Origin of the sequence: Bacillus sp. FSL H8-0545 (assembly GCF_038006105.1) — a bacterium.
GTDB classification, from domain to species: domain Bacteria; phylum Bacillota; class Bacilli; order Bacillales; family Bacillaceae_G; genus Bacillus_A; species Bacillus_A cereus_U.
Map to the genome: position 1 here is coordinate 2,259,630 of NZ_JBBOUO010000001.1, position 57,671 is coordinate 2,317,300.

Here is a 57,671-nt window from a genome sequence, read left to right on the forward strand (position 1 = left end):
TGGAGGGTGTCCTTATGCACCAGGAGCATCGGGTAATGTTGCTACTGATGACTTAGTACATATGCTCCATAAGTTAGGTGTCCAAACAAATATAGACGAAGAAAAGTTATTGAGAGCTAGTCATTTTATTCAAAGTAAGTTAAATATCCAATTACCGAGTCATGTGTATAGAGCGCTTCAACATAAAACGATAAGTAGGTGAGAATATGCTACAATTACAAAACATTTCCGTTGACTATGTTACACCGCATGTTGTAAAGATTTCGTTAAATCGTGAAAGACAAGCTAACTCATTATCTTTGGCATTATTAGAAGAATTACAAACTATATTAACTCAAATAAACGAAGAATCAAATACGCGCGTTGTTATTTTAACAGGGGCTGGCGAAAAAGCGTTTTGCGCTGGTGCTGATTTAAAAGAGCGTGCCAACATGAATGAAGAACAAGTTCGCCATGCTGTGGGTATGATTCGTTCTACTATGGAGATGGTTGAACAATTACCACAACCAGTTATTGCTGCAATAAATGGAATCGCACTTGGTGGAGGTACTGAATTAAGCTTAGCTTGTGATTTTAGAATTGCTTCTGACACTGCAAGTCTAGGTCTCACTGAAACTTCCCTTGCAATAATACCTGGAGCGGGTGGTACGCAGCGATTACCTAGATTAATTGGAGTTGGTAGAGCGAAAGAATTAATTTATACAGGAAGACGTATTTCGGCGCAAGAAGCGAAAGAATATGGTTTAGTAGAATTCGTAGTACCAGCTGATTTACTAGAAGAGAAAGCAATTGAAATTGCAGATCGAATTGCTAATAATGGTCCAATTGCCGTTCGATTAGCAAAAGAAGCAATTTCAAATGGTATTCAAGTAGATTTACATACCGGCTTACAAATGGAAAAACAGGCGTATGAGGGCGTAATCCATACGAAAGATAGATTAGAAGGATTACAGGCATTCAAGGAAAAACGCAAACCAATGTATAAGGGGGAGTAAATATGTTAGATCAAAAACAACAATCTAATTCATTTGAAGAACGAGTTGAAACAATTAAGCAAGGCGGGGCACCGAAATATCATGAACAAAACAAAGCAAAAGGGAAACTTTTTGTTCGAGATCGTTTGGCTCTTTTATTCGATAATGGTGAATATGTGGAAGATGCATTATTTGCAAATTGTGAACAAACTGGATTACCAGCTGATGGTGTTGTAACTGCGACTGGTAAAATACATGGTCGTACTGCGTGCGTAATGGCAAATGATTCGACTGTAAAAGCTGGATCATGGGGAGCACGTACAGTTGAAAAAATTCTACGTATTCAAGAAACAGCAGAAAAATTACGTGTACCGTTATTTTATTTAGTTGATTCTGCTGGAGCGCGTATTACAGATCAAGTTGAAATGTTCCCTGGACGCCGCGGTGCAGGAAGAATCTTTTATAACCAAGTGAAATTATCTGGTAAAGTGCCACAAATTTGTTTATTATTTGGACCTTCAGCGGCTGGTGGTGCGTATATTCCAGCATTTTGTGACGTTGTTATGATGGTTGAAGGAAATGCTTCTATGTATTTAGGGTCTCCGCGTATGGCTGAAATGGTTATCGGTGAGAAGGTAACTTTAGAAGAAATGGGCGGAGCACGTATGCATTGCTCAGTATCAGGATGCGGAGATGTTTTATGTAAAACAGAAGAAGATGCAATTACGCAAGCAAGACAATATATTTCTTATTTTCCAAGTAACTATTTAGAAAAGACTCCTTTGATTACACCTCAAGAACCGAAACAGTTCGATAAAACGTTAGAAGAAATCATTCCAGAAAATCAAAATGCTCCTTTCAATATGAAAGATCTCATTAACAGAATTATTGATGAAGGTTCTTTCTTTGAAGTGAAAAAATTATTTGCGCAAGAACTAATTACAGGTTTAGCACGCATTGATGGTAAGCCAATTGGCATTATTGCAAATCAGCCGCGTATGAAGGGCGGCGTATTATTCCACGATTCAGCTGATAAAGCAGCGAAGTTTATAAATTTATGCGATGCATACCATATTCCATTATTATTCCTTGCAGATGTACCTGGGTTTATGATTGGTACAAAAGTAGAACGTGCGGGAATTATTCGTCACGGTGCAAAAATGATCTCTGCAATGAGTGAAGCAACTGTACCGAAAATTTCTATCGTCGTTCGAAAAGCATATGGAGCTGGCTTATATGCAATGGCAGGTCCAGCGTTTGAACCAGATTGCTGCTTAGCATTACCGACAGCTTCTATTGCAGTAATGGGTCCAGAAGCAGCAGTCAATGCTGTATATGCAAATAAAATTGCAGCTTTACCAGAAGAAGAGCGCGCAAGCTTTATTGCTGAAAAACGAGAAGAGTATAAGAAAGATATTGATATTTACCGTTTAGCATCTGAGATGGTGATTGATGGTATTGTTCATCCAAACAATTTACGTGAAGAGTTAAAAGGCCGATTCGAAATGTATATGAGCAAATATCAAGTATTCACGGATCGTAAACATCCTGTATATCCAGTTTAAAAGCCCTATTTAGGGCTTTCTTGCTCAAAAAGTCAAGGAGGGGAAAACATGAAACAAGCAGTTTGGTTTCCAACAGAAGAATATAAAGAAAAAACGCGTTTATTTGGTTGGATGAAATCATTAGGCTATGAAGATTACGAAGCTTTTTATAATAAGTCAATTGAAGAAACAGCTTGGTTTTGGGGAGAAGCTGAGAGAGCAGTTGGCTATCAGTGGATGAAACCATATACAGAAGTGTTAGATTTAGAAAATGGTACACCGTTTGCACAGTGGTATACTGAGGGAACTTGTAACGTTGTAGAATCTGCTTTATCTCGCTGGCTTGCAGACGATAAAACGAAAACACAAGCAGCACTTATGTATGAAGGGGAAAACGGAACTTCGAAATCATTTACATATGAAGAGCTTGACAGCTGGGTAAGCCGTGTTGCCAACGGTTTGAAACATGCTGGTATTGAAAAAGGTGATCGTGTAACAATTTACATGCCAATGATTCCTGAAACAGTTGTTGCTATGTTAGCGGTAATGAAAATTGGAGCGATTATTTCACCAATATTCTCAGGTTTTGCTGCTGATGCAGTAATGACACGTGTACAAGCAGCTGGTTCAAAAATGGTTATTACCGCAGATGGCTTTTCACGCCGTGGGAAAATTGTTTCATTAAAAGATGAAGTAGATAAAGCTTGTGAACATTGTCCAACTGTTGAAAAGGTGGTAATTGTTCGTCATGCAGGAAATGATTTTACACCGCATAATTATGATTTTTCATGGAGTACGTTAGAAAAAGAAAAACCATTTATACATGCTGAAGAAATGAACAGTGATGATCCATTAATGCTTATATATACATCTGGAACGACTGGTAAGCCGAAGGGGACAGTACACACACATGCTGGTTTCCCGCTAAAATCTGCATTTGATGCAGGATTTGGAATGAATATAAAACAAGGCGACCGCGTATTATGGGTAACTGATATGGGCTGGATGATGGGACCATTTTTACTATTCGGCTCTTTAATTAATGGCGCAACAATGGTTATGTACGAAGGTGTTCCAGACTTCCCAGAAGCAGATCGCTTATGGGAGACAGTTGATAAATATGAAATTACTCATCTCGGTATTTCGCCAACGTTAATCCGTGCATTAATGGCAAAAGGTGATGAGTATGTAAATAAACATTCTTTAAAGAGTTTAGAAGTATTCGCATCAACAGGAGAACCTTGGAATCCAGATCCGTGGATGTGGCTGTTTGAAACAGTTGGAAAAGGAAAGGTCCCAATCTGTAACTACTCAGGTGGAACTGAAATTTCTGGTGGGATTTTCGGAAACGTCCTTATTAAACCAATTGCACCGATTAGTTTTAACGCATCCTTACCAGGAATGGCAGCAGTTGTACTTGATGATCAAGGTAAACCGATTCGTGATGAAGTCGGAGAATTATGTTTAGAAAAACCGTGGGTTGGTATGACGAAAAGTTTCTGGGAAGATGATGAGCGTTATGTGAACACATACTGGTCACGTTTTGAAAATAAATGGGTTCATGGTGACTGGGTCATTTATGACGGTGAGCAATATATCATTACAGGACGTTCAGATGATACGTTAAACATTGCTGGAAAACGTATTGGGCCTGCTGAATATGAATCTATTCTTGTGAAACATAATGATGTAATAGAAGCAGCGGCAGTTGGTGTACCGGATGATGTAAAAGGTGAAGTTTGTCATTGTTTTGTTGTATTACGAGACGGTGTAATATTCTCTGGAGAGTTAAAGAAAGAATTAATGAGTTTAGTAAACTCTCATATTGGTAAAGCTTTATGTCCAAAAGACATCCACGTTGTAGAAGATTTACCAAAAACACGAAATTCTAAAGTAATGCGACGTGTTATTAAAGCAGCTTACTTAGGAAAAGAGTTAGGAGATTTATCGTCACTTGTAAATCCTGAAGTAGTTCCGTTTATTCAGGGGTTACAGTCTAGCAAACTATAAAATTACGAATGAGCTCTATGTAAATAGAGCTCATTTTTAATGTTTACAAAAAGATAAGAGAGAAAAAGTAAATTTGAAGTTAAAAAATCTACTATTAGTGTTAAGTATGTCTGTTTGTTTTTAGTTTTTATCAAAATAGGATACTATGGCTGTCTATTCAATGGAGTGATTGAATTTTGTTAAGAATGAAAATTTAGTGAAGAAAAAAGTAATGAATAAAAGGAGAAATCCCTGGGGGACAGGGATTCAATAAGGGAGATATTATTGTCGTTCAATGTCGAAATTTGGCGTATCCGACAAATTAATATTATCACGAATTTTCAGGAGATTGTGATAGTGGATGTGTCAAAAATGTGTACGGGTTTCATATAAAAGTGTTATTTAAATAGGAAAAGGGAAAAGAATTAAGTTCACTGGTTCTTAAGATTTTTTCCCTTTTAAATTTACTGTTTGTTCGTTGTTCTATATACAGCTGAAATTGGTAAATCTTCGCCATGTAAAGCTTGAGTACTGTCCTTTTTGTTTGAATCATGTGCCTCCTGAGATGTTTCTTGCATTTGCTCTTGGGCTTTACTAGGAGTATTCAGCGCATCCGATGACACATAATCAAGTTGTTGACTTAATAGATTTTTTTTATCCATGTTATGTAGCTCCTTTTTGAACTTAGATATAAAAACGAAGTATTTTTAAATAGTTATGTGGATATTATGTATCTTTGAATGGAATTATATACACAAACTATATTGAGAATTTAACTAATTATAAAAATTACTTGTGATGACAAGCGGTTGTACTTTAATAAATTAAACAAAATAGTTATTTGATAGAAAAAGAAATTAGTATGTTTACTTTAGAAATTAAATATAAAAAGGCGATTATCGTCAAATCGCCTTTTGGATAATGCAGTGTAATTTTATTCAGTTATTTGAAATATAGTTTCATTCGGTTTGGAAAATCCATACAGTTTCCTTGCGAATTTTAAAATTTCTTCTTCACTACCTGTTAAAGCTTTAACATCATTTTTAAGGGAATGACCATCCTTCTTTAAAGAAGATAATTTTTGTTGCTCCGTATTAAGCGTGATTTGTTTTTCTTTAATCATTTCTTGTTGGTTATTAAGAAAATATTGAAGGACAAAAATTACAGATAATATAAAAGCCAAAGTAGTTATAATACGGCGTCTTGTTTTTTTATTATTACCTTGTTGGGTGTTAGGGTTCACTTGCTGTGAGGGTATCTTAGGATTTGATTGTTGTGATGATATTTTTGGGATGTTTCCCATTAAAATGCCTCCATTACTGATTGTAGAATTTAAACCGTTTAAAAGTATTATAAATGTTCAATGGGAATTTTAGAAGATAGTTTAATATAGATGAGTTTTGTAAAGTTTAAACAAAATCCTTATTTAAATAAAAGGAACCCCGATTGTCTGCGGGGCTCCTAAGGGTAATCGTCAAGTAATGACGTACTCGACTAGTTAACGATATCATGAATTTTTTGGTAAATATACTGGTAAATGCGTCCAAATTAATGAGAGCATTATTTGAAACAAAAACGCTATTTTAATAGGGAGGGGAATAATGATGATTCCATGGGACAAGCGAGTATACATTGTATCAAGGTGATCATTTTATTACAGAGGGGACAATTTTAGAGGTTAGTGAAAAGGCGAATAAATCATTATATTGGCTTTGGTGCATGTTAGCTCCAAGCTATGAAAAAGTGTGCGGTAATAGTGCAAAGCGACTTCGGTTGATTCGGATAGATGATGACGAAGAATGATATAAAAATTTCATTTTGTAGAGAAATGAGGTGATTAAGGATGGGCATAGAATATGCCATGTTTGTATTAAAAAAGAGCAGAATTTAGCCTATATATAAAGATGTTGGAATTGTTCTAAAGGGGGGGATATCTGAAATATAAATAATTGAGGGGAGTGAACTAATAATGGAAACTAGTACTTTTTTAGGATTGTTTTGGGGATGGATAACGGTTATCGTATCGGGAATACTTTTCGTACGTCCATCGGTACTACGTGAATTGAAAAAATTAGTGGTTGAAGACAGAGGATTTGGTATTATGTATGGTTTTCTATCGATTTTCCTAGGGTTAGGTAGTGTAATCCTACATAATGTATGGGTATTCAACTGGCAGGGGTTCCTAACGGTTATTGCATGGCTTGCATTATTAAAGGGAATCTACATAATTGCATATCCTGAACCCTCCAAGAAAACAGACTTTGAATTAAGGGTACTATCTACACGTATAGCGCTCGCTATCATTGGCGCCTTGGCTTTATGGATGCTTATAGTAATCTATATAAAATAATCCTTTTCTAATAAGAACTATATTAAAATAAATCTCTACGTGTTCATTGACAAAAAGCTGACTATACTTAGTCAGCTTTTTGTATATTACATTCTAGTATTTATCGGTCACAAAAGACATGTTCTCTCTTTTAAGTCGATATTGAAAATATTACCAATTTTTTCTTTTACAATGACAACAAATAAAGAAACATTTACAACGACACTTATTTCGTTTAGAACTCCAATCATTATCACAATGATTCTTTTCTTTAGATTTCCACCAGTCATCACAACAATGCTTTTTCTTAGAACTCCAGCAATCATTTTTCCAGGACATTCTTTTATACCTCCCTTCAATAGGATTCATACTATTCTATGCTTTTGTCTCGTACACTTTTAAGCTATTGGACATACTTTACTAGTAGAAAGGATTAGGGGGTGAGGTTTTGGGTTCTCGATTTAATAATTGTAGAAAGAAATGTACGTGTAAGCATGATGATTGTTGGGACATTTTTGAAGAGTGTAAAAAGGAAAAGAATGAGAAATGTGACAGCTCTTGTGTACAAGGAATTAGAGATGAGCTTAAAAAATTAATTAATAAAACAGTGCGAATTAACACTGAAGGACGTACTTATATAGGTACTGTTTCTTCGGTAACTTGCGATGTTGTTAAGCTAGCTGCTATTCCTGATTCAGTTGCAGCAATTATATCTCTTTGTAAAATTGAAGCAATTTTACCACCTGCTACAACTGTTACTGATGAGTTTGATTTTAACGGTGTTGACGTAGCAAATAAAGATTAATTATGCTTTATTGATGCTAAGCCATTCTTATGAATGGCTTTTTATTTTGTTTAAAAGGGAATATATTTTTCATATAGAAATAAATTTGAAGGTGTATAAAAGGTTGTGTGAAAGGAGAATGAGAGTGATCAAGCTGCAACAATTTACAAGAACTGATTTCAAACAATTAATTAATTGGATCGATTCCGAAGAATTTTTAATACAATGGTCGGGAAATGCATTTACATATCCTTTAAATGAACAGCAATTAGAGAAATATGCAGAAAGTGCAAACACACTGGCATTCAAAATAATGGATGAAGAGACTAAAGCAGTTATTGGTCATATTTCTCTTGGACAAATAGATAATATAAATAAGTCTGCTAGAATTGGAAAAGTGCTAGTTGGTAATACGAAAATGAGAGGGCGTTCTATAGGGAAACATATGATGAAAGCCGTACTTCGTATTGCTTTTGAAGAATTAAAACTACATAGAGTAACTCTTGGTGTTTATGACTTTAATAAGTCAGCTATTTCTTGTTACGAAAAAATAGGATTTGTAAAAGAAGGTTTATTAAGAGAGGCAAAAAAAGTAGGAGAAACGTATTGGAACTTATGGGAAATGAGTATGTTAGAATATGAATGGAACAATAACTAGCAACGGTTCTTTATAATTATGTTATGTTAACTAAAGGGGTTTGGTGGGAAATCATGAATAAAAAAACAAAAATAATTTCAATTGCAGCCGTTTCAGGAGGGGGGAAAACTACAATTACAGAAAGTTTAACGCATGAGCTAACGAATTCAAAGGCTCTATACTTTGATAGTTATAAATTTGATAACTGTCCTGCTGATATTTGTAAATGGATTGATGATGGGGCGAATTATGATGAGTGGGTACTAACACCATTAATTACTGATATTCAGCATCTGCTACAAAATAGTAATTTAGACTATATTATAGTAGATTATCCCTTTGCCTACTTAAATAGTGAAATGCGCGAATTAATAGATGTAACTATATTTATCGATACGCCTTTAGATATTGCGATGGCTAGGAGGATTTTGCGTGACTTTAAAGAAGGTACAATTAGTGAAATACATAATGATCTAAAACATTATATAACACATGCGAGAAAAGCTTATTTAGAGGCAATTTATACTGTTAAGCCGAATTCAGATATCGTTTTGGATGGATCTTTATCTGTAAGTGAAATAGTTGTGCAAATAGTAGAGGAACTCAGTAGAAGAAATGTGATTTTGCATAGTTAATTGGAAAATGAAGCATATACGAATGAAACATTTCTGGCTATATAAAAAAGTGGGGGTGCTCCAATTTGAAAACGCTATTTTATTACAATTGGCAAGTAAGAGATCATTGGTTTAAGTGGTGTGAACAGCTTACAGAGGAGGAATTGCTTCGCAAACGTGTTGGAGGTGTTGGGAGTATTTTAGAAACACTTTTCCATATTGTAGATGTTGAGTATAGCTGGATTAGTGTGCTTCAAGAAAAAGAGGATAACGAACCACAGTTTAAAGATTATCAATCAATCAATCAAAAAAGTGAAAGCATTATCTGATTTATATAGACGAGAATTAGATAACTTTTTGCGGTTATGGTCTGGCGACTTCGAATCAAAAATATTGAAAGCTTCATGGACAGATAAAACATATAAATACGGTGAAGTTTTAAGGCATGTAATTGCACATGAAATTCATCATATTGGTCAGCTATCTATATGGGCGAGAGATTTAAATCTTCAGCCCGTTTCAGCGAATTTAATTGGAAGGGGATTATAGATTTCGAAACCGACTTGCTAAATGCAAGTCGGCTTTTTATATAAAAGAGAACTTTTAGTTAAAATCCTCTGATTTTTTCTGACGTATATGTAAAAACATTAAGGTGGTAATGATTAAAAAGATCATAATCGTTTGTATGATTAAATTTTTAAACTGAAGCAAAATGGTCCAAGATGTAACAACGTCTTTGAAAGCTTGGAGTGCAGAATATGAGGTAGGTTCAAAACCGTATTGAAGTAACTTTTTTGTTTCAACAAAAGCCGTGTTTTCTTCATTGGCGTCTAATACTACAGAAATAAACCTTGTATCTCCTTGTTTTGCTGTACCAACAAAACTATAATTACCGTTAGTTGACAAACTAGTTTGCAAGCCATCAACACCTTTTAGTTTAATGTTTTTATCAAGAGAGTAAATCATTTTATTTGTGTTGAGAACTTGAAAATCTTTGAAGGTAAATGGGTAAGAGGTTAGTTTAGTTATATTTAATACATCTGGATAGTCTTTTATTAATTGTGCAGCTATTTCGGCTGCGTCTATTGCTGTTGTAATCGATTGTTTATTCTTCTCGCTATTTATTCCAGTGGAATTTAAAAATGGAGATTGTTGTGATAACTTTAGTTGTTTTGCTTTTTCATTCATTAACGATGTGAAATTATCTTCATTTCCAGCAATGTGTTCTGCTAGTTCAAGTGCAGAACGATTATTTCCGGTTAAAAGCAATGTATTTAGTAAATCACGAACGGTTGTTTTATCATTCGATGTTACATGTATAGGACTCGTTTCGGTTTGAAAAACGTCGTTACTTATTTTTACAGATTCATCTAATTGTATTTTGCCATCATGAAGTTGTTCCATCACAATATACTCAGTCATTAATTTAGATAAAGTGGCCGACTGAATGGGAGTACTTTCATTTTTTTTATAAACAATCTCACCAGAATTAGTATCTATTAAAATAGCTGATTTAGCTTGAATAATTGGACCATTTACATAAAGGTAAAAATATAAAACGATAAGTGCAGTAATGAGAAAAGATAATAATAAAACTGTTATTTTTTTCAAGAATTGCATAAGCGATCCTCCTACTATTACATCAATAATATTATTGTAAAAAGGAATGCTTAATTAGGAAGAAAGAAAAGGTAAAGAATTTCTAAAGAATTATAAAGGATTATTAAATTTTGGATATTGATGGAATATAAAAGGTTCAATTTCTTATATGATAAAAAATTGAACCTATAAATATGTGGTATTAAGCTTTATAAGGGAGTAGTTTTACAGTGAAAGTTGTTTTTTTATCATCGCTATATACTTCAATTGTTCCTTTATGCAATTCAACAATACTTTTTGCAATTGCTAATCCGAGTCCAGATCCACCAGTGTTTGTTGAACGTGATTTTTCAACACGATAAAAACGTTCAAAAATATGAGGTAAATCAGTACTAGGGATAGGTTGTCCGTAATTTGTTATATCAATTGTAATCATGTTATTGCTTTCGTAAGCGGTAATATCAATATGATCTCCATCATTTCCATAAGTAATAGCGTTTATGATTAGATTTTCAAACACACGTACTAATTTATCCCCATCAGCTAGTACCATTAGCTTTTGAGATGGGAAAGAAGGGCGACATTCAATATTAGCTTCTTGAAGCTGTATCCGAAATTGGACAGTTAATTGTCCAATCAATTCTACAATATCAATGGGAGCAGAATATAAACTTAACTCTTTATTTTGAACGCGTGTATATTCAAACAAGTCATTCATTAATGCATTAAGACGAGTTACTTTATCGTAAATGACTTGAATATAGTATCGTAATTCTACTTCATCTCTATAATTATCATGATGGATTAAATTTACGTATCCAACTATAGATGTAAGAGGGGTTCGTAAGTCATGTGATACATTTGTAATAAGTTCGCTTTTTGCTTGTTCTGCCTGTCTTTCTTCATCAATCGAAACTTTTAATTGCTCAATAATTTGATTGACCCCAGTTGCCAGTTCTTCTAAATAATTATGGTGTACGATGGAAACTTTATGATTAAAGTTTCCACTTGCAATATACCGAATCTCTTCAATCATTTTTTTTATACAAGTTTCATAGTAAACCTTTCTTTCATGACGATAAAAAATGTATAAATAGGATGAGAAAATAGAAAATAAAAACAAATAAGATACAATCATCATCCATAAAGACTCTTTTAATCCAATATATTTTTCATGGCCAAAAATTCTAATGAATTCTTTTCCTAGTTCACTTAAAGTAAGTGAACTCTCAATTACACTAGTAACGAGGCGATAAATAATTAATTCAGTAATAGGGGTTAGTGTGATAGCTAATAAGAGCCAAAAAATAATTTTCCATTTTGGGATATCTTTTAATATGTCAAAAGCTTCATTTCTCAATTTTATAGCCTACTCCCCAAACAGTATGAATAAACTTTTCTCCATTCATTACTGTTTCAAGTTTATCCCGCAAATTACTAATATGAACCATCACAGTTTTATTTGAACCATAACCATCTTCATTCCAAACGCGTTCAAAAATTTCTTCGGAACTAAAGACTCTTCCTGTATTACTCGCAAGTAAATATAAAATATCAAATTCAATAGATGTGAGTTTAATATATTCTCCATTTACTTTAACAGTATGATTATGTTTATGTATTTCAACAGAACGAATACGAATAATACCATCTTCATTCTTTTGGGAAGTAGCATTTTGGAAAGAGGATCTTCGTAATAAAGCTTTCACTCTAGCCACTAATTCTAGTGGATTAAACGGTTTAATCATATAATCATCTGCGCCGGTCATAAGTCCTAAAATTTTATCCATATCTTCAGCCTTTGCACTAAGCATAAGGATAGGTACAGTATTATTTTCACGCACTTCTTGACAAACTTCCAATCCGTTTCGTTTGGGCATCATAATATCCAAAATCATAAGGTCAACTTCATATGTAGATATCATTTGTAATGCTTCATCACCATCATAAGCTTTATAAATGTTATAGCCTTCATTTCGTAAATAAACAGCCAGTAATTCTACAATATCTTTATCATCATCAATAATTAATATGTTTTTATTCATTTTATAGTTAGTTCCTTTCCTTACAATTAATCAACATTACTATAATATCAAACATTTATGTATTTTGTAGTAATGTTTCTACATAAAATTTCATGTATCGTATTAAAAAGGAATTAAAACATTCATAACGAATATAAAATAAGAAGGATATTTAAACTCCACATTATACTGAAAGATAGTTATAAGGGGGACTTGCTATGTTATATAATGATATATATTCATTTACTCCAACTGGAAAAATAGAAAATGATATTAAAGCTTTTCTATTAAAATACAATAAAGAAGTTACATATAAACATTCAATTCGTGTGGCAAATGAGGCGAGAAAAATTGCGGGAATATTTTATGAAGATGAAGAAAAAGCAGCGATTGCAGGGTGTTTACATGATATTAGTGCAATCTTTCCGAATGAGGAGCGGATTGCAGTTGCTGAAAAATTTGGAATAGAAATATTACAAGAAGAACGAGAATTTCCAATGATTATTCATCAAAAATTATCGAGAGTAATTGCAAAAGAGATATTTAAAATAGAGGACGAAGAAGTTTTAAATGCAATCAGTTGCCACACTACTTTGCGTAAACATGCAACGAAGATGGATTTAGTATTATTTGTTGCTGATAAATTAGAATGGGATCAAATAGGGACACCATCATATTTAATTGAGGTGAAAAAAGGATTGGGAAAATCTTTGGACCATGCTGCTTTTGTATATATTTCATATTTGTGGGAAAGAAAAGATACATTAAAGGTCATACATCCGTGGCTAGAAGAAGCATATTGGTATTTAAAAGAAATTGTAGAGTAGAAAGGGTATAAAAATGCAATTAAAAGAATATATGAATCAAACATTTCCAGGAGTTACGTTAGTACCGTACATATACTTTCAGTGGGAAACTCATCTACATTTTGATTTTGGAAAAGATAAATACCAAAATGTAGAAGGAACCGACGATTTAAACATGGAATACTTCTCTCAACTATATACATGTAATAAATACTTATTTGAAGATATATTTTCAAAAGAAGATACCGTCTTTTTAGTCACAAATATTTATCGATTTAAACAGGAAAATATAAAAAATCCGCAGAAAATAAATGTATATAATAGATTTATTAAAAAGAGGGATTTAAAGTTTCATATAAGACAAGAAACATTACCTTTTCTATTTGAAGATGAAGAAGCTGACTTATATTGTACATATCAATTTTCTTTAAAATGTCTTGCTGAAGATGTTAAATATGAACCGCTTATTCAAGCAGCTAATCATGAAGATTTCCCTGACCTACGTCCACGTCTAGGGCGAAAAAAAGAAATTTCATATCCAGATGTATTTTTTATAAATATAACAAAGGATATTATCATGTTTATTTATGATGATAGAGGATGTGAAGTAATTGCGAAGAATAAAGAAAAGATACGGGATTTATATGAGAAGTATAAAGAGTGGATACCAGAATATGAACGAGAGAGTATAGATGACTTATTTACATGAAAATAGGAGGAAGTGAAGTGTGTAATGAAAAGGATCGCAATTGTATCTGCATGGGAACCAGAGCTTACGTATTTGCATCAACATTATCCAAGTGAGCGTGTAGAAAAAATAGCAGCTTGGGAATTTCATTTTCATTCTATTAATGAATTAGAAGTTATTTCAGTTGTAACTGGTGTCGGTAAAGTAAGTTGTGCTAGTTGTGTACAACTATTAATAAGTGAATTCCAGCCAGACCAGTTATTTATGACAGGAATTTGCGGGAGTTTATCAGATAAGGTGAAAAATGGACACATCGTTGTAGCTCTTAATACTTTGCAGCATGATGTTACAGCGGCTGGATCAGGAGAAGATAGTTTTAATCTATATGATGGTAGAACAGCACCTATTGAAACAACTAAATCACTCGTAAAACGAATGAAGAAATTACGTTCATATGACCCGGTCCATTTTGGTACATTTCTATCTGGAGATCAACGTATTCGAAGTTCAGAAATGAGGTATTTACTTCATACTGTATACGGTGCTTTAGCCGTTGATCAAGAAGTGGCAGCATTCGCTTATGTGTGTCATGTAAATAGAAAACCATTTCTATGTTTAAAAGCTGCCTCAGATCAAGCGAATGACAAAACGAAAGAAGAACAAAAGGTTTTTAAAATGTTAGCATGTGAACGAGCATGTGAGCATTTAATTACTTTTTTACGTGTTTATGAGATTACTGTAGTTAACAATAGATAACAAGAGGGGGAATATCCCACTCATTTCAAATTAAGAGGTGAATTATAATTGCATACGTATTATGGAGAACTTTGTACAAAGATGTATGGTTATGGATTTTCCTATAAGACTATATGATTTAAAAGAATTTGAAAATATACTTATTGCTAATGGATTTAGTCAAATTGTTGTTCATGAAATAAAAGATGGATATGGTGTAGGGAATTCATTTCATGTATTTGAATGTAGTATATAGCAAGCTAAAGTGGAGGATTATACTTATATGATTCAATATAAAAGATGTAGTGAAGTAAGTATAGATTTAGTGTATGAAGCTTTTAAGGAGGGATTTTCAGATTACATTATTAAAATGGAAGTTTCAAAAGAAAATTTTATCAAAAGATTTTTTGGACCAGAAGGGAATATGCTAGAACACTCCTTTCTTGCTTTAGATGATGACAAATCTGTTGGTGTAATACTTGGTGGTATAAAGGTTTATGAAAGTATAAAAACAATGCGCTGCGGAACTTTAGCTGTTCATCCGGATTATCGCGGCATTGGTGTAAGTCAAAAGTTATTTGGACTGCATAAAGAAGAGGCAATTCAAAATGGATGCAAGCAACTTTTTCTTGAAGTAATTGTAGGTAATGACCGAGCGATTCATTTTTATAATAAATTTGGTTATGAAAAAGTATATGAACTTTCTTATTATAATTTAAATGATGTAACTAAAATAATTAATAAGGATTTTAAAGGTATTGAAGTAAAACAAATAGAATTGCAGCCATTTAAATTTGGAATTCGGAAATGGCTTAACTTCCATATAAATTGGCAAAATGATATGGATTATATCGAAAAAACAAATAATACATTTTACGGTGCATATGTTGATAATGATTTAAAAGGCTCTATATGTGTAAATGAACAAGGGAAAATTAGCTTTATATTTGTAGACAAAGACTATAGAAATATTGGTATTGCGACGCAATTATTACAAGTAGCAAGTAAAGAATTGAAATTATCAAGATTATCAATTGGGTTTCCTAATAATAGTTTACTTGAGGGATTTTTAAAGAAATGTGGGTTTGAAAAGAATGCATTAGAACAATATGAAATGTACATTTTATTATAAAAGCAGAAGATATCATTCTTTCTGCTTTTTATTTTTGTAATGAAAATAAGGAGGAGATAGTTAGCTTGTGCATAAAATGGGGGCTAATTAGTCGATAATCCCCCGTCGTGCCAATTGTTGGCGTATACAAAAAAATTGCCATTTTCTTTTTGTCCTTGGCAAGAACCCACCACATTGTAGCGATTATGATTGTCTTATCCATACCAACGTCAAGGCTTGGTTTTCGCTCTTTTGGTATGATGGCGAGTGATTGAAGATTTTACGGAACGAACCTTTTCTCGTACCAACCTCATATCTTCAGTTTTCAAAGAACAATCTGTATGAAATAATCATAGCGAATAGTTAGACAATAACAAAGCCCTTTATTGTAAAAACACCGTAAAAATTATGTTAATTGAGATTTATTTTTTTCGTAAAATCAAGTAAAATAATGAAAGGGAACATATATTCTATCCAAGATAGAAGGAGTGTTATGAATAATGATAGCTATAATAGAGAAGCAAAATAATGAATACTTAGTACAATTTGATCGTCATCTTCCATTTACGATAGAAGAGGTTTGGTCTGTGTTAACAGATAATAATAAACTAAAAAAGTGGATGTCTAACTTACAAATAGAAGACCTTAAGACAGGTGGAATTATAAAGTTTGATATGATGGATGGTACATTTATAAATATTGATATCTTAGAATGTCAAATGAATTCAGTTTTAGAATTCACATGGGATAAAGATCGTGTCCGATTTGAAATACATAAAAAAGAAAAGGGATCCCTATTATTATTTAAAGAATTCATTCATGAATTAACAGATCATACTCCTAAAGATATAGCAGGTTGGCATATTTGTTTAGATCTTTTTTCTTCAGTTTTAGAAGAGGAAGAGAAAGAATTTTCAAAAGATGATTGGGAATATTGGTTTGACAAATATAAGGTTAAGACCGATGAGTTGAAAGGATATTAATTATATAATCGATATTTATTGTGTAATTATTATCTTATAAAAACGTTTTTTAAAAACAATAAGAATAGAGGTTAATATGAAAGTAAATCAATTAATTGCGAACAATATAAATAAATTAGATGCAGAAATACCGGTAAATAAATCATTTGGAATTGCTGGATTGTCTGGATCTGGTAAAACAACTTTTTGTCAAACAATTGGTGAAGAATCCAAGAAGCGCCTTGTTTCCTTATTACCAAAAGCTGAATATCAGTATTTATTTCCTAATATTATGGAAACTAATTTCAGTGCTATTAAGATGGAAGAAATGCCTTTAGTACTTTTTCTAGGAAAATCGTCTATTTCTTCTAATCCACGTTCAACGATTGGTACTCATACAGGTGTTTTTAAAGAGATACGTGAAAAGCTTGCTGGAAAATATAATCTTTCTCCTGAGGTCTTTTCATTTAATAATCAGTTAGGTTGGTGTCCTGGTTGTAAAGGACGCGGCACTACTAAAAATATTGAGTGTAAAAAATGCGAAGGAAGAAGATATAGTAAAGAAATTGAACAATATACAATTGAATTATTTGATAAACCACATACAATTTCAGATATTAATGATTTAAGTGTAGAATCTATTCTTTCATTAGCAGAAGTTTTAAATATTAGTGAAGCGAAACAACATATTCTTCAAAACATTGTTGATATGAATATTGGTTATTTAACATTAAATCGGATTATGGGTACATTGTCAGGTGGAGAAATTACACGACTGTACTTGGCAGAATTTATGGCAGTAAGTGAAAATACTGTAGTTATTATTGATGAAATTTCAGTAGGGCTTGATCATAAAACACTATTAAAAATTTTAGAAGAGATTAAACAATTAGGATGTAAGAATCAAATTTGGCTTATTGATCATTCAGACACAGTACTTGATACAACTGATGAGCAATTGTTCTTTGGGCCAGGTAGCGGGAAATATGGCGGAACAATTGTTGAAGAATCACCAAGGCCAGAGCCAATAATTTGGGGAATAAATCATGAAATACCAACAGAATATTATGCATTCCATGATTTATATTGCCGTAACATCCAAATGACTGAATTTCAGATTCCTAAAAATAGACTTGTAACGGTTACAGGTGAATCAGGATGTGGTAAATCAACACTTGTTAATGAATGTATATCTAAAGATTTCCTGAAACGATATCCAAAAGATAAACTAGTAATGGTAGGACAAGATCGAAACCAATCAATTACAAGTCGGTCAACCGTTGCGACTTTTCTTGATATTAAAAAGAAACTTACTAAATATAGTGAAGGTATTCATTACATTTTTGAACGTTCGATTGAGGATATCATTGATGAACTTCCTAATGAAGATATCGCTTATAAACGCTTGAGCCTATTAATCAAACTTGGACTTGGCTATTTGACATTAGAACGGAAAACACAAACATTATCAACTGGTGAGTTTCAATGCGTTCATTTAGTTTCGGAGTTATTTGCAAAATCAAGAAATCCACATACACTATTTATTTTTGACGAGCCTTCAAAAGGTTTATCACAAAATATATCAAATCAATTCATTGATAGTGTCAGGGGGATTTTACAAGATGAATCAGTCTCTATCGTAATGATTGAACATAATGCCTATATGTTAGAAAACTCTGATTTCATCATTGATTTTGGTAAAAGACAACATGCATCTGTAGAACATCTTGATGTTGTGAGTCATGATGAGTATTATCGTCAAAAAAATGATATAGATAAAGTTACTCCATTACAAATTTCTTCAACACTGAATCAACAAAATGGAATTAACTACTTAGAAGAAAATCATATTTCTTATTTTAAAAATGCAGAAAACATCTATAAGGGTGGCATATTAAAAAGCTTATCATCAATGGCTCGTTTAATTTACGGTGAATACGAATCTGATACAATTGCACCAGTTGTTGCTATTGATCTCGAAAGACATTTGTATAGTCAATATAGTTTTTTATATGAGATTGGTGGATTGATCAATCATATTGTAGCTGCTCATCCGGCTAATAAAGATACGAGAAGTTTCGATTTCTATTCTCAGGATAATCATTGCCCATCATGTTCAGGACGTCTTAAGATAGAAATCTTTGATAAGGAAATTGTAATTCAAGATAAAAACATTCCATTTTGGGAGGGTCTATTCTATCCGGAAATCATGAAAGTATTAAAGTTTTATCAATATGAAAAAATAGAATTTCTATTTGAAGAAATTAAAAATGAGCTAGGTCATGATTTGACGAAAAGCTATAATGATATGTCTGAGGAAGAGAAACATACATTTTGGTACGGCTATTTTGATAAGTCCTTTTATGATAAGAAAGGAAAGACACGTAGAACATGGGTAGGATTTAATACGATTATTGGTGGGTATATTGTCATTTCCAAAGCAGCTATTAAAGAAGATATTAAAGCTTCTAAAGAAATGATGACATGTCCAATTTGTGAGGGGACTGTATTAAACCACCATAAATCGCTTAAGTTTGGAGATAAAGATATTCGTGAAATTATCAATCAGCCGCTTGAAGAAGTATTAAAAATAGTAGGTGATTTACCTGCACTAGTAAAATTGAAATCCATTTTAGGTGACGAGATGATTCTAACAGAAGACGTTTCGTTACTACCTAGAGAAACACAAGTTGCACTGAAAATGTTTGAACTAGAGCAAGCAAGCTTTTCAAACTATGAAATGGTATTACAAAATATATTACCATTCTGGGGCGAAATTAAAGGTAATGTCGAATCCATCAGCAATAAAAATAAGGTGACTATTTGTGATTTCCAAAATATCAATGAAACAAGAGAAACTATCATAGATAAGTATTTCACAAATGGAAAATATAAAAAACTAACATATGTATATGAAGCATTTGGTTATAAAAAATTAGTTACTCAAATTAATAAAATTAAAAAAAGCAACCCATGTCCATTCTGTAACGGAAAGAAAGTAATAACAGAAGATAACCTGCATGACGGCGTGTTTAAATTAACAATTCCGTGTGTAACTTGTAATGCAAGTGGTATTAACGATGAAGGACGTAAAGAAATCGTCGATGACATAGACGTAGAAACATGGTTAACTGGAAAAGTTAGTGATGTTGTGGATGAAAGCTTACGAACTGAGGATGTTGCAGATATTCTAATATTTAATCGAATTCGTGAGTTGAATAAGCGAGAAATGATGGCTGTTTATGAATGTCTTGAGCAGAATAATTAAACCAAAAAAAATTTTAAAAGCTAGTTGTCAGTTAATACTTAAAAACTCATTTGCAATAATCTGCAAATGAGTTTTTGTTTTGGAGAAGAACTTGTTGGTTTTAAAATGTTAATCTAGCTAGACAAAAGGTAAAAAAATTATTCGTAAATTAACAATTGATAAGCTGAAAGGTATAGCAGGTTGATATAACTGATTAAATCATTTTTTCTAAGTCTTAATAGTACACCGGTGTGTGAGTGAATCGGTGTAATAAAGTGTTAATGTTTTAATAATCATTATTTATTGTGTAATTATTATTGTATAAAAATGATTATTTGTCATGATAAATAATCATTTTGGTACTGAATTAAAGGGTGAAAAGAATTCGGGAAATTATTTGGAGTAAATCATATTGAAATTTTGCTGATTTTTTAATGAAAAAAACCGTTATTTTCTTAATTTTTAAATTTAACAGAAATATATACTTGAATGAAGTATATATTTCTGTTAAATTTATCCTATGGATAGAACAAGTTTAATTAAGGGTCATTTGGAAATGTGTGTATTGTCTATTTTGTCTGCAAAGAAAAGTTATGGTTATGAAATTATGAAAGAACTTGAAGGACATAATTTGAAATTGAAAGGAGTAGGAAGTATTTATCCGATTTTAACTAAACTGAAAAATCAAGAGCGGGTTAATACTTATCAAGAAGTAACGGATAGTGGTAAAGTTAGGATTTATTACGAAATTAATGAAAATGGAAAAATACGTCTTGAGAAGAAAATTAATGAGTGGTTAGAGTTGCAATTTGATATTAAAACATTATTAAAGAGTGGTTTGAAAGGAGACCTTCTGAAATGAGGAATGAATTAAACGATAAAGAACAGCAATTTTTAACTGGCGTACTTAAGGATTTAAAGCAATACGATATAAGTTTAGAAGAAAGGGAAAATATTAAACAACAAATTTTAGAACATATTCAAGAATGTCGTGAACATGGTGAAGAAAGTATAAATGATTTAGGAACGCCTCAGTTATTTGTTCAAGATTTTTTGGAAATAAATGAAATTGATCTGCGAGTAAAAATGAAACAACTTCGAAACGTAAATAAAAAATCTAGTACACTAATCATAGGTGGAATATTCATCTCTTTGATTACTTACCTCATCTCACAAACTACACTTTCAATATTTTTAACTGAATCATTTAGTCCAAACAATAGTAATAATACATTTAATTATAATATTTTATATCGAATAACAGAAAATCAATGGTGGAACTCTTTATTAATAATGATTAGTTTTACAATCTCCGTTTTAGTATTTATAAGCTTAGTAAGTTATAAAAAAAGAAAGTTATCTGAAATAAATTAAGATGAAGACATTTAAATATAAATTGTTTCTAATTTGTATATTTTATAATGTGTTAATGTTATGTAGTATACATCCAAAAGTTTACGCTCAGCAAAATATTAAAGTTACTTTAGACAAGTATATTGAAAAGTTTTTAAAGGAACAAAATATTCCAGGAGCTTCTATAGCAATTGTACATAATAAAGATGTATTCTTCAAAGAATCATGGGGGAATACCGGGGAGTCTGAAAAAAAGGTAACCAGTAAAACACCATTTGCAATTGGATCAATAAGTAAATCATTAACTGGCCTAGCTATAGTGAAGTTAATAGAAGATAAAAAAATTAATTTAGAGGATTCAGTTCAACAACATCTTCCTTGGTTTAAAGTAAAAGACAACCAATTCGCCTCAGACATAACAATAAAACACCTTTTAAATCACACTAGTGGCATAAGTACTTATACAGGATTAACCTTATCAGATCAGCAATCTAAAAACACTACAGCTATAAAAGAAAATGTGAAAAAACTTTCAAATGTAGAATTAACTGCTTCCTCCGGAAAAAAATATCAATATAGTGATGCGAATTATCTAATTCTTGGTGCACTTATTGAGGAAGTTTCAAAAGAAACATACTCTACTTATATGGAGAAGGAAATTTTTCAGCCATTAAAAATGAATGGTACAGCAGCAAATAGTGAGGATTCTTATAAAAATGGTTATTTAACAGGTTACCAATCATGGTTTGGAATACCAAGAAAAAGTACGGTGTCGTATGATAATGGTGGGTCACCATATGGCTATATTACAGCAAATCTAGAAGATATGATTCAATTCATTAAGTTTTTGAATCACAAAGAGCATACGCAATTTTTAAATAAAGATAGTATGGATCTTTATTTATCACCACTATATAAAGTAGATTCAGAAAAACATTATGGATTTGGACTGAGGACAACAAATATAAATGGAAACGAAAAGATGGTTTGGCATTCAGGGTCAACTCCGGATTCACATGCAGAAATATTTATTTTAAATGAAACTGGCTGGGGTGGTGTGATTTTAACGAATAAAAATCATATTTTAGAAGAAACAGCACTGCCAGCATTGAAAAAAGGTATTATTAATATTTTGAATGGTGAAGAACCTGTTAGTATACCCCGAAATATACCAATAGTTCAACTTGTTATGTCAATAGTAATTTTCACACTTTTCATTACAGCAATTATGCTAATAATAAAGTATAAACGTAAGAAAATCCGTAAAAAAATGATCTGGTTTTTTCTAGGGAGTTTGTTTCTAATATTATCTATTATTTTAATTCCACTTCTTATTTATAGTACAAATTCACCGTGGCAGACAATTAAAATGTTTGCTGCAGATGTAGCTTTACTCACTAGTATTATAGTTATGTTATTGACCGTAAATGGATTAATATCAATATGTATTGCATTGAAAAGTAAATTGGTAAATGAATCATAATGGTTTTTAATTATGTAAATATAATATATTAAATAATCACTTAAACCGTTATAAATAGTTGACTCTCACACAATGTCATTGTTTAAGCCTAAGTTGAGCTTCGAATAATGGTAATAAATAGGAGGGGCTAATGTTCAAAATAGGGGATTTTTCAAAACTTTCTTCGATTAGCATACGTATGTTGAGACATTACGATAAAGTGGAATTATTGCAGCCAGAAAAAGTCGATGAGCAGAGTGGCTATCGATATTATTTAGCAGCCCAATTAAAGAAATAGTAGAGAGTGAAAATATTGAAGTAATAAAATCACAATTTGAAAATCGTAGTGCTCAAATAAAAAAGGAATAGATGATCTCCAAAAACAATTACGTCTCCTCGAAGACTCAATGAAAACGGTGAGAGAGGATGTTATTGAAATGAACTATCATGTTTCATTAAAAGAAATTCCACCTAAAGTGGAATACAGCTTAACAGAACATGGAAAAACAGTAAGCACTGTTTTGGATAGTATGTGTGGTTGGGGAAGAGGACATTTAGAATATATCGATAAAGGTGAACTATAAAATTATTATGTAAACTAATTAGAGTGTGTGAGAATTTATTGTTTTAAAAATTTTTATTTTATAATATATAATTAAATAGTGTTAGAGATTATTAAACATATAATCTTCCAAATGAGGTGAAATTGATAAAGCTCCCTATTGTTCGAAGTAACTAGTTGTTTTGGGATGAAAAATGCGTACCGGATATCAAAAGAGACGTAAGCCCATTTACGAATATATCACCTTTGAGTCTATTTCGGGAATTATCAAAATTAGATATTTAATGCTTTTCTGCAAAGGGGAAATAATAAAATGAATGAATTAGATTATAAGAATTTTTATAATAAAGTGGGACGAGCAAACGGGTGGGACTTCAGTAAGCTGAAATGTGAAACTGTAGGTGACACTTGGGATTTTTATGGCGAAGTGAAAGAAAGATGCAAACCATCACACATTCTACTTGATGTTGGTACAGGTGGAGGAGAAAATGTACTTAACATAGCATCTTCAGCCAAATTATTAATTGGAATAGATAATTCTAATGGCATGATTGAAACAGCACATTCCAACTTAAAAAAAGCAGGTGTACAAAATGTTGAGTTTCTCCAAATGGGTTCTGAAGCTTTAACGTTTCCGCATGCTTATTTTGATATTGCTTCTAGTTGTCATGCACCGTTTATAGCATCTGAATTGGCAAAAGTAATGAAAAAGGGTGCTTTTTTCTTAACTCAACAAGTTTGCGAACATGATAAATTAAATCTCAAAGAAGCATTTGGCAGAGGGCAATGCTTAGGCGAAAGAGAGGGCATTTTAAAAGAAAAATATATGGATGAACTTATTAGTGCAGGATTTGAGCTCGTGCAAGTACGTGAATACGATGTTATCGATTATTACAGTACACCTGAAGATCTCATTTTCTTATTAAAACATACGCCTATTATTCCTAGATTTGGAGAAGAGGAAGAGGATTTTAATATTTTACAAAAGTTTATTGACGCTAATAGTTCTGAAAAAGGGATTCGTACGAATTCAAAAAGGTTTATGATTATTGCTGTTAAATCATAATGTATTTTAGCGTAAAAGCTGATTTTCTTTTAAAGAAAATCGGCTTTTTTGTGTGGAAAAGAATGCAGGGAAAACTTTAAAAAAATAGAAATAAGTTAAGTGTTAATCCAAAAATCAAAATATGGAGGATAATTATTATGAAACGTTACTTTATTAACAATGACCGGATAAATGTACATATTACTGAATGGAGGAATAATGACAAGCCGGTTATCTTTTGTTTACATGGGTTAGGTAGTACGAGTTTAAGTTTTATAGAAATTGCAGAGGAGTTAAAGGAAGAGTATAGAATCATCTCCATTGATGCACCTGGGCATGGTAAAACACCGCTCTTTGAAAGAACAGAAGATTATGAGATGCAGAATTTAGCAAATTGGTTAAATGAAATAATAAATGAACTGAAAATTGGACATTTCTATTTCCTATCACATTCTTGGGGAAGTTTTGTAGCGCTATTTTATTTATTAAATAATCCAGAAAAGGTATTAGGGAGTATTCTCATTGATGGAGGGTACCAAACGAAAAGGCTTCAAGAAGAAACTTTGGAAGAAGAAATCGCTTATTATGAAAAGGACTTTGAAGAGTATGTATTTAATAGTTGGGATGATTTCTTTAAAAGTGAAAAAGAAGTTTATACAAGGTGGTCTCCATTATTAGAACTTGCAGTTAAGGATCTTGGTATAGAAATAAATAATAAAGTATGTTGGCATGCGAGAGGTACAACAGCTGGTAATATCGTAAGAGGCATGCACAAGGATGAAACCATGGATATATATGAGGAGTTACCATCTAATATAATATTACTTCGTGCTACAGTACCCGAAATTTGGGATGAATATAGAGGGAAAACAGCGAGCATTTTTAGTGAGAGAACAAGAGCGACAGTAAAACTAATCCCAAATTCTACCCATCTGTTACATTGGGATTACCCGGAAGTTATAGTAGAAGAAATAAAAAACCATTGGTAATGTCTTTATACAATATAACTTAAAAAGGTTGATTCTTGTAATGTATAAGAATCAACCTTTTTGAAGCGTATGTAATAAAGAAATAACGTATAGAGAGTAAGTAAGATGTTTACTTAAAGTGTTATTTTTTAGCCGGTGTATTTCCCATCGCAATAGAAATTCTATTCCAACTATTAATTTGATTAATAATCAAGACAAGGTCAATATATTGTTTTTCATCATAATGTTCGCATACGCGTTTATATAAGGATTCAGGAACTCTTTTAGTAGGAATAAGTGTAATATGCTCAGCTAGTTCAATAGCGACTTTTTCTTCTGGTGTATAAAAAGTACATTCATCCCAAGTACTTAAGCAATAAATTCTTTGTTCAGTCTCTCCCATTTTTCGCGCATCAGATGTATGTAAATCTATGCAGTAAGCACAGCCATTGATCTGAGAAACTCTAATTTTAATAAGCTCTCTAGTCGTTCGATTAATCGTTGATTGCTTTGTGTATTTTTCCATGTCCATCATAATTTTCATAGCATCAGGTGCAGCATCATAGTAAGTAATTCTTTGAGTCACAATACAACACTCCTTTTAGCTTAAGATATTATTCATTATATCTTGATGTGGTCGTTCATACCAATTATTTGTACTAAAACGCAAACTGCTTGAAGTTAAGATTTTATTGTATTAGCCTATAATGTTAACTTAACTGTTCTAATACAAAAGTAGTAGTTTATTAATTAAAGTTTCAATCTCCAGATGGATTTTTCCTGTTAGTTTTTGAAATACAATACTAATAAATATAATGAATTTGGAGGTTTATTACAATGATTACACACATTTCAGATATTAAACTACAAACTGTTTCTATAGAAGGAGTAAAACAAGTATACGGAGATATACTATCTTTTCCAATAAAAAAAGAAACAGCATCATTTATTCAATTTGAAGTAACACCATACACAACAATTAGCTTTCAAGAAGTGTATGAAGCAATTGCACCTGCGCATTTCGCTTTTGAGATCCCATATTCAAAATTTCATGCAACGGCAAAATGGCTTAAAGAGTCTGGATTACTCATTGTGAAATGGAAAGATGGTCATACAATTGGTGAGGAGAGCGGTCTATTCAATTTATACTTTAAAGATGGTGATGGAAATCTTCTCGAAATTATCGCACATAGTTATGTTAAAGAAGAGGTATTAGCCCCGCATTCACCGTTAAACATTTTATACGTAAGGGAAATTGGTCTTCCGGTTAAAAGTGTACCTGTATTTACGGAATGGTTGAAATCAAATCTAGACATGAAAACGAAGGAAGATGGGGATATTTTCAACTTTGTTATAGGTGGCACTGCATATATCGTTGCAACCTGGTGGCAGCGACCGTGGATTCCAATCGCGATGAAAGCTTTACCACCGAAAGTACATGTTTCATTCGGAACAGCGGATCATGCGTTTTTACAACAAATCCAAAATAACTTTAAGAAAAATGGTGTTCCATTTGAAAGTAAACATACTGAAGTATTGTTTATTCAACAAGGGTATTCATTTTCTGTTTTGCATACACCGGAGTTTCATTCCGATATTCCTAGAAAATTAAACTTACCACTTTCTATATAATTATAGGGAGGGGTAAGTTTTTTTCATTTTCATGAAGAAGGGTTTCAGTATAATTACACTGAATTTATAGAGGACTATAAGGCGTTATTCTAATTTACTGTAAGGAGAGAAATGAATTGAATCTAGGAAATCCGATAGCCAAAGGAAATACGGCTGAAATTTATCTATGTGATAATAAAGTTGTGAAATTGTTTAAAGAATGCCTCCCTAATACAGAATCTCTATACGAAGCACAAAAACAAAAGTATGCATATTCATGTGGTTTACACGTTCCTAAAGTATTTGAAGTTACAGAGATACAAGGTAGACAAGCTATTATTATGGAATATGTAGAAGGGGAAAGTGTTGGTGAGCTTTTGCTTAATAATTTGAGTAAAGCGGAGCATTACATAAGTATATGTGTTAGTGTACAACAAAAAATTCATGCTATATCTGTGAGCTCGGATGAAATAGAACCGATGGAAGAAAGGCTTTATCGTCAAATTAACTCCGTACATGATCTGGATGAAAAACAAAAGGGAAATATATTAAAAAAGTTAGATTCAATCACATTTGAACCTAGATTATGTCATGGTGATTTTCATCCGTTTAATTTAATTATGAGTAATGGTGATGTGAATATTATAGATTGGGTTGATGCTAGTTCAGGTGATATTCGTGCAGATGTGTTTCGGACATACTTATTGTATTCACAGAATTCAGTGGAATTAGCTGAAATGTATTTACATATATATTGCAAAAAAACAGGTCTATTAAGAGATGAAATTTTCCAGTGGGCTCCTATAATTACTGCGGCTAGATTGGCAGAGAATAAATCTCTATAAATAAAAGCTATCTTCATTTCTATATTTTTTCTTGCTAATTCTTTTCGATTTGTCATATACTAAAAAGAGACCAAACGTTTTCTTTTAGGAGGACACTATGCGTAAAGGTGAATTAACAAAAAGAATGATTCTTGATCGTTCCTCTGCCCTGTTTAATGTAAAAGGGTATAGTGGTTCTTCAATTTCTGATATTATGCGAGAGACTGGATTAGAGAAGGGTGGCATCTATCGTCACTTTAAAAATAAAGATGAATTAGCTATTCAAGCCTTCCAGCACGCAACTTCACAAATGGGAGTGCGTTATGTCGAAGAGATAAAAAAAACATCCAATACGTTGGATAAGTTAAAAACTTTTATTTCAGTTTTTACATCTCTCATTCATAATGATCCTCTTCCTGGAGGGTGTCCAATCATGAACGTAACGTTAGAAGCAGATGATTCCCATCCTCTCATGGCAGAACAAGCACAGATAGCGATGAATCAATTACTTGGAATAATTGAAAAGATTATTACGAATGGAATTGAGCAAGGAGAGTTAAAACCAGATACTCAAGCAAAGCAGATTGCTATCATCTGGATTTCTTCTCTTGAAGGAGCACTTGCCTTATCACGTTTATATCAAGATACAGTCTATATTGATGCAGTATCGTCTCAGCTTCTAGCTGAGTTGAAACAAAAAATTACGGCCAAGTGAGCCGTAATTTTTATCGTAAAAAAAGAGACCGTTCAGTTTCTTTTTTTAAGGGGGGTGATCCTGAATAGAAATTCCATGATGGAACTATGAAAAAACGGATGAGAGAAGAATGGTACTTTTACAAAATTGTAAATTGAAAAATGTGTAGAGTATAAAAGATTTTGATCTAGTGTTTTCCAATTTTCTTTTAGGAGTGTGAAAAGCTATATGAGAGAGATTGAAACAATCGTTATTGGTTCTGGACCTGGAGGATATGTTTCTGCAATTAGGGCTTCACAATTAGGACAACAAGTGGCAATTATAGAAAGAGAAAATATTGGCGGCGTATGTGCTAACGTCGGCTGTATCCCATCTAAGGCACTTATTTCTGTAGGTCATCGTTTTGAGGAAACAAAGCATTCAGAAGATATGGGTATTTTTTCTTCTGGTGTAAATGTGGACTTCGCAGAAGTACAAAAATTTAAAAACAACGTTGTAAAAAAATTAGTAGGTGGTGTAGAAAGATTATTAAAAAGTAATAAAGTAGAAGTGATAAAAGGTGAAGCTTATTTCATAGATGCTAACACTATACGAGTAACCAATAAAGATGCAGTTCAAACATATACATGTAAAAATGCAATTATAGCTACTGGATCACGTCCAGTTGAAATTCCAACATTTAAATTTACAAAACGTGTGATTAACTCTACAGGTGCACTTAGTTTAACTGAAGTTCCAAGTAAATTGGTTGTAATCGGTGGTGGTTACATTGGTACTGAATTGGGCTCTGCTTACGCTTCCCTCGGTTCTGTAGTAACAATTATTGAAGGAGGTAAAGATATTTTAACTGGCTTTGATAAACAAATGACTCAAATTGTGAAAGAAGACCTTATAAACAAAGGTGTTACAGTAATAGTAGATGCATCCGCTAAAGGTGTTGAAGAAGTTGAAAATGGTGTAATTGTTACCTGCGAAATTGGTGGTGAAGAAAAGAAAGTTGACGCTGATTACGTATTAATAACAGTTGGTCGTCGCCCTAATACTGAAAATATGGGTTTTGAAAAAATCGGTATTGAGTTTTCTGACCGCGGTTTATTAAAAGTTGATCAACAATGTCGTACTAACCTTCCGAACATTTTTGCTATCGGTGATATTATTACTGGTCCACAGCTTGCACATAAAGCATTTTACGAAGGAAAAGTAGCTGCCGAAGCTATCTCTGGTAAACTATCATTTGTTGATTATTTGGCAATTCCAGCAGTTTGCTTCACAACCCCTGAATTAGCAACGGTCGGTTATACCGAAGAGCGAGCAAAAGCAGAAGGCATGGAAGTAAAAATGGTTCAATCGCCATTTTCAGCAAACGGTCGTGCACTTGTATCAAATGAAGGAAAAGGGTTCTTGAGGCTATTGGTGCGTAGAGAAGATGGTGTATTAGTAGGTGCTCAAATCGTGGGTAATGGTGCATCAGAAATAATTGCCGAAATGGGTTTAGCAATCGAATCAGGCATGACAGTTGAAGATATTGCATTAACACCTCATGCTCATCCAACTCTAAGTGAGGTTGTGATGGAAGCTGCTGAGGCCTTAATTTACAAATTGAAATAGATAGTAATTTATAAAAATTTAATTGTTTCGCCTTTTAGAAATTCTAAATAAAATGAAGATGAAGTCTGAAGCTAGAGGACGGAGTAGATCCTTGTTCAAAAACGACAGTACATTTCAAATGATACATTATGGACAATTAATTGAGTTGTTTTTTACCAAAAAGAGACTGTTCGGTTTCTTTTTTGTTCAATTCATTAGAGATTACAAAGTGAAATCATGAAAAACAAATATGTGAGGAGAATACAAATGAGTCAATTTGTTAATTCAACAATAGAAGGTAAAAACTTTAGTGCTGTTCAAGTAGGAAAATGGGAGGATTTACTTCAATATAAAAATGGAAATCCATTTAAAGCTCCTGGAAAGGTATTTCTTAAAGATGACTTACAATGTACAGGGATGGAAGTTTCACTTAATGTTTTTCCTCCAGGTATTTCAATGTCTTTTTATCATAAGCATAGAGAAAATGAAGAGCTATATATCTTTGTCAAGGGACAAGGGGAATTCAAGATTGATGATGAAATCCTTGAAATCAAAGAGGGCACTGTCATTAGGGTAGCACAAGAAGGGGAAAGAATTTGGCGTAATAATTCAAGTGAACCGCTCTATTTTATCTGTATTCAAGCTAAAGCAGATACTTTGGAAGAAAGCAATATTGAGGATGGCATTAGGTTAAATAAATCTGTTGAATGGCTTGAGAAATAGGGTCCACTGTACGGTTAAATATTGTTTCACTACCTGTATATTGAAGGGTATTCAACTATAGAAAAGTGCCCCGAATTGTTAGACTATATCTAACAATTCGGGGCACTTCATAGGAAGAGAGTTTGTTTTTTGAATGAAACTATTCATATTTACGTAGGAATTGTATATTGGAAAGTATAGTGAACATGTGACAAACTTAGGTAGATGAGAAAATATGAAATTAAAAGATAATGCTGTTATTTAGTAGTTTTATATAATAAACCACAAGAAATATCAAAAGAGAGAAATTGATACCTCTTATAATTTTCGTTGAGGAGTGAAATAAATGAATGAGCATATACAACTTATGATCGATTGGATTGAGGGGAAGTTAAAAAGTGAATTTTCATTAGACGAATTGTCTCATTATATGGGCTATTCTCCTTATTATTGTTCTTTTAAGTTTCATCAAGTAACAGGTATAAGTATTAAGCGTTATATTCTTCTTAGAAGATTGTATTTATCTACTGAGGGTTTAAAGAAGGATAGAAAGATAATTGATATTGCCTTTGATTACGAATACTCCTCGCAAGAAGCGTATAGCCGAGCTTTCAAAAATATTTTTGGAATAAATCCGAGAGAATTTCAACTTAACAAAATGCCTATTCAATCATTTGTTAAACTCAATATAAATAATGGAGGAGAGTTTAAAATGAATATTTCTAGAAAAATAGAGGTTGAGCAGTTACGAAATGTGAGAAGTGAGCTGTTCGATAAAGATATACTTAACATATTAAATGGTCAATTTATGTATGAAGAATTTAAAAATAAAAAATTAATGGGGGAGTCTGATTACGCTCCATTTAATGAAGCGATGTGTGTAAATGCAACTACTGAACAAGTTTTTGATGAAGAGTTTATTAAAACCAGGGCAGAGGGACATAACAATTCAACAGAAAATTATATAAAAAAGGTCATTCATCCGTTAGAAGGTCTTTTTAAGAGTGAGTATAAATGTATCGTTTTATGGTTTGGTGAGGATATGTTTTGCCAAATGAACTTGCTCACATTACTTTCCTACCTTGAGCAGTCCGATTATGAGGGGAAAGTATATTTAAATAGCTTTAGAGAAGATGAATTCAAAGTCAGTCAAACTGAACTGAAGTTAGGTAACTATTGTTCTGTATACAAAGAGGTATTGGTAAATCATGAAAAACCATCTGTTGAATTACTTCCAGTGTTGTATCAGGCTATAAACTTATATTTAGATATGTTAAAAGAAGAGAATGCGGTAGTAAAATTCATCTCCAAAAATAAAGATTTACCAACCAAAGAATTATTAAAAAAGTTGTTTCATCTTTTCCCAACAATCGGATATGGAGACTCCCAATACATAGAACTTATCAATAGAATAAAATGAAATATCATTGGATTAATAGACTAAGAAGATGCACCTAAAAGCATAGGTGCATCTTTTTTAATTATATTTGTTCAATTAATTTCAATTCCTCTTCTACAAATGCCATTAATTCTTTTATTGTCTCACTAGAAAAATCAAAACGAATTCCAGCTGCTTCATATACTTCTGTTAAGGATTTAGAGCTACCTAAAGATAATGCTTTTTTATAATTTTGTAGAGCTTGTTTAGGATTCTCTTTATATTGTTTATACATTTGTAGTGCACCAAGTTGCGCAATTGCATATTCGATATAATAGAATGGTATTTCGAATATGTGTAGCACAGGTAACCAGCCAGTTGCTATCCAATTTTCATAACCTTCAATATTTACCACATTCGATTGGTAAGTGTTATGTAATTCTAAATATTTTCCATTTCTTTCTTTAGCAGTATGATTTGGATTTTCATACATCCAATGTTGGAATTGATCAACGATAAGCATTTGTGGTAAATACTTAACAATATCTTTAAAGAAATCTAATTTTGCTTTTATAAATTCTTCTGTATTCTCATAAAATGTATCCCAATACTCCATCGAAAACAATTCCATTGTCATGCTGGCTAGCTCAGCTGATTCTGAAGGGATTTCTAAATATTTTTGTAGCTTTAGCTGCTTCATACATTCATTATGAATACTATGGCCCATTTCATGGAGGAAAGTAGTAACATCATAATGTGTATGATTGAGATTCATAAAAATAAAAGATAATTGAGAAGCAGGTAAGTGTTCGCAAAATCCTCCAGGTGCTTTTCCTTTACGACTTTCTAAATCTAAGCAATCATTTTTATGCATACGGCTCAATAATGCAGAAAATTCTGGGTCTAGTTTTTGTAAAATATGAGAACTTTTTTCGATTAAATCACTCTCGTCTTCAATGGGTTTTAATACTTTTTGATTTGGTGCGGCTGCTTTTAGATCCCACGGACGAAGTGTATCTACTTGAAGTTCAGCTTTTTTCTCATTAAATATATTATCAATAAGTGGCACAACGTATTTACGAACGGATTCTGCAAGTTCATAGCAATCATCAGCCGTATAATCAAAACGTTCATATTTTTTAAACATATAATCACGATAATTATCTAATTGAATGTTTTTTGCCTTTTGGTGACGGATTGCAATTAATTCATTTAAAATATGTTGTAAATTATTTTCAACAGATAAGAATTTTTCAGAAATGAGCGTTTTTGCTTTTTTTCGTATATCACGATTCGGATTTTGTAAGTAAGACTGTAGTTCAGTAATTGTTTTTTCTTCGCCATCCCATAGTGCAGTCAAACTGCCTGTAATTTCGAAGTACTCGGTTACTAATTTGTCTTCTTTTACTTCTAAATCAATGTTCTTTTCACAAAATAATGTTTGCGCATTTTTTATTTTTTTATCTAGTAAGCTATAAGTTTTTGGATCAAGTTGCATTCGAAATGGTGACTCTAAATATTTATTATCAAAGGAATTTTGATAACGTTTCAAAAGAGGCCTTACATATTGTTGATCATATTCAAACGTATCTTTTATTTCTTTGTTATCTGTATTACATTGAAAGTCAATATAGTGTGATCTCAATTGTTCTTCGATTTCCCATATTAATTTCGACTGTATTTTCAGCCAATTTTCTAAATCTTCTCCTGAAGAAATGGGTTTACTTAATAAAGTAGATAATTCGTTCTCTAGCTCATGTATATTACGGATATCGATCGTATTAGAGTTCTGCATTATTTACCCCTCACTTTTTATTTACTCAAGGAGGTATTCTTCTTTTTCGCTATGATTCCTTTTTTTTCTAGAAAATTTGTGCCTATTACTCCAAGAACAATCATAAGTGTACCGACAATATGATAGTAGGCAATTTGCTCGTGTAAGAATACAACGCCTGCGATAATGGTAATAAGTGTAGATAAGTTGCTAAAAACACTTATTTTGGCTGCTTCAATATAAGATAATGAATAGTTTAATAATAATGCTGTCAGTAAGGAAGATAGTAATCCTAAATATAAAATGGAGATAAGGAATGTTCCATTCGTAAATGGCTTAAAGTATACAGTTATTGTACCTTTGTTCATATGGTCAATGATTGCGATGAAATTAAAACTAATAAAACCGATTGCTGTCATTGTGTATGTTAAATCCATCAGCTTGAATTTCTTTGTCATTTTTCGAGCTAATACATTGTAGCAAGCAGATGATAATGCCGATAATAAAATGAGATTAACACCGATAAAGCTCGTTTCATGAGCCCCTATACCATTCATAACAAATATATAAATGACACCTATGACAGAAATACATACTGATGTTTTTTGCCATGTATTCGTATATTCTTTTAAAAAATAGGAAGCTAGTATCATCGTAAATATAGGGATCGCTGCTTGTATAATTCCAGCTTCAGATGAACTTGTATATACTAAGCCAAATGCTTGGAAAGCAAAGAACAATGCTGGATAAAATATTGCGAGTGGTAAAAGTGTAAGTATGTTTTTAAATGATATATTTAACTTTACAAAACCGAAAATAACCGGAATGGTTGCTGCTATGAAGGCAACTGTAAAACGGTGAGCCAGAGTATCAAGAGGACTCGTAATGGTTAGTGCTAGTTTCACAAACATAAATGAAAACCCAATAATAAATGAATAGAGTAATGCTGATATATATGCTTTTGTTGTATTTTTCATAATTTCACCTCATAGTAGTTGATTTCTTACTGGCCAGTATACGTATATAGTAATCTTTCTGATCTAGTGCTACAATGTGAACAAATACAAACTGTACCGGTACAACTTAAATATTGGGGTGGTAATGATGTATAAGTATTTACATATTTTAAACGATTTAGAAAGTATGATTCAAAATGGTGAGATAAAAGAAGGAAAGAAATTACCGTCTATACGGTCACTCGTCACGCAATATGAATGTAATAAGGCGACTGTAATACGAGCGCTGCATGAATTAGAAAAGCGCCATATTATTTATTCTGTACCTCAAAGTGGATACTACGTTGTTAAGAAATCTGGGAGTTACATAGAAAATAACGAGATGATTGATTTTGCTTCCTCAGCACCAGATCCAGATGTTTTTCCATACTTAGATTTTCAACATTGTATTAATAAGGCAATTGATACATATAAAAATGATTTGTTTGTATACGGAACACCGAAAGGTTTACCATCATTAATTCCAGTCATTCAAAAACAACTGGCAAACTATCAAGTCTTTACAAAAGAAGAAAATATCTTTATTACGTCAGGTGTTCAGCAAGCACTTGTTATATTGACTTCTATACCGTTTCCGAATGGACATAGCACGATTCTAATTGAACAGCCAAGTTACCATTTATATATTGAATATGTAGAAACAAATAACATTCCTGTAATCGGAATTAAGCGTACGCATGAAGGGATAGATTTAAATGAACTAGAGAGGATATTCAGAACAGAAAAAATTAAATTCTTTTATACAACTCCAAGATTTCATCATCCACTTGGAACGTCTTATTCTAAAGATGAGAAAGAAAAAATCGTGCTATTGGCCAAGAAGTATAATGTATTTATAGTGGAAGATGATTATTTAGCAGATTTAGAAACAGATTCAAAAGCAGATCCGTTATATAGCTTACATAATTGTAATCATGTCATATATTTGAAAAGTTACTCGAAGATTATTTTTCCAGGTTTACGAGTCGGTGTGGCGGTTATTCCACCAGCTATTGCAAATGCTTTCCATAAATATAAAAAGATTTTAGACATTGATAGTCCAATGATATCTCAAGCTGCTTTAGAAATTTATATAAAGAGTGGCATGTTCGAACGCCATAAAAATAAAATTAAATCCTCCTATAATAATAGATCAAAAAAACTAGCAGAAACATTAGAAAAAGTGCATAATGAAAACCCACTTTTATTTACATATAAAAAGTATAATACAATAGGAATCCATACTTGTTTAGAAATAGATAAAACCAGTATTTTGGAAATATTTTCACAAAAATTGAGTGATATTCAAATAAATATTGATACTATTGATAAAAATTATCTAAGGGATTTTCCTAAAGAAAGACTGTTAAAGTTAAATGTATCGAATGTAAAAGAAAATCAGATAGAAGAAGGTATACGCAAAGTAATTGAGGAAATCAAACAATCAGAACGTCTAAATTTTCAATTTAAAAAAGAATAATACGAATAAGGAGGTTTGTTGTGAGACACAAATTAATAACCTTGTTTATATGTATTACTATAGTAATTGGAGCGATGGTAGTTACTAAATATTATATAGAAGATGATCAATGCATAGCAGTTGGTATGTATTCAAGAGGTATAATCGTAGATCAAAATAACGAACCTATATCAAATGTGAAAATTTATGAGGATTCAATTGAAAGTAAGGAACGTAGTATTTCAAATGAACAAGGTGAATTTGAAATTACAAATGGCGTTTGTGGTGACATTACGTTACAATTAGTTACTCCAAATAGCGAAATCTATACGAGGAAGTATGAAAGAAAGCATATACCCCAAGTTATAAAGTTGAATTATAAAAATGAAGGTGAATAAAATGAAACCATTACAAGGAAAAGTAGCAGTTGTAGCAGGTGCAACAAGAGGTGCTGGAAGAGGTATTGCGATGATGCTTGGTGAAGCCGGAGCAACTGTATATGTAACAGGAAGAAGTACAAAAGGGAATCTATCCTGTATGGGAAGAACAGAAACGATTGAAGAAACGGCAGAGCTTGTAACAAAGCAAGGCGGAATCGGAATCGCAGTTCGTGTTGATCATACGGTAGAAGAAGATATTAAAGTTTTATTTACAAAGATTCAAGAAGAACAAAATGGACAGCTTGATATTTTAGTAAACGATGTTTGGGGCGGCGATCCTTTAACAGAATGGGAGAAACCTTTCTGGGAACACAACTTACATAACGGACTACTCATGCAACAAAGAGCTGTTCATTCTCATATAATGACAAGCCATTACGGTGTACCATTAATGGTGAAAAATAAAATGGGACTTGTTATTGAAATTACAGATGGAGTCGATTATCAATATCGAGGTAATTTGTACTATAGTTTAGCAAAAGTCTCAACAATTCATTTAGCAGAAGCTATGGCGAAAGATTTAGAACAACACAATATTACAGCTGTCGCAGTTAGTCCAGGATTCCTTCGTTCAGAAGCGATGTTAGATATATTTGGTGTAACAGAGGGGAATTGGCGAGAAGGAGCTAAACAAGACCCTCATTTTATCGCATCAGAAACTCCTTTCTTTGTTGGAAGAGCAGTAGCAGCTTTAGCAAGTGATCCAAATGTTAATGAAAAAACGGGACGAGCGTTAAGTTCATGGGAATTAGGAAGAGAGTATGGATTTACAGATATGGATGGAAGGCGACCAGATTGGGGGAAATATTTCGAAGAAAATGTATTAAAACAAAATTAATATTTTTAGAGCACTCAATAGCTGAGTGCTCTTTTTCTTTATACTGTAAACAAATAATAAAGTCCTCTTAAAAAGAAAATGGTTATTTAAGCATTGGTATAAATGAAATAATGTCAAAAATAAGGTGACAAATCCAACTTACCCAAATACTTTTTGAATTTTTCCATATATAATTTAGTGCTAATCTAGCCGGGATTATAGTTATTAATAACTGCATTGGCACAAAACCATAAGATGGAATGTGCCATAAAGCGAACAACACACTACATATTAATGATGCCGTGCCAAATTTCAATCCTAATTTTTGTAATGCAATAATTATATTAGTGCATAGCAACTCTTCGCCCATTAACATAAAGGGAACACGATATAAAATCATAGAAATACTTATGACTCCAGCAACAGAATTTTTAGTTGCAGGTTCAAAAATGTAGCTGAATATTAAGCTGGAACCCATACCCACGATTATAGTTAAAGGCACACCCAAAAGTAATGTCTTAAACTTAAAATGTTTAAATTGATCTAACGATATTTTCCCTAAAAAATAGTATCCTATAATTCCACATAATGCAACATTCCATAAAGCTTCAAGAATCATTCTTAATACTTCGGGCATATTATCCCCTAAAAATGCGAAGAGTTGATATACAATCCCAGAAATAATTAATAAACCTAAAGCCAAAAGAGATTTTGAATCAATTTTCTTCTCTGTTCCCATAATCCTTGTTTCCACAACAAGCCCTTCTTTCTTATTTTTTGTTAATTATGAATATATAATAGCACATTATTTTCCGAAATAATGGTAATTGAGACGGCATAATAATTTTATTTTTTCAAATCAGTAAGTCCAAGATTAGGAGATTCCTTGCAAGAATCATTTACACCAAAACCTATTATTAATATCGTGATTAAATTAAAGCATTTTGAAAATGGTATGAAATAAAGTAATTATTAAACAAAAATAATAATCGCCCATCAAATTTTTGAGTAGGCGATTATTGTCTTTCTAAGAACAAAATTAAACAACTTTATTATCTCTACACATATATCGCATAAAACATTTTTAAAATTTTATTGAATAAATGGAAAATCATTACCAAATAAATGATATCCTTAAAGTATATTTTTTATTTTGTATAGGAGGGTGATGGAGTCTATGGCGGTACGTATAATCGATGATTTACAACAATTATCTTTGTTACTTATGTTTTTGAGTACATTAATATTTTACAGATACTTAAAGAAGATTAAACGAGAGAGAAAGCTGACTTTTTTCGAATGGACAATGTATTTTGTCACTCAATTCGCGACTTCCATTTGGGCAATTACTTATTTTATTAAATTCTTGTCTGAATCGTAAGTTACATTAAAAGATTTTAGTTTACTAAGTTATTGTTATCTATTAGGGATATAAATATAGTCCGTGTCTAAATCAATGACGACATCGCTCATAATGTCTTCTTGTAATGACTTTGGAATGTTTTCAAAATGATATCGTACACAAAATCAACTTACAAGATCCTCATTAGATAACTCTTCATTTTTTACGTTAAAATATATATTTTTCAACTCACTAATAGAACATTTATGACCCATAACATACTCATTAATTCCATATCCATCAAATTCAATTATCATGTTATCACTGTTGAGTGCTAGCCAACATTATAGCTTTAATTTTGGATGAATCTTTCATATTGATTATTATAGCTTAAAGTTTAGTGTGAATATATTTTTATAAAGTGAGAGGATATCAATGGAACAATATAAAATAGTTTTAGAAGGCTCTAAACAACTGAAGTGGCAAACGGATAAAATTAGGCCATTACAGGATGATGAAATTATCGTTAAAACAGTCGCAGGTGCAATAAGTATTGGGGCAGAGTTACCACAGTATCAAGAATCGGACATTTCAGATGTTAATCCTTTATATCCGAGAGAAACTGGATATGAAAGTTATGGTGAAGTTATTCAAGTTGGTAATAAAGTAACAAATTGGTCTGAAGAGTGTGTGAAATATCATAAAAATCCTTTAATGGGAATACTAGTAACATTCACTATTAAAGGATTGGGCTGTAATGAATATACTTTTTGAAAGTATTATTTTAATCCTCACTGGAATTATTGTTTTAAAATTGACAGGTAGTAAATCTGTTAGCCAAATGACGAGAGCTGAAATTATTATTGTTGTTTCTATAGGTCGTATTATTGTAGAACCTATATTAAGTAGGAAAGTAGTCCCATCTATTTTTGCTGCGTTTATTTTTGCGGGTGTTTTACTTATCATTCATTTTATTGAATTGAAATCACGAAAAGTAGAAAAGTTTCTAAATGGAACTAGCATTATTGTTATAGAAAACGGAGAAGTTTTAAAAAAGAATTTATTACGCGCAAAAATGTCAGAACAACAATTATTTATGCATCTGAGAGAAAAAGGTATACATGAAATCAAGAATTTACAACAAGCAACTGTAGAAACGAATGGACGGATTGGGTATCAACTAACTACTAAGGCACAACCAGTTACTTTGGAAATGTTAGAGAAGCTATTAGAGCAATACAATCTTAAAAAATAGTTTTAGACTGAAAAACGCTTCTTGTACATAAAGACACTTTTCACAAACATGTAAAAGTCCCTTCAGTAATACTGAAGGGACTTTCGTGTTATTTAATGTATCTATCAATTTGATTTGTGTCTATTAAGATTGGAAGGTATGATTTTTAACGGTCTCATCATATCATGGTCGTCATGCTCTAAACGATGACAATGCCATACATAATCTCCAGAATAGGGTTCAAACTTCATTATGATTCGAACGGTTTGTTCACCTGCTACTAGCACGGTATCTTTTAAACCGAAATCAGCTGGGAGAGGATCTAACAAGTTTCCATTCAAATCATGACGATCAAGAACTTGAAAATTAACTAGATGTATATGAATAGGATGAATCCCAACGGTCAAATTTACTAACTCCCATATTTCAACAGAATTAAGTAAAGGTGTTTCTGTCACGGGATCGTCCCATTCTTTATTATCTAATAAAAGCATTAGACGCCCAAATTCATCCTCTGAGTCATTTAATGTTAATCGTCTTACTTTCTTTACTTTTTCTACTGGAATAAAGTAAATGTTACTTAATTTGCATGGGATTTTACTTTTATCTGGGCAGGATAATGGTTTCGTTACTTGGAACTCCATAATCTCACCAGTTGGATTATCTAAATCACTTCCATTTTGTAATACTACTTTTTTTCCTACAAACCTTGAAAAATCAATAATAATGTCAATACGTTCTGCTGGTGAAACATCTAAACTTTGTACTTTAATCGGCCGTTTAAGAAGGCCACCATCAGTTCCTATTAAAAAGAATGAACTAAGGTCACTTAATTGGAACTTGTATGTGCGAGTATTGGAAGCATTTAATAAACGAAATCTATATTTGCGGGGCTCCACTTTTAAAAATGGCCATACTTTCCCGTTAACTGCAATTGTATTTCCTAAAAATAGAGAAACAATAGAAGGGTATGGTAAACCTGGTGATGGGTCTTCTGGTTGAGCAGGATAAAATAGGGAACCGTCTGGATTAAAGGATTTATCTTGAACGATAAGCGGTATTTCGTGTTTTCCTTTAGGTAGGGGTAGTGATTTTTCTTCTTTATCACGAATCAAGTAAAGTCCTGCAAGACCCGCATATACATTTAAACGAGTAATCCCAAGTGCATGATCATGATACCAAAGGGTGGTTGCTCGTTCTCGATTCGTATAATGATAAATTTCTTTTACGAAACTAGGTCCTGTTTGTTGAAAGTTTTTCGTAAACCATGCTTCAGGATGACCATCGCTATCTGATTTACTTGGGCTTCCATGTAAATGTACAACAGTTCGTACTTCTGGGTTATCATGGGCCCCGTGAACGGTTGTATCAACAGGTAAGAAGTGTTTTTTAGGTAAATCGTTTGACCATCTCACATATACAGGATGATCTTTTTTAACCTCAAACGTTGGACCTGGTACCATTCCATTATAGCCCCATACTTTCGTCTTAGGTAAATCACTATGAAACTTGTGTAGCGTTTCAATCATACGTACATCATAAAACGGCTTACCTTTATATGTTCCTGTTGGTTTTATTGCGGAAGGAATTGGAAGGGGATCAATAAATTTTTTTAATTCCAAATATCGCTATCTCCTTTCATATAATAGAGTATAGTATATCTTATTTCATGAATGTGATATTGTTTGTATTTATCGTTATATTTTTAGTGTAATGAAGTATCTAATACGTTTAATAACACGCACTATCATTCCAACTGCAAAAATTTGTGTACATGGTTTTATTATTTTCATAACGATGGAAAGTAAAGAAACCTACATATAATATAAGTGTTGGTTTCTTTATTAAGAGAATAAGTAATAATCCATTATTATTTTTGATTTTCGGTCAATTATTTAAATGTAGCTATCGTATCATATAATCTTTCTAATCCAATCAACATATCTTTATCATTTAACATTGAATAACTAATTCGCAAGTGATTATATTGAGTTTCATGGTTTAATAGACAAGCTGTTCCGGGTAAAAAAGAAACATCTACTTCATTCGCTTTTTGTAATAATGTAAAAGGATCGATTGACCGAGGGAGTGTAACCCATAAGTTAAATCCACCATTAGGTATTTCAAATTCTAATTCTTTTAATGGAGATAATATATTAATTGTTAAATCACGTCTAATTTGTAAAGCTGTACGTAATTTTTCTAAATGATTTTTCATTCGTTCCGCTCGTAAAAAAGGAAGCAGTGCTTTCTGCGTTAATAAAGGGCTACCAATATCCATCGAGGCTTTCACTGCATATAACCATTCGAAGATATGTCCTTCAGCTACAAGCGCTGCAATGCGAAGACCTGGTGCTAACGTTTTACTAAATCCTTTTAAATATATAACATGACCATTTGTATCAAAGCTTTTTATCGTGGGAGGTACTATAGCATCCTCAAAATAAATTTCTCCGAAAGAGTCATCCTCAATAATGAAGAAGTTATAAAGCTCTGCTAGTTCTACAAGTTCCATTCTTCGTTTTTTACTCATTACTGTGCCCGTTGGATTCTGAAAAGTAGGATTCACATATAACAAGGCAGGATTTTTCCTTTGACAAATATCATCAATTAAGTCTGAGCGAATTCCGTTGTTATCAAGACTAACAGGGATAATTTGAACTCCTTTATTAACAAATACATCAAGCGCCGCTCCATAACATGGACTTTCTACTAACACTAAGTCTCCGGGCTTTAATAATGTTTGAGCGATTAAATCAATTCCTTGCTGGGCACCACTTGTAATTAATAATTGAGATGGATCTATAACTAATTGTTGGTGTTCTTTTAAGTAGTTTGTTATTTCCACTCTAAGTTCTTTATCACCTTGAACAGGTCCATAAGTTGCTAATATCATTTGATCCTTATTAAGTAATTTGTGCATTTCATCTGAAAGAAATGGATTTGGTAATAAACGTGGATAAAGAACCGCCTGTGAAAAATCGAAATATTTACGGTGTTGGTTCATTACATATTGAGAACGCATAACATTAATGGATTTCGTTTGTTGCCATTGATACGGAATTGGTTTGAAATCTTTATTCACACGTTTATGTATATAGGCACCTTTTCCTTGTTCAATTCGTATATAACCTTTCGTTTCTAACTGTTTATAAGCTTTACGAACAGTTAATAAACTAATTTGCAAATCATCGGCCATAGAACGTAAAGAAGGGAGGTAATCGCCATGTGAAAGCATCCCGCTTTGAATTCTCTCAACAATTTGCATATATATTTGTTGGTAATATGGTATGTTGGATTCTTTACGCAGTACTATCTTCATAGAATCACCTGTTTTTCTTTTTAATTCAATTAAAGCGAAAAACATGGAGGGAATCAACTATATTTTTATTCAACTGTTATATGCGTTGATACACTGTTATACACCATATCCTCTATACTCATTTCAAGAGTAAAAAGGAGGAAGAAAAATGGTCATTTTAAATTATATTTTAGTATGTATTATTTTTGGAACGACATTTTTAACGATAAAAATTGGAATAGAAGCGGGCGCACCACCATTATTTTCAGCTGGAATTCGTTTCTTTTTGGCGGGCCTTATTCTCATTATTATTTTTAAATTAAAGAGAAAGGATATTATGCCTTACTTATTATCAAAACGTATTATATATGCTGGTTTTTGTTTAACATTTATGACATTCGCGACCCTTTACTGGGCAGAACAATATATTTCTTCTGGATTAGCTGCAGTTCTATCTGCAACAGGTCCAATGATGATCTTGCTATTACAATCAAGGCGAAACAAAACAAAATTGCAAAAAGAACAACTTGTTGCTTTAGTTATAGCACTCCTTGGTGTTTTTTGCATTTCTTTACCTGGAATGCATCAAGAACTTACATTCATATGGAGTATCGCTTGCCTTGTTATATTAGTAGGAGAGTTGTTTTATGGAATAGGTTCTATTCGTTCAAAAGAAATACTTTCAGATTTACCTAACGTATCACCATTTCTCATTAACGGCATTCAAATGTTTTATGGAGGAGTTTTGTTGTTAATTGTATCTATCGTAATGGAACAGCCTAATCTAACGATCTTAACATCTTGGAATGTACAATGGCCAATTTTATATCTCATATTTGTAGGGTCTATCGGTGGACACGGTTTATATTACTGGCTTTTATCAAAAACAAATCCTGTATTTCCATCAACGTGGTTATATGTATCTCCGTTAATCGCTGTTATTGTAGGTTATTTTGTATTAGGAGAACCATTAAATCCTACAATGGGAATTGGTGCTTGTTTAATCTTGATTGGTGTATTTTTAGCAAATCGTACTACACTTGGAGTGTATTTCAAGCAAGGAAGGTTGTTAAAAAAAGAGATGTAGTTAAAGTTTAATGATGTGGAAAACAGCGGAAAACGTATTCAAACTTTAGAAGAAAATGATTAGCACATTAGAATACAGATTAGAGATAGTAAAATCAAAAACACAGTGGGGGAAATAACCAACTGTGTTTTTATATAGGGTATATTTAATTTTACACTTAACTAAATCGATCGCATATTGTTTGGTGGAAGAATGTTATTTTTTTATTACGGTATTGCCCATCGCAATAGAAATTCGATTCCAACTGTTTATTTGATTAATGATTAACACAAGATCAACATATTGTTTTTCGTCAAAGTATTCACGTACTCGGTTGTATAGATTTTCAGGAACTCTTTTAGTAGGAATGAGAGTAATATGCTCCGATAGTTCCAGAGCAACTTTTTCTTCAGGAGTATAAAAATCACAATCATCCCAAGCATTTAAGCAATAAATTCTTTGCTCGGTTTCACCTAATTTTCGAGCGTCAGAAGTATGCATATCGATACAATAAGCACAACCATTAATTTGAGAGACTCTAATTTTTATAAGCTCTCTAACAGCACGATTAATTGAGGATTTTTTCGTGTATTTCTCCATATCCATCATAATTTTCATACCATCAGGTGAAATATCATAGTAGGCAATTCTTTGACTCATAAGACAAAACCTCCATTATTATAAGTTTTTATAATAAAAACACACTAGGTCGCTATTGGGACTTCTAGTGTGTTTTCGTAATTAATTTACTTTTTTAATAAAACCTTTATAATGACGTTTCACAAGCTGACTTTCAAGCGTCTTCATCGTTTCTAATGCTACACCTACGATGATAAGTAAGCTTGTGCCACCGATTTGGGCAGAAGGTGGTAATGTTGCGATTTTCGTGAATACGAGCGGTAATATTGAAATTGCGCCTAAGAAAATGGCACCGATAAATGTTAAGCGATATAAAATTTTTGTTACATACTGTTCTGTAGATTTACCTGGACGAATACCAGGTACGTATCCATTTTGCTTTTTCAAATTCTCAGCCATTTGTTCAGGGTTCACTTGAATGAATGCATAGAAATATGTGAAAGCAACGATAAGACCTACATAAAGTGTCATTCCAAATGGATGTGCAAAATCAAGATTCGCAATTATCCATTTAGATACGCTTGAATCAGGGAAGAGCTGCGCAATTGTACGCGGCGTCATTAAAAAGGCAGAAGCAAAGATAACAGGAATTACACCTGCACTATTTACTTTAAGAGGTAAATGAGTGTTTTTTGCTCCTTGATATTGATTGTTTCCTGAAACAGCTTTTGCATATTGAATCGGTATTTTTCGAACTGCTTGCTGGATGTAAATAACACCAACAACAATCGCTAAAATAACAAGTCCAATTAAGACCATTTTTATAATGTGCATAAATAATTGATCGCCTGCGTTTTGGAATTGTTGTAAATAAATTTGATTTGCAACATTTGGAATCGCCGCAACAAGTCCTGCGAAGATAATCATTGAGATTCCATTCCCAACGCCATTAGCGGTGATTTGTTCACCTAACCAAAGTAAAAATGCAGTACCAGCAGTTAATACTGTCGCAATAAATAAGTATGTAGTCCAGCTTGGATCTGTAATTAATTGTCCACCTGCTATATTATTAAAACCATAAGACATCCCAATGGATTGTATGAATGCGAGAATGATTGTAAAGTATCGAGTAAATTGAGCTGATTTCTTACGGCCCATTTCTCCTTGCTTTGCCCATTCTGTAAATTTAGGTACAACGTCCATTTGTAGTAATTGTACAATGATAGAAGCTGTAATATATGGTGTGATACCTACAGCAAAGATCGAGAAGTGTTGCAGTGCTCCCCCGCCAAATACGTTTAGCATGCCTAAAACGTTAGCTTGATCTTGTATTTTTAATACCTCTGCGTTAGTATGAGGAACTGGAATAAACGTGCCAATTCGAAAAACGATTAGCATCGCTAGTGTAAAAAGAATTTTGTTTCTTATCTCAGCTACTCTCATGAAATTTGAAATCGTACGAAACATTATGTCGCCTCCTATATTTTTATCAGCTCAAAACTGATTATTATATCCCGATGAAGTAACCACAAACCTCCTTCCGCATTAAATTCATTTGACAAATGGAATTTCATACATTTTGTAGTTTTCACGGATATAAAAATATAAGGTGTTATACGAGCGACCTATTAACTTTTCGTAATCATTCAATACCCATAATATATCGAATAAATTAACAAATGTACATACATACGCATGAAAAATGAATAAATAGGCTGATTTTTAACATTTATTTAATGCTAGATTGATAATTAGGAACGTTTTATGCAGTTGTATTGAAAGAATTCCGTGGAAAGCATTATGGTGTAGCTGTAGTACATGTAAACCTCAAGGATATTGAGAAAACTCATATTTTTCGTCGTGAATTAGAGAAACTACTAAAGAAAAGATTGGATGGGAATAATAGTGAAGGAAAATCTTTTTTCCATAGAGAATATTTCTAGCGTAGGAATCTAAGTATGTAGGTTCTAATGAAAGGAGAATTCACATGAATACATTTGTAAATGACAAGTTTTATGAAACTAGAAATCAATTATTTGAGGAAATTACTTTGTTAAGTGATGCTCAATTTAATAGGAAACCAGATAAGGACAAATGGAGTATAGCACAAGTTTGTCATCACTTAGTTTTATTAGATGAGAGAGTTATAACAGTTATTTCATCGGGATTAAAAAAGATGGATAGTATCTTAAATGAGCGTAAAGAAATTCACACTATTTTATTAGATAGATCGATAAAATTTATAGCCCCAGAAATGATTGAACCAAGTATAGAACCATTTGAAGTGCAGCAAATGGTTGATTTGTTAAACGACTCTAGAAAAGAATTGATGCGTTTCCTGAGTACAATAGAAGATGAATCTATATTAGCGAAAAAATCAGTGACGCATCCAGCTCTTGGAGAATTACTTCTTGATCAGTGGATAGAACTGATCTATTTGCATGAACAGCGTCATATAGAACAAATCAAAGAGATAAAATTGCTTTGTGAAGTTGAAAAGTAAAAATCATTGTCTATTTTTTAAGCGATTTGGGATAGCATCAAGGTTTCGAGTGATAAAATAGAAGTCCTGATTAAAATTATGATGAATTTAGTTGAAAGCAACCAATAATCAGAAGAAAATACGAAACTAGCAGATTTTACTCTTGAAGAGGAAACGAACATTCGAAAAAATGCTGAATCCGATATGCTGTATAAGTGTAACCCCGTCTTAAGTGGAGAGCGGGGTTATTATTTTTGGAAGTACATATACATCTACCGTTGGTTTAGCACTCTTCACACGTTTGAGGAAGAAGTATTTTGTCAGAAAACGATAAAATACAATTCTGTTAGGGGATATATGCATTTTATTCTCTTTATTTTTGCAGTTGAATTTTTCCGAATAATAAGTTACATTTTTAAAGTTCAAGCAACTTTATGACAGTACAAAAAGGGGAGAAATATTGTTATTATGCAAAAAATGAAATGGAAGAACTATGTATGCTATTTTATTATTCTTATGCTTATGCTTCTTGTAACAGCAGTAACAGTCAAACCAGCTATTTCTAAGGCTGAGGAATCTGATGTTAATATTACATTGTTAGGTACTGCAGATATTCATGGTAGATTTATGCCTTGGGATTATGCGCTTGATGGAGCAAATATGAGTGGAAGTTTGACTCAGCTTTATACGGTTATAAAGAAGGTACGTCAAGAAAATCCAAATACCATATTAGTAGATGCCGGGGATACAATTCAAGGAAACTCAGTAGAATTATTCAACGATAAGCCACAATCGCCAATGATGGTAGCGATGAATACAATGGGATATGACGCCTGGGCATTTGGAAATCATGAATTCAACTTTGGATTAAATACATTGAAAAAAGTTAGTGAGCAATATAAGGGAAAGACGTTAGCAGGAAATATTTATAAGGAAAATGGAGAGCGTTTTCTTCCTGCATATACGATTGTTGAAAAAGGTGGAATTAAAGTCGGGATTATTGGCATGAATACACCAATGATTAGTGATTTTGAAAAAGGGACAGATCATTTGGATGGTTTAGTAGTGAAAAATCCAGTAGAAGAGACAAAAAAGGCAATTAAAGAATTAGAAGGTAAAGTAGACGTAATGGTAGGGGTTATGCATATGGGACTAGAAAATGAGAATGGAATCCCAGGTACTGGTGTTCAAGATATTGCGAATGCTTGTCCGGAACTAAGCGCTATTTTTGCGGCTCATATGCATAAACTTGTAAAAAAAGAAGTTGTAAATGGCGTAATTATTACAGAACCAGATAAATATGGAACGCATATTTCACGTATTGACCTTACTTTTACAAAGCAAGATGGAAAGCTTGTTTTAAAAGATAAAACTGCTACCGCTATACCTGTAAAAAATGCTGATGGAACAACAGTATTATCTGATTCTACACTTGAAGAAACACTAACACCTTTTCATGAGTATGCGAGAGGAGATGCAAATGTTGTAGTCGCTCAATTAAAGGGTAGAAACCTTGTTCCTGAAAATGAAATAAAGGGTATTCCAAGTGTGCAGATTCAAGAGACACCTTTATCAGATTTCTTTCATGAAGTCATGCTCTATTACAGTAAAGCGGATGTAGTAGCCCATCAAATTGATAATGATTATGCCCGTTTGGATATTGGTCCTATAAAGAAGAAAGATATTGCGTATAATTATCAATATGCTTTGGGAGAAATTACAGTATATAAGATAACTGGAAAAGATTTAAAAGACTATATGGAATGGGCAGCAGGATATTTTAACTCATCTCGTGCCGGAGATGTAACAGTTAGTTTTGATAAAAACCGTCGTGCGTCTAAATACAGTACGAACGATTTCTTTGGAGGCGTAAAATACGAAATTGACTTAACAAAACCATATGGAAATAGAATTACAAATTTACGCTCTATTCGTACAAATAAACCAATCAAAATGAGCGATGTTATGACGCTAGGAATGAATGCGTATAGAATGGAGGCTCTTCAGGCAAAAGGGGGAGCTTTAGAGGGACGTAAATTTGAACAAACTTGGTCATCTAAACAAGAGAATGCATTCGGAGAAACAGGCGGAACCATTCGTAACCTTGCTATTACATATTTAAAAGAGGTAAAGAACGGTGTATACACGCCAAAAGTTATGCATAATTGGAAAATTACTGGTGTAGATACACATTCTTCCGAGCATAAGGCTGTAGTTGATCTTGTAAATAAAGGGATTTTAGAAATCCCAAAAACAGAAGATGGAAAATATACAAATATAGCATCTATAAATACTAAAGATTCAATTACAAAAGAAGAGATTGTAGCACTCTCACAAAAAGCTAATATTAATCCAAATCAGTTTAATCATGTAAAAAGAAAAGGTGAATTTTACAAAAAACTTAGTAGGATAATTAAATAAATATAAAAAAGATGGCTCTCGTGCAAAAAACTATTAAACTTGGACATACCATTATCCTAAAAAAGTTTGTGATCGGTATGGAAATATAGAGAATCATCGGTAAAAAATCCCCTGGATTGCTTTAAAAATTCAGGGGGTTTTTCATTTGAATAATTATTGTTTCATTTCTCACTATGTATATTTATAATATGCTTTAAAAGAACATACCTTAAGTTAATAACATGCAATAGATATGTCCTTTTCTATATTTAAATGGGGAGACAAATTTATCTTTAAAAGATATTTTTGACAAGATAAAAAAGCCTGAAACTCATATAAGACTTCAGCAGTCTCAAAACGTTACAATCCATGCAGCTATAGACATAAATAACAAAATTATATTGAAAAATCTAACTTGTATATGCGTTGCCTCACTAAAGTATTTATCTACTACTCTTAAAATAGTAAAGAGTGGGTTTTTATGTTGTTATTTAGATGTAAGTGTACTTTGATTAGAATGAATATAGATAATTAACAACTAACCAATTGGATGAGCGCCTAAAAGGGCTCATTTTTTATTGAAATTAATATACATATATGTGTCGTTCTTTATTTATATCATCGCCAAATATATGTAATTTGCATAATATTACATATATTTTGTATTTTCTCTTTTTTCGACATAAATAGACAGTATACTTTGTACAAGCTTTCTATTTCAAAAATTATACGAGGTGAAAAAATGAAAAACACAAAGACATTAACTAAGGTAGCGTTAACAACAGGCTTAGCTTTAACAGCTGTAGTACCATATGGAGTAGGTCATGCAGAGGAAACCGATCAACTACAAGTTCAAATTCAAGAGGATTCGTTCCGTACAGGTGAACTTACACAACCGTCACAAAAGGCACCAGAGAATGTAGTGAAAGATGCTCTTAAGGAGAAAACAGAACAAGCCTTGTCTCCAAAACAAGTAAATGGAGAAACTGGAGTGGATTATAAAGTTCTTCAAAAACGTGGTTCGTATGATGGAACTACACTTGTACGTATACAACAAACATATGAGGGGAAAGAAGTATATGGGCATCAATTAACTGCACATGTAGATAAAAAGGGTGTTATTAAAAGTGTTTCAGGAGATAGCGCGCAAAATTTAAACCAAGAAAATTTTAAAAAACCTAGTAATCTATCAGAAGAAGTAGCGAAACAATATATTTATACGAAGTATGGGAGCGATATCAATTATATTTCTGAGCCAGAAGTAAAGGAAGTTATTTTTGTTGATGAAAATAATGGACAAGCTAACAATGCATACCAAGTTACATTTGCGGCAGCAACACCAAACTATGTATCTGGAACATATCTAGTAAATGCACAGAATGGGGATATGTTAAAAAATATGGTTCAAGAATCCAACTTAAAAGCAAGTGAAAAGCTTGTTGGAGCCTTAAAGGAAAGTAAAAAAAGCAATCTTACATCATTAACTGGAACAGGAAAAGATGATTTAGGTATATCTCGTACATTTGGCATTTCTAAACAAAGTAATGGAAAATATGCACTTGCTGATTACACAAAAGGGCAAGGAATTGAAACATATGATGTAAATTACAGAGATATTACTAAAGAAGAAAGCTATTATCCTGGTACACTAGCAACTAGCAATTCGACAACATTTAATGATCCAAAAGCGGTAAGTGCTCATTACTTAGCAACAAAGGTATTTGATTTTTATAAAGATAAATACAAGCGTAATAGTTTTGATAATAAGGGACAAAAGGTAGTTTCAGTTGTACATGCTTGGGATTCTGAAGATACGAACGATCCGAAAAATTGGCAAAATGCATTAAGTGCTAATAATGGAAGTATGCTTGTATATGGCGATCCTATTGTCAAGGCATATGACGTAGCTGGACATGAATTTACACATGCTGTTACTTCTAGCGAATCTAATCTTGAATATTACGGTGAATCTGGTGCGATTAATGAGGCGCTATCTGATATTATGGGAACATCTATTGAGAAATACGTAAATAATGGAACCTTTAACTGGACAATGGGAGAACAAACTGGATCTGTTTTCCGTGATATGGAAAACCCAGCTTCCGTTCCATCTTCACTTGGAGTACCTTATCCAGATGATTATAGTGAATTTAACGATTTTAATGGATGGGATCAGGGCGGCGTTCATTTTAATTCAAGCATTATTAATAAAATTGCGTATCTTATTGCAAAAGGCGGAACTCATAACGGAGTAACTGTTAAAGGGATTGGTGAAGATAAAATGTTTGATATTTTCTATTATGCAAATACAGATGAGTTAAACATGACTTCTAATTTCAAAGAATTGAAATCTGCATGTATTCGAGTGGCAACTAATAAATATGGAGCGAATACAGCTGAAGTTCAAGCAGTTCAAAAGGCATTTGATGCAGCAAAAATTAAGTAAGTTAGAAATATAGTTTTTATTCATATATTAATACATTATAAAAAACAGCTAATGTCATTTTAAGGATATTAGCTGTTTTTTACGCAGCAATGCATTAGTGAAAATAAACTTACTAAGCAATAATCACGCTGTCTATCTTTAATAAGTTGCGAAAAATATATAAGGTTTAAAGTGTATAAAAACAGAAAATTAATAATATATTGACCTCTTAATAGAAGGTGCTATAGAATGAAAGCGATAACAAACGATTGCTTTAAAATGATTTCCCTGATCTTTTAGTATTTACAAATATATGAAAGCAAAAACAAATCTATTTTTTTAAGCATTAATGCAAACGTTTTCGTATTAAAAGATCATTGAAATACATATGTGAAAATAGTCAATATGGGGGTGAAGTAAAAGAGATTTCTACATTAATTTAAGCAGTGTAATTTAGTACGAGCATAATAAATCGCTCGTACTATTTAAAGAAAGGGTGTATGTGGTGCAAATGACAAAAAGATTAATTAACAAATCATTTTTATTACTTGCCATAATCGTTATGTTATCATCTGTTTTTTCTTTTCAGAATGTGAAGGCAGTTTCAAATTCGAAAACAACTGAAGTTATCATTCATTACAAAGAGCAGCCTGGAAATACAAAAGACTGGAATCTTTGGGTATGGGGCGAGAATTCAAATGGTAAATCGTATGATTTTACTGGGGAAGATGAGTTTGGAAAATATGCTAAGGTGAAAATAGAAGGTGACTATAATCGTGTAGGATTTATAGTTCGTACGAATGAATGGGAAAAAGATGGCGGTGATCACTGGGTTGAAAATATAAGGGATGGTCGTGCTGAAGTATGGATCCTTTCGGGTGATGAAAAAGTATATGATTCTAAGCCTTCTTCTGATCTCTCTATTCAAAAAGCTACTATTGATAGTTTTAATGAAATCACTATAAATACTAATATTCCGTTTAATAGTAAGGAACAGAAAATTGAAATTGAAGGCGTTAAAATTAAGGGGATTAGTCCTTATGATACAAATAGTGGAGATATTACTAATAAGGTTAAAATAATTACGGAACAGAAAATTGATTTAAAACAAACATACAAAGTTAAAATAGCAAACTTAGCTGATGCGAATATTGAAATCGGTAAAGTCATTCGTAGCGAAGAATTTGATAATCTATTTTATTATAGTGGTAATGATTTAGGAAATGTATATACTCCGCAACATACAAAGTTCCGCTTATGGGCTCCTACTGCGAGTGAAGCGAAGTTAGTTTCATATAAAAATTGGAGCGATAAAATAGGTACTGAAATAAACATGCAACAAGGTGAAAAGGGAACATGGATAGCAGAACTTAAAGGGAACCAAAAAGGGCTCTTTTATACGTATAAAGTAAAAATTGGTGATAAGTGGACTGAAGCGGTTGATCCGTATGTGCGTGCTGCTTCCGTAAATGGAGATAAAGGTGTAGTCGTTGATTTAAAAGAAACAAATCCGAAAAAATGGAAAGCAAACAAAAAACCTAAATTTAAAAATCCGGAAGATGCCATTATTTATGAATTGCATGTACGCGATCTTTCCATTCAACCTGAAAGTGGTATTAAGCAAAAAGGAAAATATTTAGGTGTAACAGAAAAAGGAACAAAAGGGCCTGAAGGTGTAAAAACAGGACTTGATCATATGAAAGATCTTGGTGTTACTCACGTTCAGTTTTTACCGATATTTGATTATGCTTCAGTAAATGAAGAAACTTTAAATGAACCACAATATAACTGGGGATATGACCCGAAAAATTTCAACGTCCCAGAGGGCTCCTATTCTACAAATCCTTATGAGCCAACTGTTCGAATAACTGAATTAAAGCAAATGATTCAAACACTGCATGATAATAATCTTCGTGTTGTAATGGACGTAGTATATAACCATATGTATAATGCCGCTGAATCTAATTTTCATAAGTTAGTTCCAGGTTATTATTATCGTTACAATGAAGATGGAACACTTGCAAATGGAACTGGTGTAGGAAATGATACCGCTTCAGAACGAAAAATGATGAGGAAATTTATGGTGGATTCCGTCACGTACTGGGCAAAAGAATATAATTTAGATGGATTCCGTTTTGATTTAATGGGTATTCATGATTATGAAACGATGAATGAAATACGTAAAGGTGTTAATCAAATTGATCCTTCTATTATTCTGCATGGAGAAGGCTGGGATTTAAATACACCTCTTGCAGATGAATTGAAAGCAAATCAAAAAAATGCGGAGAAAATGAAAGGGATTGCTCATTTTAACGATAATATACGTGATGGATTGAAAGGCAGTGTATTTGAGGAGAAAGAAAATGGTTTTGTAAATGGAAAGCAAAACATGGAAGACCGTATTAAAAAAGGCATTACGGCAGGTATTGACTATGATACAAATTCGTCTACCTATCAAGATCCAGAGCAGGTGTTAACTTATGTGGAAGCACATGATAATCATACATTATGGGATAAACTTGAGCTAACTAATCCAGGTGAAAGTGAAGAAGTGCGAAAACAAATGCACAAATTGTCTTCTTCTATTTTATTAACATCACAAGGTATTCCATTCTTACATGCAGGACAAGAGTTTATGCGCACAAAATATGGTGATCATAACAGTTACAAATCTCCTGATTCAATTAACCAGATGGACTGGTTACGCCGTGCAGCATTTAATAATGAAGTAGATTATATGAAGGGATTAATAGATTTACGCAAAAAGTACTCAGCTTTTCGAATGACATCTGCAGAGCAAATTAAAAAGCATGTATCTTTTATTGATGCTCCAAAAAATGTTGTAGCTTATACAATAGATGGGAAAGGCAATGGGAATAAAAGCGAATACTTTATGGTGGTTCACAATGCAAATAGAGAAGACGTTGACATAACGCTTCCATCGAAAGGTCCTTGGAAAGTACTAGTAGACGGTAAGCAGGCGGGAAGTAAAACACTTTATGTAGTCCATGACAATAAAATCAAGGTTCCTGCATTAAATTCATTTGTTTTAAAAACAGAAAAGCCAATTAAATAAAAGCAAATAATGTGAAAGTATATACTGAGTTGAGCAAATTGAATAAGGATTACAAATATAAAAAGCGAAGTGAAGGTTGTTTTCACTTCGCTTTTAAAGTTAATGTAATATAATTTCACATACTGTAATTATATTACAATTTAATAAGGGAAATAAACAAGAAATTATTGCTATTGTAACAGTATGGGGAGGAAATATCTTTGCATTTATTTATAAAATTATCTGAAATACATTCTTAATTTATATAATTTCTATTATACATTCGAACATTTAACGAGCTAGATGTTCGAATGTATTAATTCCTACAAATCGTTTAAAAAATAGAAAAGGCGTAAAAGTATATGGAATTAAAATAAAGAAAAGACACCTTAAATGGCGTCTTTTCTTTATTTTAAATACGATATGTTAGTAACTCACTTGTATGTAATAGTATGTTACATTTTTACACTAACTTCTAAAGAAAAATTTTATCGCTATAACAAATAAAACTTTCTCAATATTATTTTGTTTAATAACTATATCCATCTGCTTTCCAATCCATTACAATAATTTCACATTGGGAATACACGAATATTCTTAATGTTCTAAATGGTTTATACCTTATAGGATTACTATGGGAAAGGATGTGAAATATCTAATTAAAAATCATTTTTTATAATGAAATAAAAAATTTTAATGAAGAAAAAGTTATTTCATTATTCTCAAGTCTCGTTGAAATACATGTATTTATAATCACTATGAGACAAGGGGCAGAATCTAAAAATTATTTTTTGTAGATTAGAAAACTGTATTTTAAAAATAAGTTAAACGTTTATGGAGGGTTATATGAGCGAGCAAATTTATTACTGGTCTCCTATTAAGCATTGGGAGAAGTTCCATAATGAAGTTTTGATAGGGGAAACGAGATTTACAGGCGTTCTGTCTGAGTGGTTTCCTGAGTTTTATTTTTTAACTCAAAAAGGTGTGAAAATTAGTGAACTAGTAGAGCGCTTTTCGTTAGGAAATGTAGAAGAGACACAAAAAACAATAGAGCTTATGATAAAAAATCGTGTGTTAGTAAGTAACATATTACACCCAAGAGAAGTATTTTCCACACAAGAAAAGATTTTTCCGAATCCATATAGCAACCAGATTCGCTTTTCTAAAAAAGATTTAGATAAGTATATGAGTGAACAATTGAATCGAACGCACCATGCTGTGCGGTCAACCGAAATTCAATTTGAAACAACAAATGAGCTACCCACTATAATCAAGGAGCGTAGGTCTTGTCGCCAATTTGATATGAAAAAACATATTAGTTTTTTAGAATTTTCCCAATTCACATCAACTCTAAAACAGGTTGGGGAAGAAAAAATATACTATCATTACGCAAGTGCAGGCGGACTCTACCCTATTGATATCTTTGTTTATATAAAACCAAAACGTATAGAAGGTATGAAAGCTGGTTTTTATTATTATAACCCATCAAAAAATAGTCTTGTGGTTGTAAACAATATTGATCAAGTAATCAAAAGTGATCATGAGTTAATTAACCAGGATTTATTTACTCAGTCTGCCTTTTCAGTTTATTTAGTCTATAATGCGAACGCTTCCATCCCGAAATACGGTTCAGATGGATATTTATTTGCTTGTATTGAGTCAGGCATCATCACTGCTACTTTAAATATGGTGGCTGAGACATTAAATTTAGGAGTTTGTTCGGTTGGTCATATGAAATTTGAAGAGATTGAGCGTTTTTTAAGTTTGGATAACCATCAAGTATTTCTCCATGGAATTGAAGTTGGCTTGAAAATTAACGAATAGATGAAATGAATATTAGGGGGATAAAGATAAAAATGCACATTAAAGATCGAAGTTCGATTCATGAGAATAAAGGGGTAGAGGCGTTTTGGAAGGAGCAATTATCTTCCGAGGTTCTCGATTTTTCTGTATTTAATAGCGGTTACCAACTAAATAAAGAAAATCCTTGCGAGCACGTTCAAGTCATAATGAATGTAGAGTTTAGTAAAAGTATACAAAAAGTAAGTAAGTCTCAAGATTTGTTATTATTTA

Annotated in this window: 52 protein-coding genes and 5 pseudogenes (2 of these 57 cut by a window edge); 42 read left to right on the top strand and 15 right to left on the bottom strand. The window is 32.3% G+C overall.

The features are described 5' to 3' along the window. The 4 genes in view from mvaB to MHI07_RS11815 are tightly spaced (at most 48 nt apart) and all read left to right on the top strand, a layout consistent with a single transcriptional unit that may run on beyond the window. Window positions 1-202, top strand: partial view of a hydroxymethylglutaryl-CoA lyase gene (gene mvaB / locus MHI07_RS11800; protein ID WP_215581775.1) — the 3' portion only. Its footprint begins 710 nt before the window's first position; the window shows 202 of its 912 coding nt (coding positions 711-912); its start codon lies beyond the left edge, outside the window; the stop codon is at window positions 200-202. Window positions 203-206: 4 nt separating this feature from the next. Further along, the gene (locus MHI07_RS11805) at window positions 207-995 is read left to right on the top strand and encodes an enoyl-CoA hydratase (RefSeq protein WP_002161717.1); all 789 of its coding nucleotides are present in this window, start codon (window positions 207-209) and stop codon (window positions 993-995) included. Window positions 996-997: 2 nt separating this feature from the next. Beyond that, window positions 998-2,539, top strand: a complete 1,542-nt coding sequence (locus MHI07_RS11810) for an acyl-CoA carboxylase subunit beta (protein ID WP_002017014.1) — start codon at window positions 998-1,000, stop codon at window positions 2,537-2,539. 48 nt (window positions 2,540-2,587) lie between these two features. Further along, the gene (locus MHI07_RS11815; protein WP_340823900.1) at window positions 2,588-4,528 is read left to right on the top strand and encodes an AMP-binding protein; all 1,941 of its coding nucleotides are present in this window, start codon (window positions 2,588-2,590) and stop codon (window positions 4,526-4,528) included. Between the two features lie 443 nt (window positions 4,529-4,971). Here MHI07_RS11815 and MHI07_RS11820 read toward each other — a convergent pair whose 3' ends face one another. Further along, on the bottom strand, window positions 4,972-5,169 hold the full coding sequence (locus MHI07_RS11820; protein ID WP_002110011.1) for a hypothetical protein: 198 nt from the start codon (window positions 5,167-5,169) through the stop codon (window positions 4,972-4,974). A 272-nt stretch (window positions 5,170-5,441) separates the two neighbouring features. Then, window positions 5,442-5,810 (bottom strand): FtsB family cell division protein, encoded by a 369-nt coding sequence (locus MHI07_RS11825; RefSeq protein WP_016104905.1) that lies wholly within the window; start codon window positions 5,808-5,810, stop codon window positions 5,442-5,444. 329 nt (window positions 5,811-6,139) lie between these two features. On the opposite strand from MHI07_RS11825, the gene MHI07_RS11830 reads away from it, so the two are divergent. Together MHI07_RS11830 and MHI07_RS11835 are read left to right on the top strand one after the other, a co-directional pair. After that, on the top strand, window positions 6,140-6,310 hold the full coding sequence (locus MHI07_RS11830; RefSeq protein ID WP_002200442.1) for a hypothetical protein: 171 nt from the start codon (window positions 6,140-6,142) through the stop codon (window positions 6,308-6,310). Between the two features lie 166 nt (window positions 6,311-6,476). Continuing rightward, on the top strand, window positions 6,477-6,857 hold the full coding sequence (locus MHI07_RS11835) for a hypothetical protein (RefSeq protein ID WP_002127497.1): 381 nt from the start codon (window positions 6,477-6,479) through the stop codon (window positions 6,855-6,857). A gap of 107 nt (window positions 6,858-6,964) precedes the next feature. Here MHI07_RS11835 and MHI07_RS11840 read toward each other — a convergent pair whose 3' ends face one another. Continuing rightward, window positions 6,965-7,195, bottom strand: coding sequence for a hypothetical protein (locus tag MHI07_RS11840; protein ID WP_340823903.1), 231 nt, complete (start codon window positions 7,193-7,195; stop codon window positions 6,965-6,967). Window positions 7,196-7,284: 89 nt separating this feature from the next. On the opposite strand from MHI07_RS11840, the gene MHI07_RS11845 reads away from it, so the two are divergent. From MHI07_RS11845 to MHI07_RS11860, 4 genes and pseudogenes are all read left to right on the top strand, one after another. Then, window positions 7,285-7,641 carry a hypothetical protein gene (locus MHI07_RS11845; RefSeq protein WP_340823906.1) on the top strand — a complete coding sequence of 119 codons (357 nt, stop codon included), beginning with the start codon at window positions 7,285-7,287 and terminating at the stop codon, window positions 7,639-7,641. Between the two features lie 124 nt (window positions 7,642-7,765). After that, window positions 7,766-8,278, top strand: coding sequence for a GNAT family N-acetyltransferase (locus MHI07_RS11850; protein ID WP_340823908.1), 513 nt, complete (start codon window positions 7,766-7,768; stop codon window positions 8,276-8,278). A gap of 53 nt (window positions 8,279-8,331) precedes the next feature. Then, window positions 8,332-8,892 (top strand): hypothetical protein, encoded by a 561-nt coding sequence (locus MHI07_RS11855; protein ID WP_340823911.1) that lies wholly within the window; start codon window positions 8,332-8,334, stop codon window positions 8,890-8,892. Between the two features lie 65 nt (window positions 8,893-8,957). Further along, window positions 8,958-9,420, top strand: a pseudogene (locus MHI07_RS11860) (DinB family protein). A 54-nt stretch (window positions 9,421-9,474) separates the two neighbouring features. Here the strand turns inward: MHI07_RS11860 and MHI07_RS11865 are convergent. The 3 genes from MHI07_RS11865 to MHI07_RS11875 all read right to left on the bottom strand — a co-directional run bounded on the left by MHI07_RS11865 (window position 9,475) and on the right by MHI07_RS11875 (window position 12,515). Then, the gene (locus tag MHI07_RS11865; protein WP_340823914.1) at window positions 9,475-10,491 is read right to left on the bottom strand and encodes a D-alanyl-D-alanine carboxypeptidase family protein; all 1,017 of its coding nucleotides are present in this window, start codon (window positions 10,489-10,491) and stop codon (window positions 9,475-9,477) included. Between the two features lie 181 nt (window positions 10,492-10,672). After that, complete coding sequence (locus MHI07_RS11870; protein WP_002110024.1) at window positions 10,673-11,830, bottom strand: sensor histidine kinase; 1,158 nt, start codon at window positions 11,828-11,830, stop codon at window positions 10,673-10,675. Then, a complete protein-coding gene (locus tag MHI07_RS11875) occupies window positions 11,820-12,515 on the bottom strand; it encodes a response regulator transcription factor (protein WP_002110025.1) in 696 nt (231 codons plus the stop codon). The genes MHI07_RS11870 and MHI07_RS11875 overlap by 11 nt, the downstream gene beginning before the upstream one ends. A 197-nt stretch (window positions 12,516-12,712) precedes the next feature. Between MHI07_RS11875 and yqeK the strand changes: the two genes are divergently transcribed. The 13 genes and pseudogenes from yqeK to MHI07_RS11945 all read left to right on the top strand — a co-directional run bounded on the left by yqeK (window position 12,713) and on the right by MHI07_RS11945 (window position 25,454). Beyond that, window positions 12,713-13,321: a bis(5'-nucleosyl)-tetraphosphatase (symmetrical) YqeK gene (gene yqeK / locus MHI07_RS11880; protein WP_002110026.1), complete on the top strand. Its 609-nt coding sequence runs from the start codon at window positions 12,713-12,715 to the stop codon at window positions 13,319-13,321. 13 nt (window positions 13,322-13,334) lie between these two features. After that, window positions 13,335-14,009 (top strand): DUF3885 domain-containing protein, encoded by a 675-nt coding sequence (locus MHI07_RS11885; protein WP_340823919.1) that lies wholly within the window; start codon window positions 13,335-13,337, stop codon window positions 14,007-14,009. Window positions 14,010-14,033: 24 nt separating this feature from the next. Continuing rightward, window positions 14,034-14,744 (top strand): 5'-methylthioadenosine/S-adenosylhomocysteine nucleosidase, encoded by a 711-nt coding sequence (gene mtnN, locus MHI07_RS11890; protein WP_002110028.1) that lies wholly within the window; start codon window positions 14,034-14,036, stop codon window positions 14,742-14,744. A gap of 88 nt (window positions 14,745-14,832) precedes the next feature. After that, window positions 14,833-14,979 (top strand): annotated as a pseudogene (locus MHI07_RS11895) (SAM-dependent methyltransferase); the annotation flags it as partial. Window positions 14,980-15,006: 27 nt separating this feature from the next. Continuing rightward, entirely contained in the window at window positions 15,007-15,855 is an 849-nt protein-coding gene (locus MHI07_RS11900) for a GNAT family N-acetyltransferase (protein ID WP_340823924.1), read from the top strand. Between the two features lie 479 nt (window positions 15,856-16,334). Continuing rightward, on the top strand, window positions 16,335-16,817 hold the full coding sequence (locus MHI07_RS11905) for an SRPBCC family protein (RefSeq protein WP_340823927.1): 483 nt from the start codon (window positions 16,335-16,337) through the stop codon (window positions 16,815-16,817). A 76-nt stretch (window positions 16,818-16,893) separates the two neighbouring features. After that, on the top strand, window positions 16,894-20,064 hold the full coding sequence (locus MHI07_RS11910; RefSeq protein WP_340823930.1) for an ATP-binding cassette domain-containing protein: 3,171 nt from the start codon (window positions 16,894-16,896) through the stop codon (window positions 20,062-20,064). Between the two features lie 499 nt (window positions 20,065-20,563). Further along, the gene (locus MHI07_RS11915; protein WP_340823932.1) at window positions 20,564-20,905 is read left to right on the top strand and encodes a PadR family transcriptional regulator; all 342 of its coding nucleotides are present in this window, start codon (window positions 20,564-20,566) and stop codon (window positions 20,903-20,905) included. Next, window positions 20,902-21,417 (top strand): hypothetical protein, encoded by a 516-nt coding sequence (locus MHI07_RS11920; RefSeq protein ID WP_340823934.1) that lies wholly within the window; start codon window positions 20,902-20,904, stop codon window positions 21,415-21,417. The genes MHI07_RS11915 and MHI07_RS11920 overlap by 4 nt, the downstream gene beginning before the upstream one ends. A gap of 1 nt (window position 21,418) precedes the next feature. Beyond that, the gene (locus tag MHI07_RS11925; protein ID WP_340823936.1) at window positions 21,419-22,879 is read left to right on the top strand and encodes a serine hydrolase domain-containing protein; all 1,461 of its coding nucleotides are present in this window, start codon (window positions 21,419-21,421) and stop codon (window positions 22,877-22,879) included. A gap of 130 nt (window positions 22,880-23,009) precedes the next feature. After that, window positions 23,010-23,442: pseudogene (locus tag MHI07_RS29380) on the top strand (MerR family DNA-binding transcriptional regulator). A gap of 291 nt (window positions 23,443-23,733) precedes the next feature. Beyond that, a complete protein-coding gene (locus MHI07_RS11940) occupies window positions 23,734-24,486 on the top strand; it encodes a class I SAM-dependent methyltransferase (RefSeq protein ID WP_340823941.1) in 753 nt (250 codons plus the stop codon). 137 nt (window positions 24,487-24,623) lie between these two features. Then, complete coding sequence (locus MHI07_RS11945) at window positions 24,624-25,454, top strand: alpha/beta hydrolase (protein WP_340823943.1); 831 nt, start codon at window positions 24,624-24,626, stop codon at window positions 25,452-25,454. Between the two features lie 121 nt (window positions 25,455-25,575). Here the strand turns inward: MHI07_RS11945 and MHI07_RS11950 are convergent, their stop codons facing one another. Continuing rightward, window positions 25,576-26,019 carry a carboxymuconolactone decarboxylase family protein gene (locus tag MHI07_RS11950; protein ID WP_002161692.1) on the bottom strand — a complete coding sequence of 148 codons (444 nt, stop codon included), beginning with the start codon at window positions 26,017-26,019 and terminating at the stop codon, window positions 25,576-25,578. Window positions 26,020-26,270: 251 nt separating this feature from the next. Between MHI07_RS11950 and MHI07_RS11955 the strand changes: the two genes are divergently transcribed. From MHI07_RS11955 to MHI07_RS11980, 6 genes are all read left to right on the top strand, one after another. After that, complete coding sequence (locus MHI07_RS11955) at window positions 26,271-27,065, top strand: VOC family protein (protein ID WP_340823945.1); 795 nt, start codon at window positions 26,271-26,273, stop codon at window positions 27,063-27,065. A 116-nt stretch (window positions 27,066-27,181) separates the two neighbouring features. Next, window positions 27,182-27,889: a phosphotransferase family protein gene (locus MHI07_RS11960; protein WP_340823947.1), complete on the top strand. Its 708-nt coding sequence runs from the start codon at window positions 27,182-27,184 to the stop codon at window positions 27,887-27,889. A 97-nt stretch (window positions 27,890-27,986) separates the two neighbouring features. Continuing rightward, window positions 27,987-28,583 (top strand): TetR/AcrR family transcriptional regulator, encoded by a 597-nt coding sequence (locus MHI07_RS11965; protein WP_340823948.1) that lies wholly within the window; start codon window positions 27,987-27,989, stop codon window positions 28,581-28,583. Window positions 28,584-28,790: 207 nt separating this feature from the next. Continuing rightward, the gene (lpdA, locus tag MHI07_RS11970) at window positions 28,791-30,170 is read left to right on the top strand and encodes a dihydrolipoyl dehydrogenase (protein ID WP_340823951.1); all 1,380 of its coding nucleotides are present in this window, start codon (window positions 28,791-28,793) and stop codon (window positions 30,168-30,170) included. Between the two features lie 246 nt (window positions 30,171-30,416). Beyond that, window positions 30,417-30,872 (top strand): cupin domain-containing protein, encoded by a 456-nt coding sequence (locus MHI07_RS11975; RefSeq protein ID WP_002161687.1) that lies wholly within the window; start codon window positions 30,417-30,419, stop codon window positions 30,870-30,872. 325 nt (window positions 30,873-31,197) lie between these two features. After that, entirely contained in the window at window positions 31,198-32,271 is a 1,074-nt protein-coding gene (locus tag MHI07_RS11980) for a helix-turn-helix transcriptional regulator (RefSeq protein WP_340823955.1), read from the top strand. A gap of 61 nt (window positions 32,272-32,332) precedes the next feature. Here the strand turns inward: MHI07_RS11980 and MHI07_RS11985 are convergent, their stop codons facing one another. Then, the gene (locus MHI07_RS11985; protein WP_088078588.1) at window positions 32,333-34,024 is read right to left on the bottom strand and encodes a M3 family oligoendopeptidase; all 1,692 of its coding nucleotides are present in this window, start codon (window positions 34,022-34,024) and stop codon (window positions 32,333-32,335) included. 17 nt (window positions 34,025-34,041) lie between these two features. Beyond that, window positions 34,042-34,980 carry a DMT family transporter gene (locus MHI07_RS11990; RefSeq protein ID WP_340823959.1) on the bottom strand — a complete coding sequence of 313 codons (939 nt, stop codon included), beginning with the start codon at window positions 34,978-34,980 and terminating at the stop codon, window positions 34,042-34,044. Window positions 34,981-35,107: 127 nt separating this feature from the next. Between MHI07_RS11990 and MHI07_RS11995 the strand changes: the two genes are divergently transcribed. Genes MHI07_RS11995 through MHI07_RS12005 form a run of 3 tightly spaced genes read left to right on the top strand, consistent with a single transcriptional unit; the run spans window position 35,108 to window position 37,735 of the window. Beyond that, window positions 35,108-36,478: an aminotransferase-like domain-containing protein gene (locus MHI07_RS11995; RefSeq protein ID WP_088078590.1), complete on the top strand. Its 1,371-nt coding sequence runs from the start codon at window positions 35,108-35,110 to the stop codon at window positions 36,476-36,478. 20 nt (window positions 36,479-36,498) lie between these two features. Then, entirely contained in the window at window positions 36,499-36,855 is a 357-nt protein-coding gene (locus tag MHI07_RS12000; protein ID WP_088078591.1) for a carboxypeptidase regulatory-like domain-containing protein, read from the top strand. Window position 36,856: 1 nt separating this feature from the next. After that, window positions 36,857-37,735, top strand: coding sequence for an SDR family oxidoreductase (locus tag MHI07_RS12005; protein ID WP_340823964.1), 879 nt, complete (start codon window positions 36,857-36,859; stop codon window positions 37,733-37,735). 82 nt (window positions 37,736-37,817) lie between these two features. Here MHI07_RS12005 and MHI07_RS12010 read toward each other — a convergent pair whose 3' ends face one another. After that, entirely contained in the window at window positions 37,818-38,468 is a 651-nt protein-coding gene (locus MHI07_RS12010) for a CPBP family intramembrane glutamic endopeptidase (RefSeq protein ID WP_340823966.1), read from the bottom strand. A 423-nt stretch (window positions 38,469-38,891) separates the two neighbouring features. On the opposite strand from MHI07_RS12010, the gene MHI07_RS12015 reads away from it, so the two are divergent. Further along, the gene (locus MHI07_RS12015) at window positions 38,892-39,095 is read left to right on the top strand and encodes a hypothetical protein (protein WP_088078594.1); all 204 of its coding nucleotides are present in this window, start codon (window positions 38,892-38,894) and stop codon (window positions 39,093-39,095) included. A gap of 35 nt (window positions 39,096-39,130) precedes the next feature. Here the strand turns inward: MHI07_RS12015 and MHI07_RS12020 are convergent. Continuing rightward, window positions 39,131-39,373, bottom strand: a pseudogene (locus tag MHI07_RS12020) (hypothetical protein). A 118-nt stretch (window positions 39,374-39,491) separates the two neighbouring features. Here MHI07_RS12020 and MHI07_RS12025 point away from each other — a divergent pair. Beyond that, window positions 39,492-39,782 (top strand): annotated as a pseudogene (locus tag MHI07_RS12025) (hypothetical protein); the annotation flags it as partial. Between the two features lie 31 nt (window positions 39,783-39,813). Next, complete coding sequence (locus MHI07_RS12030; RefSeq protein ID WP_144507301.1) at window positions 39,814-40,311, top strand: DUF421 domain-containing protein; 498 nt, start codon at window positions 39,814-39,816, stop codon at window positions 40,309-40,311. A gap of 104 nt (window positions 40,312-40,415) precedes the next feature. Here the strand turns inward: MHI07_RS12030 and MHI07_RS12035 are convergent, their stop codons facing one another. Both MHI07_RS12035 and pdxR read right to left on the bottom strand, forming a co-directional pair. Further along, window positions 40,416-41,912, bottom strand: a complete 1,497-nt coding sequence (locus MHI07_RS12035) for a multicopper oxidase family protein (protein WP_340823972.1) — start codon at window positions 41,910-41,912, stop codon at window positions 40,416-40,418. A 269-nt stretch (window positions 41,913-42,181) separates the two neighbouring features. Beyond that, complete coding sequence (pdxR, locus tag MHI07_RS12040) at window positions 42,182-43,612, bottom strand: MocR-like pyridoxine biosynthesis transcription factor PdxR (protein ID WP_340823973.1); 1,431 nt, start codon at window positions 43,610-43,612, stop codon at window positions 42,182-42,184. Window positions 43,613-43,760: 148 nt separating this feature from the next. Between pdxR and MHI07_RS12045 the strand changes: the two genes are divergently transcribed. Continuing rightward, window positions 43,761-44,678, top strand: coding sequence for a DMT family transporter (locus MHI07_RS12045; RefSeq protein WP_088078601.1), 918 nt, complete (start codon window positions 43,761-43,763; stop codon window positions 44,676-44,678). 195 nt (window positions 44,679-44,873) lie between these two features. Here MHI07_RS12045 and MHI07_RS12050 read toward each other — a convergent pair whose 3' ends face one another. Both MHI07_RS12050 and secY read right to left on the bottom strand, forming a co-directional pair. Continuing rightward, complete coding sequence (locus MHI07_RS12050) at window positions 44,874-45,317, bottom strand: carboxymuconolactone decarboxylase family protein (RefSeq protein WP_088078602.1); 444 nt, start codon at window positions 45,315-45,317, stop codon at window positions 44,874-44,876. An 81-nt stretch (window positions 45,318-45,398) separates the two neighbouring features. Then, window positions 45,399-46,703 carry a preprotein translocase subunit SecY gene (secY, locus tag MHI07_RS12055; protein WP_340823976.1) on the bottom strand — a complete coding sequence of 435 codons (1,305 nt, stop codon included), beginning with the start codon at window positions 46,701-46,703 and terminating at the stop codon, window positions 45,399-45,401. A 520-nt stretch (window positions 46,704-47,223) separates the two neighbouring features. On the opposite strand from secY, the gene MHI07_RS12060 reads away from it, so the two are divergent. The 6 genes from MHI07_RS12060 to MHI07_RS12085 all read left to right on the top strand — a co-directional run. Then, the gene (locus MHI07_RS12060) at window positions 47,224-47,739 is read left to right on the top strand and encodes a DinB family protein (RefSeq protein WP_088078604.1); all 516 of its coding nucleotides are present in this window, start codon (window positions 47,224-47,226) and stop codon (window positions 47,737-47,739) included. A 447-nt stretch (window positions 47,740-48,186) separates the two neighbouring features. Then, window positions 48,187-50,139: a bifunctional metallophosphatase/5'-nucleotidase gene (locus MHI07_RS12065; RefSeq protein ID WP_340823980.1), complete on the top strand. Its 1,953-nt coding sequence runs from the start codon at window positions 48,187-48,189 to the stop codon at window positions 50,137-50,139. 721 nt (window positions 50,140-50,860) lie between these two features. Beyond that, window positions 50,861-52,564, top strand: a complete 1,704-nt coding sequence (locus MHI07_RS12070) for a M4 family metallopeptidase (RefSeq protein WP_340823982.1) — start codon at window positions 50,861-50,863, stop codon at window positions 52,562-52,564. A 484-nt stretch (window positions 52,565-53,048) separates the two neighbouring features. Further along, entirely contained in the window at window positions 53,049-55,619 is a 2,571-nt protein-coding gene (gene pulA / locus MHI07_RS12075; protein ID WP_340823984.1) for a type I pullulanase, read from the top strand. 825 nt (window positions 55,620-56,444) lie between these two features. After that, on the top strand, window positions 56,445-57,422 hold the full coding sequence (locus MHI07_RS12080) for a SagB/ThcOx family dehydrogenase (protein WP_340823987.1): 978 nt from the start codon (window positions 56,445-56,447) through the stop codon (window positions 57,420-57,422). A gap of 32 nt (window positions 57,423-57,454) precedes the next feature. Further along, window positions 57,455-57,671, top strand: the start of a protein-coding gene (locus MHI07_RS12085) for an amino acid adenylation domain-containing protein (RefSeq protein WP_340823989.1). The gene runs 6,794 nt beyond the window's last position; the window shows 217 of its 7,011 coding nt (coding positions 1-217); it begins with the start codon at window positions 57,455-57,457; its stop codon lies beyond the right edge, outside the window.

What these genes read in the sequence shown, in the direction of transcription:
- MHI07_RS11805 (WP_002161717.1), top strand. Translation starts at nt 207, where the DNA reads ATGCTACAATTACAAAACATTTCCGTTGACTATGTTACACCGCATGTT.
- MHI07_RS11810 (WP_002017014.1), top strand. Translation starts at nt 998, where the DNA reads ATGTTAGATCAAAAACAACAATCTAATTCATTTGAAGAACGAGTTGAA.
- MHI07_RS11815 (WP_340823900.1), top strand. Translation starts at nt 2,588, where the DNA reads ATGAAACAAGCAGTTTGGTTTCCAACAGAAGAATATAAAGAAAAAACG.
- MHI07_RS11820 (WP_002110011.1), bottom strand. Translation starts at nt 5,169, where the DNA reads ATGGATAAAAAAAATCTATTAAGTCAACAACTTGATTATGTGTCATCG.
- MHI07_RS11825 (WP_016104905.1), bottom strand. Translation starts at nt 5,810, where the DNA reads ATGGGAAACATCCCAAAAATATCATCACAACAATCAAATCCTAAGATA.
- MHI07_RS11835 (WP_002127497.1), top strand. Translation starts at nt 6,477, where the DNA reads ATGGAAACTAGTACTTTTTTAGGATTGTTTTGGGGATGGATAACGGTT.
- MHI07_RS11855 (WP_340823911.1), top strand. Translation starts at nt 8,332, where the DNA reads ATGAATAAAAAAACAAAAATAATTTCAATTGCAGCCGTTTCAGGAGGG.
- MHI07_RS11865 (WP_340823914.1), bottom strand. Translation starts at nt 10,491, where the DNA reads ATGCAATTCTTGAAAAAAATAACAGTTTTATTATTATCTTTTCTCATT.
- MHI07_RS11875 (WP_002110025.1), bottom strand. Translation starts at nt 12,515, where the DNA reads ATGAATAAAAACATATTAATTATTGATGATGATAAAGATATTGTAGAA.
- yqeK (WP_002110026.1), top strand. Translation starts at nt 12,713, where the DNA reads ATGTTATATAATGATATATATTCATTTACTCCAACTGGAAAAATAGAA.
- MHI07_RS11885 (WP_340823919.1), top strand. Translation starts at nt 13,335, where the DNA reads ATGCAATTAAAAGAATATATGAATCAAACATTTCCAGGAGTTACGTTA.
- mtnN (WP_002110028.1), top strand. Translation starts at nt 14,034, where the DNA reads ATGAAAAGGATCGCAATTGTATCTGCATGGGAACCAGAGCTTACGTAT.
- MHI07_RS11900 (WP_340823924.1), top strand. Translation starts at nt 15,007, where the DNA reads ATGATTCAATATAAAAGATGTAGTGAAGTAAGTATAGATTTAGTGTAT.
- MHI07_RS11905 (WP_340823927.1), top strand. Translation starts at nt 16,335, where the DNA reads ATGATAGCTATAATAGAGAAGCAAAATAATGAATACTTAGTACAATTT.
- MHI07_RS11910 (WP_340823930.1), top strand. Translation starts at nt 16,894, where the DNA reads ATGAAAGTAAATCAATTAATTGCGAACAATATAAATAAATTAGATGCA.
- MHI07_RS11915 (WP_340823932.1), top strand. Translation starts at nt 20,564, where the DNA reads ATGGATAGAACAAGTTTAATTAAGGGTCATTTGGAAATGTGTGTATTG.
- MHI07_RS11920 (WP_340823934.1), top strand. Translation starts at nt 20,902, where the DNA reads ATGAGGAATGAATTAAACGATAAAGAACAGCAATTTTTAACTGGCGTA.
- MHI07_RS11925 (WP_340823936.1), top strand. Translation starts at nt 21,419, where the DNA reads ATGAAGACATTTAAATATAAATTGTTTCTAATTTGTATATTTTATAAT.
- MHI07_RS11940 (WP_340823941.1), top strand. Translation starts at nt 23,734, where the DNA reads ATGAATGAATTAGATTATAAGAATTTTTATAATAAAGTGGGACGAGCA.
- MHI07_RS11945 (WP_340823943.1), top strand. Translation starts at nt 24,624, where the DNA reads ATGAAACGTTACTTTATTAACAATGACCGGATAAATGTACATATTACT.
- MHI07_RS11955 (WP_340823945.1), top strand. Translation starts at nt 26,271, where the DNA reads ATGATTACACACATTTCAGATATTAAACTACAAACTGTTTCTATAGAA.
- MHI07_RS11965 (WP_340823948.1), top strand. Translation starts at nt 27,987, where the DNA reads ATGCGTAAAGGTGAATTAACAAAAAGAATGATTCTTGATCGTTCCTCT.
- lpdA (WP_340823951.1), top strand. Translation starts at nt 28,791, where the DNA reads ATGAGAGAGATTGAAACAATCGTTATTGGTTCTGGACCTGGAGGATAT.
- MHI07_RS11975 (WP_002161687.1), top strand. Translation starts at nt 30,417, where the DNA reads ATGAGTCAATTTGTTAATTCAACAATAGAAGGTAAAAACTTTAGTGCT.
- MHI07_RS11980 (WP_340823955.1), top strand. Translation starts at nt 31,198, where the DNA reads ATGAATGAGCATATACAACTTATGATCGATTGGATTGAGGGGAAGTTA.
- MHI07_RS11985 (WP_088078588.1), bottom strand. Translation starts at nt 34,024, where the DNA reads ATGCAGAACTCTAATACGATCGATATCCGTAATATACATGAGCTAGAG.
- MHI07_RS11990 (WP_340823959.1), bottom strand. Translation starts at nt 34,980, where the DNA reads ATGAAAAATACAACAAAAGCATATATATCAGCATTACTCTATTCATTT.
- MHI07_RS11995 (WP_088078590.1), top strand. Translation starts at nt 35,108, where the DNA reads ATGTATAAGTATTTACATATTTTAAACGATTTAGAAAGTATGATTCAA.
- MHI07_RS12005 (WP_340823964.1), top strand. Translation starts at nt 36,857, where the DNA reads ATGAAACCATTACAAGGAAAAGTAGCAGTTGTAGCAGGTGCAACAAGA.
- MHI07_RS12015 (WP_088078594.1), top strand. Translation starts at nt 38,892, where the DNA reads ATGGCGGTACGTATAATCGATGATTTACAACAATTATCTTTGTTACTT.
- MHI07_RS12030 (WP_144507301.1), top strand. Translation starts at nt 39,814, where the DNA reads ATGAATATACTTTTTGAAAGTATTATTTTAATCCTCACTGGAATTATT.
- pdxR (WP_340823973.1), bottom strand. Translation starts at nt 43,612, where the DNA reads ATGAAGATAGTACTGCGTAAAGAATCCAACATACCATATTACCAACAA.
- MHI07_RS12045 (WP_088078601.1), top strand. Translation starts at nt 43,761, where the DNA reads ATGGTCATTTTAAATTATATTTTAGTATGTATTATTTTTGGAACGACA.
- MHI07_RS12050 (WP_088078602.1), bottom strand. Translation starts at nt 45,317, where the DNA reads ATGAGTCAAAGAATTGCCTACTATGATATTTCACCTGATGGTATGAAA.
- secY (WP_340823976.1), bottom strand. Translation starts at nt 46,703, where the DNA reads ATGTTTCGTACGATTTCAAATTTCATGAGAGTAGCTGAGATAAGAAAC.
- MHI07_RS12060 (WP_088078604.1), top strand. Translation starts at nt 47,224, where the DNA reads ATGAATACATTTGTAAATGACAAGTTTTATGAAACTAGAAATCAATTA.
- MHI07_RS12065 (WP_340823980.1), top strand. Translation starts at nt 48,187, where the DNA reads ATGCAAAAAATGAAATGGAAGAACTATGTATGCTATTTTATTATTCTT.
- MHI07_RS12070 (WP_340823982.1), top strand. Translation starts at nt 50,861, where the DNA reads ATGAAAAACACAAAGACATTAACTAAGGTAGCGTTAACAACAGGCTTA.
- MHI07_RS12080 (WP_340823987.1), top strand. Translation starts at nt 56,445, where the DNA reads ATGAGCGAGCAAATTTATTACTGGTCTCCTATTAAGCATTGGGAGAAG.